The organism is Paucibacter aquatile (assembly GCF_002885975.1).
Taxonomy (GTDB): domain Bacteria; phylum Pseudomonadota; class Gammaproteobacteria; order Burkholderiales; family Burkholderiaceae_C; genus Paucibacter_A; species Paucibacter_A aquatilis.
Map to the genome: position 1 here is coordinate 620,793 of NZ_POSP01000001.1, position 57,671 is coordinate 678,463.

Here is a 57,671-nt window from a genome sequence, read left to right on the forward strand (position 1 = left end):
TGAAATCCTGAAGATGGGCGATTCGCGCCTGTTGCGCGTGGCCCAGCCGGTCACGAACTTCGGCACGCCCGAGCTGCGCAGCCTGATCGCCGACATGTTCGAGACCATGAAGGCCGCCAACGGCGCCGGCCTGGCCGCGCCGCAGATCGGTGTCGACCTGCGCCTGGTCATCTTTGGCTACCAGAGCAATGTGCGCTATCCGGACGCGCCGCCTGTGCCGCCGACCGTGCTGATCAACCCCGAGATCGAGCTGCTCGGCTCGGCCGATGAAGAGGGCTGGGAAGGCTGCCTCTCGGTGCCGGGCCTGCGCGGCGTGGTGCCGCGTCATGCGCGCCTGCGCTACCGCGGCTTTGACGCCGAAGGCCAGGCCTTCGAGCGCGAGGCCGAAGGCTTCCATGCCCGCGTGGTCCAGCATGAGTGCGACCACCTCGACGGCGTCCTCTATCCCATGCGGGTCAAGGATTTCAGCCGCTTTGGCTTCACCTCGGTGCTGTTCCCGGAGCTGGACCCGGCGGCAGACGACTGAGACGCTCCTTTCGGGCGCGTGGCCTGCACCTCGCACTTTGCTGTGGTGATTGTTTGTAAAGACGGTCCTCCGCGGCAGCAGACTGCGCGTTGAGCTGGGGTCACAGGAGCTTGTCATGAAAGTTGCCGCCCGAAATTTGTCTGCCACTGCTGCGCTGGCCTGGGCCTGGCGCAGCTGGCTGTGCTTGGCCTGCTTGGTGCTGGGCCTCAGCGCTTGGCAGCCGGCCCACGCCCAAGCCGCGCCAGGCGGTGACCCGCCGACGCGTGCCGGCCGGGTCTCCGAAGTCATTGGAGAGGCCTGGCTGTTCGACGCCGAGAACAAGGAATGGACGCGCATGACGCGCAACCAGACCATCTCCGAGGGCGACCGCCTGCGCACCGACGATCGCTCGCGCGTCAGCCTGCGGGTTGGCTCCAGTAGCTTCTGGCTCGATGAGCGCAGCGACCTGGAGATCAGCCAGCTCGACGAGGGCCGCGTGCTGCTGATGTTGGCCAAGGGTGATCTGGGGCTGCGCCTGCGTTCGCAGGAAGCGGTCAGCGAATACAAGGTGATGACCCGCGAGGGCCTGTTCTTCGCCGAGCGTGAGGGCTTGTACCGCGTCGAGCAGATGGACCGCGGCAGCCGTGGTTTTGCCTTGCAGGGCCGTTTGCGCTTTGAATCGAGCAAGGGCGAGGGCACGCTGCCGGTCTGGCTGCAGGACGGCGAGCAGGCCGAATTCTGGTGGGCCGGCGGCCCGCGCACCGAGCGTCAGCGTCTGCAGGGTGATGGCTTCATTGATTGGCTCAGCGCGCAAAGCCGGGCCGAGGGTGACAGCGTCAACCTGGGTCTGAGCCAGCGCTATGTCTCGCCCGAGATGACCGGCGCCGAAGACCTGGACCGCCATGGCCGCTGGGAACAGTCGCCTGAGTACGGTGCCGTCTGGTTCCCTTCCGTGGTCGTGGCCGACTGGGCGCCGTACCGCTACGGCCGCTGGGCCTGGACCCGTCACTGGGGCTGGAGCTGGGTGGACGATGCGCCCTGGGGCTTCGCACCTTTCCACTACGGCCGCTGGGTCAGCTGGAATGGCCGCTGGTGCTGGTCGCCGGGTCGCTATGTGGCGCGACCGGTCTATGCCCCGGCTTTGGTGGCATGGGTGGGTGGCCCGGCCGTGTCGGTGGGCATCAGCATCGGCGGCGTGCGCCCGCCGCGCCCGCATTACGGTTGGTACCCTCTGGCCCCGCGTGAGGTCTATGTGCCCGGCTTCCGCCACAGCCCCGGTTATGTGGCGCGGCTGAACAACCATTTCGACCGCGACCCGGTCACGGTGAACAAGCCGCGCAGCAACCGCGAGATCGGCGGCGCCATCAGCTATCTGCCCGGCTTAGGCGGCCCGGTGCGGGCCATGCCGGTGGCCGAGGCCGGCCCGGTGCGCAGCTTGCCGGCACCGCCCGCCCGCCAGGACCTGGCCGCCGTGCTGCCGCAGCGCCCGAACCCGGCACCGGGCCTGGACTCGGCCCAAGGCCGCAACCCGGCCGAGGTGCCCTGGCGCAACGACAACCTCGGCCAGCGCCGCCGCGAGATCCAGCGCGAGGCAGGGGCTGATCTGCCGGCCCGTGAGCCACGTGAGCCCCGTGAAGCAAGGGAAGGGCGTTTCAACGGCCCGCAGCGCAACGAGATGGGCAGCAGCCTGCCCAGCCGCGAGCCGGTGCCTGGTCAGAACGGCCCGGTGCAAGCCAACCCTTCGCCCTCGGCCGCGCCCGAGCTGCCCTGGCGCGGTGGTGCGGCGCGTGTGGAACGTGTGGAGCGTGAACGCGAGCGTGAACGAGCCAACCCCTCGCTTCCTCAGGTTCAGCCCGCTCAGTCGCCGGCCGCGCCCATGCCGCAGGCGCAGGTGCAGGGGCAAAGCGAGCCCGCGCCGCGGCCCTGGGCCGATCGCATCGGTGAGCGCGGGGACCGTGGCGATCGCGGTGAGCGTGCCGGCCCGCCAAGGCCCGAGCGCATGCCCGAGCGCCAGATCGAGCGCCCCCCGGAGCGCCCGATGGAACGCCAGATCGAGCGTCCCCGCTCGGCCGAGCCTGCGGCTTTGCCGCAGCGGGCGCCGCAGGCCGCCCCGCCGCAGCCGGCGCCGCGCAGCGAGCCGCAAGGTCCGCAGCGTGGCCATCAGGACGGGCCGCCGCGTCGCAACGGCGATCGCCGCGATATGGAGCGCTGAGCGCCGCCGCCCTCCGCCGTCTCAGACCAAGCGCTGCCGCCCTCCCGGGCGCAGCGCTTTTCTTTTTTCGTTTCAGCGGGCGCTCAGAGCAGGGGCAGCAACACCGGCCAGACCTGGTCCAGCATCAGCGGATGGGCCTTGGCCAGGGGGTGGATGCGGTCGGGCTGGAACCAGGCCTCGGCATCGGGCTTTTCGGCGAAGCCGGCCAGCAGGAAAGGCGTCAAGGCGATTTTCTCGGCCTTGGCCACCTCGGGGAACAGGCTCGCAAATTCGCGCGCATAGCTGGCGCCGTAATTGGGCGGCACCTGCATGCCCACCAGCTGCACCTTGGCGCCGGCGGCCTTGCCGGCGCGCACCATGGCCAGCAGGTTCTCGCGGCTGCTGGCCAGGGGCAGGCCGCGCAGGGCGTCGTTGCCGCCCAGCTCGATGATCAGCACGGCCGGCTTGTGCAGCTTGAGCAAGGGCTCGAGGCGCGCGCGGCCGCCGGCCGTGGTTTCGCCGCTGATGCTGGCATTGACGACCTGGTAGCGCCGGCCTTGCGGCAGCTTGTGGCCGGCCAGCTTTTGCTCCAGCAGGGCCACCCAGCCCTGACCGCGGGCCAGGCCGTACTCGGCCGAGAGGCTGTCGCCCAGCACCAGCAGCTTGCGCTCGGAAGCCGCCGGAGCTGTGGCTTGGGCCTGGGCGATCGCCGACCCTGCGAAAACCAGGCCAAGGATGCAGGCGCTACAGTGCAGGGCTTGCTTCAGCACGCTGCGCCGTGCGGGGGCCGCGGGCGTCTTCGTCCAGTCCTTTGTCATTCCTTGGGGTTCTTCCGTCATGTCCGAAATTCTTGTGGAAGTCGATCACATCAACAAACGGGTGCGTGATGCGACCGGTGAGCTGGGCATTCTGCATGACATCAGCTTTTCGCTCCGGGCGAGGGAATCGGTGGCCATCGTCGGTGCCTCGGGCTCAGGCAAGAGCACCTTGCTGGCCATCCTGGCCGGCCTGGACACGCCCAGCAGCGGCACGGTGCGCTTGCGTGGCCAGGATCTGTTTGTGCTGGATGAAGACCAGCGCGCCGCGGTGCGCGGCGCCGAGCTCGGCTTTGTGTTCCAGAGCTTCCAGCTCCTGCCGAACCTGACGGCGCTGGAGAACGTGATGCTGCCGCTGGAGCTGCGGGGCGATCCGCAGGCGCGCAGTCTGGCCACGCAGATGCTGGGTCGGGTGGGGCTGTCCGAGCGATTGGGACATTACCCGCGCGTGCTCTCGGGGGGAGAGCAGCAGCGCGTGGCGCTGGCGCGCGCCTTTGTGCAGCGGCCCGCCCTGCTGCTGGCCGACGAGCCCACCGGCAGCCTCGATTTCGCGACCGGTGCGGCGGTGATGGAGCTGATGTTCGAGCTGAACCGGGAAGCCGGCACCACCCTGGTGCTCGTCACCCACGATCTGGCGATTGCGCAGCGCTGCCAGCGGCAGTTGCGCATCGAAGCCGGCCGCTTGCTCGAGCAGACCGGTCAGCATGCGGCAGAACCTGCAGCAGCAGCCGTTTAGCGGCGGTTGCGCGCACGCTGGCGCAGCCGCCGCCAGCGTTCGCCGCGGATCACGGCCCACCAGCCGATGTACACGATGAAATAGGCCGCAGCTCCGAGCGTGAGTCCGGCCAGGGGCAGGCCGATCAGCAGCGGCTCTCCCAGGGCCTGCACCCAGGCCCAAGCCGAGGGCAGCCAGCTGGAAGGCTCGCTCCAGGTGATGGCCAGCATCTCCGGCGTGGCGATCGGCCCGTTGTGCCCCGAGGCCAGGCGGCCCAGCGCGATGGCCAGGCTCCAGATCGGCACCAAGGTGAAGGGATTGGTCAGCCAGGTGGCCGCAATGGCTGCGGCCACATTGGCGCGGCAGATGATGGCCAGCACAGCCGCGAGCACCATCTGGGTTGGCAAGGGGATGACGCCGATGGCCAGGCCCACGGCCACGCCGAGGGCCACGCGGCGCCGGTGTGCGACCCACAGCCAGGGACGTGGTGCTAGGTAGTGGCCCAGCCAGCGCAGACCCGGCGTATCGGCCAGGGTGTCCGGGTGGGGCAGGATGCGGCGGGCGAGGCGGGAGGCAGGCAAGCGAGAACCTCGGCGGGCGGGCAGGGTGGGTGGCGTGTTTCGCTCATGAAAAACCCGCGGACGCCGAAGGGCGTTGCGCGGGTTCTGATCCTGCAGGTCTTGGTGCGGACCTCAGGCGCTGCGGGCCGAGAAGCCGCCGCCCAAACTCAGGGTTTGAGCGCGCGGCCGCGGGCGCGCAGCGCAATGGCACATCAGTTGGCGAACTTGTAGTCGGTCTTGGCCTTGCTCTTCAGCTCTTGCTGGAAGGCGCCGACCTTCTGCTGTTGCAGGCGTTGCAGGATCTGAGCCTTGACGTCGTCGAAGGCCGGGAACTGGGCTTCGCGGGTGTCTTCGACCTTGATGATGTGGAAACCGTACTGGGTCTTGACCGGCGCGTCGGTCATTTCGCCCTTCTTCAGCTTGGTGATGGCTTCGGCGAACTCAGGGACATAGCTGCTGGGCTTGGCGAAGTCCAGGTCGCCACCATTGGCGGCCGAGCCGGTGTCCTTGGAGTTCTTGCTGGCCAGTTCTTCGAACTTGGCGCCGCCCTTGATCTGGGCGATCAGGGCCTTGGCGTCGTCTTCCTTCTCGACCAGGATGTGGCGGGCGCGCACTTCTTCGCCGCTGTTCTGGGCCTTGAATTTCTCGTACTCGGCCTTGGCGTCGGCTTCGGTGACGGGGTTCTTCTTGGCGTAGTCGGCGAACAGTTCGCGGATCAGGATGCTCTGACGGGCCAGTTCCATCTGGGCCTTGTAGTCGGCGCTGGCCGGGATGCCGCGCTTCTCGGCTTCCTGCATGAAGATCTCGCGCAGCACGACTTCATCCTTGACCTGGGTTTCCAGCTCCGGCGTGCGGGGCTGTTGGCCGCTCTTGGTGACTTGGCCGATCAGCTGCTCGGCGCGTGCCTTGGGCACGGCTTTGCCGTTCACGATGGCGAGGTTCTGCGCGCTGGCCGACATGGGCAGGAGCGCAGCGGACAGGGCCGCGACGGAGGCGGCAAGCACAAACTTCTTCATGGGTAGGGCTTTAGGCTAAAAAAATGCGCCGTATCGGCGCTGATCGATTGTGTGAAGAATCAGTTTTCTTGGGGTGTGCTGGCGTCGATCGCCAGCGCATGGATGCCTTGCTGCATCAACTCACCCAACGAATGATATACGAGCCGATGGCGCGCCACGCGGCCCAGGCCGGCGAAGCGGCTGCTGCAGATGCGCACGGAGTAATGCCCACCTTCCCGGGCACCGGCGTGGCCGGCATGGAGGTGGCTGTCATCCTGCACCTCGAGCGATTCGGGGCTGAGGGCGGCTTGCAGCCGGGCATGGATTTCCTGGCTCAGGGCGGGGTGACTCATGCCTGGGGTCCTTGGGCTTCCTGGGCCGTGGGCTTCTCGTCGGCCTTGTCTTCGGCCGGCGGCTCGGGCAGGTGGCGGCTCAGATAGACGCCCTGGGCGACGGTGAACACCAGGATCAATCCGGTGACGCCGAAGACCTTGAAGTCGGCCCAGGTCGAGGTCGTGAAGTTGTAGGCCACGTAGAGATTGGCAATACCGAGGGTGGCGAAAAACAGCACCCAGGCACGGTTCAGGTTCTGCCAGGCGAAGGCCGGCAGCTCCAGCTCGGCGCCCAGCATCTTCTGGATCAGGTTCTTCTTGAAGAACTGGGCCGAGCCCCAGAACACCAGGGCCATGCCCCAGTACAGGCCGGTGGGCTTCCACTTGATGAAGGTTTCGTTGTGGAACCAGATGGTCGCCCCGCCCAGCACCACGACCAGGGCCAGGCTGATCCAGAGCATCAGGTCGATCTTCTTGCCGCGCAGCTTGAGCAGCAGGGCCTGGGTCAGCGTGGCCACCATCACCACCAGGGTGGCCAGCAGCACGGCGGCCTCTTCGGTGCCGACCTTGCCGCCCGACACCATGAAACCGAAATGCTCGGTGGCAAAGGCCGCGGCCCAGTCCTTGTGGGCCTCTGCGTATTTGAAGGTGGCAAAGAACAGGATCAGCGGCAGAAAGTCGAGCAGGAGCTTCATGTGCAAGAGCGGCGGGGCGGTGGGCCTCGCGGGGAATTCGTCAACAAGCAGCCGCGAAGGGAGTCCTCAAGGCTTGGGCGCGAAGTCTATCGCGGCCGAGTTGATGCAAAAGCGTTCGCCCGTGGGTTCAGGGCCGTCCGGGAAGACATGGCCCAGGTGGGAGCCGCAGTTGTTGCAGCGCACTTCGATGCGCACCATGCCGTGGCTGTGGTCGACGATGCGCTCGATCAGCTCCGAGTTGACCGGCGCCCAGTAGCTGGGCCAGCCGCAGCCGGCATCGAACTTGGTCTCGGGCGCGAACAGCGCTTCGCCACAGCCGACGCAGCGGTAGAGGCCGTTCTTCTCGAAATGGTCCCAGTACTTGCCGGTGAAGGCGCGTTCGGTGCCGGCCTGGCGGGCCACCTGGTATTGCATCGGGTCGAGTTGGGCGCGCCATTCGGCCTCGCTCTTCTGCACCGGGTACTGTTTTTTTGGGTCGTTCATGATGAACAGGACACTTCCAGGGTGTGGGCCCAATCGGGCGGGAAGGCCGCGTCGCTGGCCTGCGTGGGCTCGTCAAACGGCCGCTGCAGCACCTGCAGCAGGCGCTGGGTCTCGGAGAAATTGCCGACCTGGGCGGCGCGGATGGCGCCCTCGGCCAGATGGTTGCGCAGCACCACGGCCGGGTTGACGGCGCGCATGGCCGCCTGACGCGCGCCATCCTGGCTGGCCTCGGCCTGCAGGCGGCTGCGGTAGCGCTGGGCCCAGGCGTAGAAGGCCTCGCGGTCCAGGAACAGGTCACGCAAGGCGCCGGGGTCATCGTGCACGCCGAACTGGCTGAGCCGGCGGTGCGCGATGGTGTAGTCCACCTGGGTGGCGGCCAGCAGGCGCAGCCAGTCGTCGATCAGGGCGGTGTCTTCGGCCTGCGCGCTGTGCAGGCCCAGCTTGGCCCGCATCAGGGCGATGAAGCGCTCGCTGAAGGCCTGCTTGTAGGGCTCGATCGCATCGAGTGCGCGCTCGCTGGCGGCCTCGGGGTCTTCGCCCTCGTTCTGGATCAAGGGCAGCAGGGCCTGGGCCAGGGCATGCAGGTTCCAGAAGGCCACGCTGGGCTGGCGGGCAAAGGCATAACGGCCTTGGTGGTCGGAGTGATTGCAGATGTGGCCGGGGTTGAAGCCGTCGAGGAAGCCGAAGGGGCCGTAGTCGATGGTCAGACCCAGCATGGACATATTGTCCGTGTTCATCACCCCGTGGCAGAAGCCCACGGCCTGCCAATGGGCGAGCAGGCTGCCGGTCTGGCGCGCCACCTGCTCCAGCAGGGCGAGGTAGGGCGCGTCCGATTCGAGGCAGGCCGGCGCGTGCTCGGCGATGAAGTGATCGGCCAGCTGGCGCAGCTGCGCCGGCTTCTGGTGGTGAGCAAAGTGCTCGAAATGGCCAAAGCGCAGAAAGCTCGGTGCCACTCGGGTGACGATGGCGGCAGTCTCCAGGCTCTCACGCCGCACCGGCAGGGCCGAGGCACTCAGCGCCAGGGCGCGGGTGCTGGGGATGCCCAGCGCGTGCATGGCCTCGGAACAGAGGAACTCGCGGATCGAGGAGCGCAGCACGGCGCGGCCATCGCCTCGGCGCGAGTAGGGCGTGAGGCCGGCGCCCTTGAGTTGCAGCTCCAGGCTGCCGCTGGGTGTGCGGATTTCGCCCAGCAAATGGGCGCGGCCATCGCCGAGCTGACCGGCCCAGACACCGAACTGGTGGCCGCTGTAGACGCTGGCCAGGCTGCGCATGCCGGGCCAGGCGGCATTGCCGCTGAGCACCTGCAAGGCGTTCCAGTCTTCACGCTGCCACCAGTTCTCGGGCCAGCCGAGCTCGGCCGCGCAGCTGGCGCTGTGCGCCACCCAGACCGGTTGCGGCATGCCTTGCGGCGGCAGCTCGGTGAAGAAGGCCGGGCCCAGGCTGGCAAAACGGTTCCGCCAGTGTTCGGCCTGGGGCGGCGAGGCGCTTGGAAAACTCATGGGCTCAGTGTAGCCAGCCACCCCTGGCCTCAGGGTCTGTGGGGCTGCTGGAGCGGCGCTGCCAGCGGCCGCTCGGCCCTCGCACAGCCAGCCCCCTGGCCGAGGGGCTGGCGCTGCCTGTCCACGCCTGGGTGGACCCTATACTTTGCCGGCTTTGCCCATCCCGCCCGGCCCAGCTTGTCGCCCCGGGTGATCGCCTTTGTTCTCTGACCGCGCTCTTGCCGCCACTGCCCATGTCCACGCCCAAGCTGATTGCCACCAGTCTGTTGACCGCTTGCCTGCTCGCAGCCTGTGGTGGAGAGAGTTATGACAGCCTGATGGCCTCGGCCAAGACCTCGATCGGCAAGGGCGACAGCAAGACCGCCATCATCCAGCTCAAAAACGCCTTGCAGAAGTCGCCCGAGTCCGGTGAGGCTCGTTTCATGCTGGGCAAGGCCTTCCTCGATGTCGGCGACAGCCGCTCGGCCGAGGTCGAGCTGGGTAAGGCGATCGCGTTGAAGTTCGCGGCCGACCAGGTCGTTCCCCTGATGGCCCGCGCCCAGGTGGCCAATGAAGCGTTCAAGGCGTTGATCGAACAGCAGGGCAACACCAAGCTCGGCGATCCCAAGTCACAAGCCGATCTGCTGACCTCGCTGGCCATCGCTTTTGAGTCGACCGGTGCTTCGGACAAGGCCCATGCGGCCATTGCCGAAGCTCTGCAGCTGCAGCCCGAGTACCCGCCCACGCAGACCCTGCAAGTGCGCATGAAGGCGCGCGATGGCGACTTCACCGGGGCCCTGCAGATGATCGACAGCCTTTTGCAGCGCGACCCCAAGCTGGCCGAGGTCTGGCGGCTCAAGGGTGACATCCTGATGGTCAACCGGCGGGTCGAGGGCGCCCAGGCGCTCGCCGCGGCGGCCAGTGCCGGCGTGGCCGGCGCCAGTTCGGCGCCGGAGGCTGGCAGCGCGTTGACCGGCACGGCCAAGACTGCAGTCGACGCCTACCGCGAGGCCATCAAATTGCAGCCCGGCGATGCCGCGGCCCACACCGGCCTGCTCAATTTCTGGCTGGACAACGGCGACCTGCCGGCCGCCACCGAGCAGCTGGCTGCACTCAAGAAGGTGCTGCCCAGCCACCCGCAAACCGTGTACTTCGAAGCCCTGCTGAGCTTCCGCCAGCGCGATTTCAACCGCGCCCGCGAGCTCAGCCAGCAGCTGCTCAAGCAGGCGCCCGAGAACCCCCTGGCCCTGCAGCTGGCCGGCGCGGTCGAGTTTGAGCTCAAGGGCTATGTGCAGGCCGAAGAGCATCTGGGCAAGGCTCTCAAGCTGGCGCCCAATCTGGGCATCGCCCGCCGCATGCTGACCCAGGTCTACCTGCTGACCGGCCGGCCCGCGCGCGCCGTGGCCGTGATCTCGCCGCTGCTGCAAAACGGCAATGTGGTGGACGCCCAGCTCTTCTCCCTGGCCGGCGAGGCCTACCGCCAGAACGGCGATGACAAAAAGGCCGCGGCCTTCTTTGCCCAAGCCGCCAAGCTCAACCCCGGCGATATGCGCAGCCGCACCCAGCTCGCCCTGGGCAAGGCCGGCACGGCCTCGCCCGAAGAGGTGCTGGCCGAGCTCAAGACCATTTCCGATGCCGACCCCAGCACCGTGGCCGATGTGGCCTTGATCCGTGCGCATCTGCAGCGCCGCGATCTCGACAAGGCCCTGTCCGCGATCGAGGTGCTGGAGCGCAAGCAGCCCAACAAACCCATGGCTCACAATCTGCGCGGCCTGGTCTACCTGGCCCGCCGCGATGTGCCGGCCGCGCGCAAGAGCCTGGAACAAGCCCTGAAGGTGGACGCCACTTTCTACCCGGCCGCCGCCTTGCTGGCCTCGCTGGATCTGAACGACAAGCAGCCCGCGGCGGCCAAGAAGCGCTTCGAGGCCTTGCTGGTGGCTCAGCCTGACAACGTCAACGCCCAACTGGCCCTGGCCGAGCTGCATGAGCAGGCCGGCGGCACCAAGGCCGAGGTCGAGGCCATGATCACCAAGGCCATCACCACCAAGCCCAATGCCCCCGCAGCGCGCGTGGCACTGATCGATTTCCAGCTGAAGTCGCAGAACCTCAAGGCCGCGTTGAGCGCTGCCGAGCAGGGCGTGGCTGCCTTGCCGGAGAGCCCCGAGCTGATGGAGGCTCAGGGTCGCGCGCGCGCCCTGGCAGGCGAATACCAGCAGGCGCTGGAGTCCTTCAATGCCCTGGCCCGTGCCCAGCCGCGCTCGCCGCTGCCGTCCCTTCGTCTGGCCGAGGTCTATGTGGCCTTGAAGAAATACCCCACGGCCATCGGCCACCTCAAGCGTGCGCTGGAGCTGGCCCCCGACAACCTGGTCGTGCAACGCCGTCTGGGCGAGGTGCAGCTGAGCAATGGCGAGGTCAAGGAGGCGCTCGCCACCGCCGCCGCCCTGCAAAAGCGCGCGCCGGGCTCGCCCCTGGGCTACAGCCTGGAAGGCGATGTCCAGGCCCAGCAGAAAGCCTGGGCGCCGGCCGCCGCCGCCATGCGCCGCAGCCTGGACAAGGCGCCCGACAGCACCATCGCCAGCAAGCTGCACTACGTGCTGAGCGCTGCCGGCAACAAGGCCGAGGCCGACAAGCACACGGCCGACTGGATCAAGGCCCATCCGGACGATGCCGAGTTTCTGTTCTACATCGGTGGTGTCGAGCTGACCCAGGGCCAGCTGCAGGCAGCCGAAGCGCGCTTTGCCGCGGTGCAGAAGCTGCAGCCCGAAAACCCGGCCGTGCTCAACAACCTGGCCTGGCTGGGCATGAAGCTCAACAAGCCCGGCGCCTTGGCCCTGGCCGAGAAGGCGGTGCAGCTGGCGCCCAAACAGGCGCCTTTCCTGGACACCTTGTCCTCGGTGCTGGAGGCGGAGAACAAGCTGCCGCGCGCCATCGAGGTGCAGACCCAGGCCCTGGAGCTGCAGCCGCAGAACCACGAGCTGCGTCTGCGTCTGGCCAAGCTCTACCTCAAGTCGGGTGACAAGCGCCTGGCCGCGGCCGAGCTGAACCGCCTGGCCACGGTGGGCAAGCAGTACGGCAACCAGGCTGAAGTGCAGCAGCTGCTGCGCGGGCTCTGAAGCGCTTTATTTGGAGTTGCCTGGCGATGGTGCCAGCCAGGCCAGCAGCTGCCGGCTGACCGCCGGGCTGCTGAGCAGCTGCAGGTGACCGGTGCGATAGGCGATGTGGCGCGCCTCGGGCGCGAAGTTCAGGCGCTGGGTGGGGTCCTCATGCTCGCCCAGGGCGCTGCGCAGAGGCACCAGGCCATCGCCGAGCAGGCGGTCGGCCATGGGGCTGCGTTTGGCGGCCGTGGTGCCGGCCAGCGCGTAGCAGGCGATTCCTTCTGGCAAGGGCATGGGTCGATGCGGCGCATGGCCGGCGGCAAAGCGGTCGCGGCCCTGCCAGTCGGCGTCCTGCACCAGGCCGTGGCGCAGATCGGTGATGCCGGCGCTGCGCAGCTGGCCCAGGCGGGCCAGCGGGGCGCTGTGGCGGTTGCTGCCCAGCAGCAGGTCCACCCAGTGCCCGGCCCGCTCCATCGGCGCGCCCTGGTGCGGCGAGCCCAGGCAGACCAGGCTGTGAACACGCTCGCGCCATCCCAGACCTTGGTCTTGTGCCAGCTTCACCGCGCTGCGCGCCACCAGGCCGCCCATGCTGTGGCCGACGAGGGTGATGCGGGTCACCGGCACCGGCCAGGCGTCCACGGTCTGCTGCAGCAGCTGTGCCAGGTCGCGGCCGTTCTCCGAGATATGGCGGCCCGAGTTGTAGCGCAGGTAGAGCCGGTTTGCGCCCAGGGAGCGGGCCAGCATCTCGCCGTGGTCATGGGCTTGGCCGGCCTTGTTCTCGCTGCGCCATTGCAGATCGTTCATGCACAGGCCGTGGATCAGCAGCAGCAGGTGGCCCGTGGGCGCCGCGCTGAGCGCATCGGGGTTCTGCACCGTCATGGCCAGGGCCAGCGGGTTGCCACTCTCGGCCAGATGGTCGCCCATCACGCCGTTGAGTGCGGCCAGCAGGGCCAGGCGCTGGGGTGAGGGCTCGCGGGCCTCTTGCGATTCATCGGCCGGCCAGGTGGCCAGCAACTGGTCGACACCTCGGCCCAGCAGGCGTGTGCTGCCGCGGATGCTGCGGTAGACCAGGCCGGTCAGGCCGGCGCTGCGGGTTTTTTCTTCCTCGCGGCGGCCCTGCAATCCCAGCCGTGACCAGACGGCCTGATGCATGCCCTCGACGATGTCGGTCATGCCCAGCGTGCCCTGGGTGGCCAGCTGGGCCAGGCCGCGCAGCTCGCGGGCGCTCAGCAAATGGGTGGCCTTGCGGCGTGTGGGCTTGGGCATGGCAGCAGGCGGGCGGATGACAAGAGATCGCGCCGCGCCCGCGCATTGTGGGCGGCCCCGCCCGGCCGTGCCTAGGCTCAGCTCACCAGATTGGCCAGGAAGAGCAGGGCAATGACCAGCGAGGTCACACACACATTGAGCGTGGCCAGCAGCGAGGACCGCAGCAGCGTGCTCCACCAGCGCGTGCGATAGACGCGCTGGATGGCGACCAGGGCGTAGCCCATGCTGGCGAATGTGGCGGTCAGTTGCAGTCCCTCCACCGGAACCAGCATCAGCAGCAGCATGGCGAACCAGAAGGCATGCAGATGCAGGGCAAAGACCAGGTGCTCGGTGTAGCGCAGGCGCTTGTCGATGAAGATCAGCTTCAGCCACAGGGCAAAGGCCGGCAGCAGCAGGAACATCGTCAGGCCGAGGTTGTTGAGGCTGCGCGTGACCACATGCAGGATTTCCTGCTTCAGGTGCCCGCGGCCCTGGGCCAGGCGTTTCTCGAGGCGCTTGCACATGGATACGGGCAGGCCCTCGCAGAAGAACTTCTGGTTCTTGATGCCAAAGCGCAGGCCGGCCAAGCCACCGACCTGGAAGTTCTGGTCGTCGCCCGGGTCCAGCTCCACCACGGCGCCGCGCGCTGCCGAGGCCGGCGCCGATGCGGGAACGCCTGCCAGCAGAGCCAAGGATGTCGGCGCTGAGGATGCCGGCGCCGATGCCGCGACGACGACGGCTGCCGCTTCTTCTCGGGCGTCCTCCTCGGCTTGCGCCTCCAGCTTGGGCGCCGTCACCAGGCGCAGGGCCAGCAAGGCCAGCACGCTGATGGTCAGGTATAGGCGCAGGGGCAGCACATAGCGGCGGCGGCGGCCTTTCAGATACTCCAGCGTCAGCTGCCCGGGTAGGAGCAGCAGGCGCCAGAGCGTGCGCCAGAGTGCGCCTTCCATCGAGATGTAGGCACCACCGAGCTGCTGGGTGAATTCGCCCAGGGTCGGCGCGCGCACCCGCGATTCCTGCCCGCATTCACCGCAGTAGTTCGGCCGTGGCTCGGCGAAACGGCTGCCGCAGTTGGGGCAAAGCGCCGGATCGCTGGGGATGTCGGGGTGCAGGACGGCGGCAAGAAAGCGAGGGGGACGCAGTGAAAGACGCATAGGTGTCGATTCTGGAAGGCCGCGCATATTAGGCGCAAGCCGGCCGACTCGGGCTAACCCTGATCCGGATGCGACAGCCCTGCCGGGTGCATCTGCCTAGAATCGAACGATCGTTCTTTTTTGGGGTGAACGGGTGAACGGGTGAATTGCGAATCGTGAATCGTGAAACACAGACCTTGTCCACGAGCCGTCGGCCCCTTCACCCGTTCACTTGTTCACCTGTTCACCTGTTCACCCACAGGCCACCCACCATTCGCCACGCACGCCCATGTCCACCCTCTACGAAGTCCGCGGCAGCAGCGCTGTCATCACCCTGAACAATCCGCCGGTCAACGGCCTGGGCCTGGCGACACGCCAGGCCATCGTCGCTGCCATCGAGCGGGCCGAGGCCGACCCGGTCGTCACGGCCGTGGTGATGACGGGCGCCGGCGCGGCCTTCTCGGGCGGGGCCGACATCAAGGAGTTCGGTAGCCCCAAGGCCATGAGCGAGCCCAATCTGCCCAGCGTGGTGGCCTTGGTCGAAGCCTGCAGCAAGCCGGTGGTGGCGGCCGTGCACAGCGTCTGCATGGGGGGTGGTCTGGAACTGGCTCTGAGCTGCCACTACCGTGTGGTGGCCGCCGGCACCAAGGTCGCCTTGCCCGAGGTGAAACTGGGCCTGCTGCCCGGCGCCGGCGGCACGCAGCGCCTGCCGCGCGCCCTCGGTGTCGAGGCGGCGCTGAACCTGATCGTCAGCGGCGAGATCGTGGCGGCCGAACTGCTGGCCCAGGTGCCGGGGCAAAAGCTGTTTGACCGGGTGGTGGCTGGCGAGGTGCTGGAGGCGGCCCTGGCGTTTGCAGCCGAAGTCGCTGCGCAGCGCCCGCTGCCGCGCGTGCGCGATCTGCCGGCCACGCATGCCAACCCTGAGGCCTTTTTCCAGTTCGCCCGAAACATGGTGGCCGCGCAGAGCCGCAATTTCCCCGCGCCTCTGCGCTGCCTGGAGGCGGTGGCCGCGGCCGTGAACCTGCCATTCGAGCAAGGCCTGCGCGCCGAGCGGGAGGGCTTTGCGGCCTTGATGATCACGCCCGAGTCCAAGGCCTTGCGCCATGCTTTTGTGGCCGAGCGGGCGGCGTCCAAGATCGCCGATTTGCCGCCCGGCACGCCGCTGCGCGAGATCCGCCAGGTGGCGGTGATCGGCGCCGGCACCATGGGCAGCGGCATCGCCATGAATTTCCTCAACGCTGGCCTGCCCGTCGTGCTTGTGGAAAGCCAGGCCGAGGCGCTGGAGCGCGGCCTGGCCCGCATCCGTGGCGCTTACGAGGCGCAGCTGAGCAAGGGCAAGCTCAAGCAGGACAAGCTGGACGCGCGCCTGGCCCTGCTGCGCGGCAGCCTGAGCTATGCCGACATCGCCGAGGCCGATCTGGTGATCGAAGCGGTGTTCGAGGATCTGGACGTCAAGCGCCAGGTCTTCGAGCAGATCGACGCGGCGGCCAAGCCCGGTGCCATCCTGGCCTCCAACACCTCGACCCTGGACATCAACACCATCGCCGGTTTCACCCGACGCCCGCAAGATGTGCTGGGCCTGCATTTCTTCAGCCCGGCCCAGGTGATGAAGCTGCTGGAGGTGGTGCGCGGCGCGGCCACCGGCCACGATGTGCTGGCCACCGCCATGGCCCTGGCCAAGAAGATCCGCAAGACGGCGGTGGTGGCCGGTGTCTGCGACGGCTTCATCGGCAACCGCATGATCGAGCAGTATGCGCGCCAGGCCGGTTTTCTGCTGGACGAGGGCTGCTCGCCCGAACAGGTGGACCGCGCGGCCGAGGCCTTTGGCTTCGCCATGGGCCCCTTCCGCATGAACGATCTGGCCGGCAACGACATCAGCTGGGCCATCCGTAAGCGCCGCGCGATCGAGCGGCCCGAGCAGCGCTATTCGCAAAGCGCCGACCGCCTGTGCGAGCGCGGCCGCTTCGGCCAGAAGACCCAAGCCGGCTGGTACGACTACCGGCCCGGCCGGCGCGAGGCCCTGCCTTCGCCCGAGGTGGCGGCCCTGCTGGCCGAGCACCGCGCCGCCCTGGGCCTGCAGCCGCGCCAGATCCGCGATGAAGAGATCGTCGAGCGCCTGGTGCTGGCCCTGGTCAACGAGGGCGCCCGCCTGCTGGAGGAGGGCATCGCCCAGCGCGCCTCGGACATCGACATGGTCTACCTCAGCGGCTATGGCTTCCCGCTCTGGCGCGGCGGCCCCATGTGCTATGCCGACAGCCTGGGCCTCTTCAATGTGCTGCAGGCCATGAAGCGCCTGGCACGCAACCCCATGGACGATGCGGCCTTCTGGGAGCCCGCGCCCCTGCTGCAGCGTCTGGTGGCCCAGGGCAAGAGCTTCAACGGATGAACCTCCCTCCCGCCTCGACCCCTCATCTGAAGAATTCGGAGCTGAATTGCCATGAGCCACGCCCTGATTGTGTCCACCGCCCGCACCCCTCTGGCCAAGAGCTGGAAGGGCGCTTTCAATATGACCCACGGCGCCACCCTGGGCGGCCATGTGGTGCAGGCCGCGGTGGCCCGCGCCGGCCTCGCGCCCGAGCGGGTCGAGGATGTGCTGATGGGTTGCGCCTTCCCCGAGGGCACGACCGGCGGCAATATCGCCCGCCAGATCGCCCTGCGCGCCGGCCTGCCGGTCAGCGTCAGCGGCATGACGGTCAACCGCTTTTGCTCCAGCGGCCTGCAAAGCATTGCCCTGGCGGCCCAGCGCATCATGGCCGGCGAGGGCGAGGTGTTTGTCGCCGGCGGGGTGGAGAGCATCTCCTGCGTGCAAAACGAGATGAACCGCCACATGGCGCATGAGCCCTGGCTGCAACAGCACAAGCCCGAGCTCTACTGGAGCATGCTGCAGACGGCCGAAACCGTGGCCCAGCGCTACAGCATCAGCCGCGAGCGCATGGACCAGTACGGCGCGCAAAGCCAGCAGCGCGCCTGCGCCGCCCAGGCGGCCGGGCGCTTTGCCGAGGAGATCGCCCCCATCACCGTGCAGATGGGCGTGGTCGACAAGCTGCGCGGCCTGAGCACGCGGGAAGTGACGGTCAGCCACGACGAAGGCCTGCGCGAAGGCACCACCTATGAGGGCATCAAGGACCTGCGCAGCGCGCTGCCCGGCGGCCTGGTCTCGGCCGGCAATGCCAGCCAGTTCTCGGACGGCGCCGGCGCCTGCGTGCTGGTCAGCGAAGCCCTGGCCGCGCGCGAAGGCCTGCAGCCCCTCGGCCGCTTCCTCGGCTTTGCCGTGGCCGGCTGCGAGCCCGATGAAATGGGCATCGGCCCGGTCTTCGCCGTGCCCAAGGTCTTGCAGCGCCTGGGCCTGACGGTGGACGACATCGACCTCTGGGAGCTGAACGAGGCCTTTGCCGTGCAGGTGCTGTACTGCGCCGATCGACTGGGCATTCCGCAGGAGCGGCTCAATGTCAATGGCGGCGCGATTGCCCTGGGCCACCCCTACGGTGTCTCGGGCCAGCGCATGACCGGCCATGCGCTGCTGGAAGGCCGGCGCCGTGGCGCCAAGCGCATCTGCGTGACCATGTGCATCGGCGGCGGCATGGGTGCGGCCGGCGTCTTCGAGGTGCTGTGATGGCTTTGCGTGCCACCCTGGACTTTCTGCTGCGCGACTGGCTGCAGGTCCAGTCGCTGAGTGAGCGGCCGCGCTTTGCCGAGCATTCGCTGGAGGGCTATGCCGCCGTGCTGGACAGCTGCGAGCGCATCGCCGCCGAGCAGTTCGCGCCGGCCAACCGTGCCTGCGATGCCGAGGAGCCACGCTTCGACGGCGAGCGTGTGATCCTGCCGGCCTCCACCAAGCAGGCGCTGGATGCCTACATCGCCTCCGGCATGCTGGCCGCCTCGCAGGACGAGGCCCAGGGCGGCCTGCAGCTGCCCTGCGTGATCGAGACCGCCGCCAATGCCTTTTTCCAGAAGGCCAGTGTGGGCATCAGCGGCTATGCCTTGCTGACCGTGGGCAATGCCAATCTGCTGCTGGCCCATGGCAGCGAGCGCCAGCGCGCCGTGTTCGCCCAGCCGCAGCTGCAGGGCCGTTGGTTCGGCACCATGTGCTTGAGCGAGCCGCAGGCGGGTTCTTCTCTGTCCGACATCCAGACCCGGGCCGTGCCCGATGGCGAGGGCTTTGAGCTGGACCCCCTGGGCCCGCGCTACCGCCTGCACGGCCACAAGATGTGGATCTCGGCCGGCGAACATGAGCTGAGCGAGAACATCGTCCACCTGGTGCTGGCCAAGATCCCCGATGCCCAGGGCCGCCTGGTGCCGGGCGCTCGCGGCATCTCGCTCTTCATCGTGCCCAAGCATGGCGTCGATGCCGAAGGCCGCCTGGACGGCCAGCGCAACGCGGTGGCCCTGGCCGGCCTCAACCACAAGCTGGGTTTCCGTGGGACCAGCAACTGCCTGCTGAATTTTGGCGAAGGCGGGGCAGGGGCCATCGGCTATCTGGTTGGCCAGCCCGGCGAGGGCCTGCGCTGCATGTTCCACATGATGAACGAGGCGCGCATCGGTGTGGGCCTGGCCGCCACCATGCTGGGCTATGCCGGTTTTGAAGCCAGCCTGGCCTACGCCCGCCAGCGGCCGCAGGGCCGCAGCCTTGGACTGGGCGGGAAAGATGCGGCGCAGCCGCAGCAGCTGATCATCGAGCATGCCGACGTCAAGCGCATGCTGCTGGCGCAGAAGAGCTATGTCGAGGGCGCGCTGGCGCTGGAGCTGTTCTGCGCGCGCCTGGTCGATGAGCAAAAGACCGGGGCGCCGGAAGCGGCGGCCGAGGCGGCGCAGCTGCTCGAGGTCTTGATTCCCATCGCCAAGAGCTGGCCCAGCGAATGGTGCCTGGAGGCCAACAGCCTGGCCATCCAGGTGCTGGGCGGTGCCGGCTACACGCGCGATTTTCCGGTCGAGCAATATTGGCGCGACAACCGCCTGAACATGATCCACGAGGGCACGCACGGCATCCATGGCCTGGACCTGCTGGGACGCAAGGTGGTGCTGAATGGCGGCCAGGCCTTGCGCGTGCTGGTCGCGCGCATCAACCGCACGGTCGAGGCCGCCCTGCAGCGGCCGGCCCTGGCGGCCCAGGCCAATCAGCTGGCGGCCGCCCTGGCTCAGCTGGGCCGGGCCAGCAAGGCCGCCTGGGCCACGGGCGAGCCCGAGGTGGCCCTGGCCAATGCCACACCGTATCTGCAGGCTTTTGGCCACGGGGTGCTGGCCTGGTTGTGGCTGGATGTCACACTGGCGCTGGACGATGCAGCGGTGAGCTCGGACTTCGCGCAAGGCAAGCGTGCCGCCGCAGCGTATTTCTATCGTTATGAGCTGCCCAAGATCGGCGCCTGGCTGGCCGTGGTCGAGAGCCGCGAGCCGCTGTGCCGCGAGATGCAGGACGGGTGGTTCTGAGCCGGGGAGGGCTCGCCCAGATGGAGGAGCACAAAGACCGATCGGAACGCCCGCCGCCGCGCTGGCTGGGCCATGTCGAAGCGCTGATCTGGGTCTTGATCTACGGCGGCCTGCTGGCCGTCATCCTGGGGGTGTTCTTGATGAAGCAGGGCCTGAGCGATGCCGAGCTGCTGGGCTGGATCCTGGCGATCAAAGGCGGCGCGGCGGTGGTGATCGGCGCGCTGATGATCTGGATCCGTTCGCGCTGGGGTAAGAAGTGAAGGGGTGAACAGGTGAACGGGTGAAAATGCTGGGGCCCATTCACTGGTTCACCTGTTCACCCGTTCACTCATCCTCCACGGCCATGCCTCTTCAATTCCCCGTCCACATCCCCTTTGTCGAACAGCTGGGCCTGGAGCTGCACAGCATGGGCGACGGCCAGGCCGAGCTGCGGGTGGATCTCTCCGAGGGTCATCTGAACAGCTGGGAGGTGGCCCATGGCGGCGTGCTCATGACCATGCTGGACGTGGCCATGGCCCATGCGGCGCGCAGCATCCACATGAAGGCCGAGGGCATGGGCCCGGGTGTGGTGACGGTGGAGATGAAGACCTCCTTCATGCGCCCCGGCGAAGGCGAGTTGCGCGCCCTGGGTAAGCTGCTGCACCGCTCCACCACCATGGCGTTTTGCGAGGGTTCCATCCTCGGCGAGGATGGCCAGCTGGTGGCCCATGCCACCGCCACCTTCAAATACTTGCGTGCCCTGCCTAGCCGCGGCCGCGCGCTCAAGCCCCTGCAGCGACGCGAGGCCGACTGAGCCGGGCTCAAGGCGGCAGCCACAGGCGCGAGTCCTCCGGCGGCAGTCCGGGCGGCAAGGGCGCGTCGATTTCCAGAATGGTGCGCGAGCCCAGCTGCGCCCGCCGGGCGATGGCCTGGAAATGCTGGCGGAACAGGGCGGCGAAACTGCCATCGGCCTGAGCCAGGGCCAGGCCGCGCTCCATGCGCTGGCGCAAGGCCGCGCGGTCTTTGCGGAACAGGTAGTAGACCGGGAAGCGGTAGTGCAGGGCCAGGCGGGGTTCGACCATCAGCTGGTCCAGCTGCGGGTTGGCCTCCAGCTCAGCCCAGGCCTCGTGCAGGCCGCGGTGGAAATACTGGAAGCGCCCGCTCTGCAACATCGCCAGCAAGGACTGACCCTGGGCGACGCCGACCACCGGCAGCTGGTTGCGCTCGAACAGGGCGAAATCGGCCCACTGACGGCCAAAGCCGCCGGTCAGCTGGCGCAGGCCGGCCAGGTCGCGCACGGCGGCGAAACGGGCCTGGTCTTTCTTGTGGATCAGCAGCAGACGATAGCCCAGCATGCCCTGGTGCAGGTCAAACGGGATGGCGCTGAACTCACGCAGCAGCGCGGCCTGCGGCGGCAGGTAGACCAGATCGACCAGGCCCTGGCGCAGCAGGCCCAGGCAGCGCTCCTGGGTCGGGTCCGGGCCTGGGGCGTAGGGGCGCAGCTCGGTGCGCTCGCCGGGCGCAGCGGTGCGCGCCAGCAGCAGGCGTGTCAGGGCCATGCGGTAGGCGTAGCGCTGCGGGTCGGCCTGGCAGAGGGTCAGAACTTGTGGCTCGGTGCCGCTTCGGGCATCTGCTTTCGCCGCGGCCAGTGCATGGCCGGGGCCGGCCTGCGCGCAGCTCAGCATGAGGGCCAGCAGCAAGGCCCTCGTTCCGCCGATCAACCAGGCGAGGCCGGCTGACCGGCCCGCCCCGCGTCGCCCGCCAGGGGCTGGGCAGAGGCTCACGTGTGGGGTGCTTTTCTTCTTCGCAAGGGCCACGCGCCCTGCGTGGCCGCAGGCCTTCAGCGCAGCTTGAACACCGCGACCGCTTGCACCAGCTGGGCCGCCTGCAGGCGCAGGCTCTCGGCCGCAGCGGCCGATTCCTCCACCAGGGCAGCGTTCTGCTGGGTCACCTTGTCCATCTGGGTGACGGCCTCGCCGACCTGGGCGATGCCCGAGCTCTGCTCGCTGCTGGCGGCGCTGATCTCGCCGACGATGTCGCTGACGCGCTTGATGGCGCCGACGATCTCGGTCATGGTGGTGCCGGCGCGGTCCACCAGCACCGTGCCTTGCTCGACGCGCTCGACGCTGGCGCTGATCAGGGTCTTGATTTCCTTGGCCGCATCGGCGCTGCGCTGTGCGAGGTTGCGCACCTCGCTGGCCACCACGGCGAAGCCCCGACCTTGCTCGCCGGCACGCGCGGCTTCCACGGCGGCGTTCAGGGCCAGGATGTTGGTCTGGAAGGCAATGCCGTCGATCACGCTGATGATGTCGGCGATCTTCTTGGAGCTGTCGTTGATGCCGCGCATGGTCTCCACGACCTCGCCCACCACATCACCGCCGCGGGTGGCGATCTGCGAAGCACCGAGCGCCAGCTGATTGGCCTGCTTGGCGTTGTCGGCGTTGTTGCGCACGGTCGAGCCCAGCTCGTCCATGGTGGCGGCGGTCTCTTCCAGGGCGCTGGCCTGCTCTTCGGTGCGCTGGCTCAGGTCGGCATTGCCCTGGGCGATCTCGCCGGCGCCGGTGGCCACGCTTTCGGAGTTGTCACGCACATGGGTGACGATTTCCTGCAGGCGGCGGCGCATGGCTTCCAGGGCCTGCACCAGCTGGGCGGTTTCATCGCGGCCCTCGGCTTGCAGTACCACGGTCATGTCGCCCTCGCTCATGCGCTGGGCGCCTTCCATGGCGCGCGCCAGCGGGGCGGTGACATGGCGGCTGATGCCCAGCCCCAAGCCCACGCCGGCCATCACGCCCAGCACGATCAGCACCACGGTCGTGTTGCGGCTGCTTTGGTAGAGCGAGTCGTTGTCGTCCGACAGGGTCTTGGCTTCTTCTTCCTTGAGTCGGGTCAGGGCGGTCAGGGTTTGGTCGACCAAGCTGCCCTGGGGGGTCAGGTCGGATTTGACGAACTTGATGGCTTCGTTGGAGCCGGCCAGCTCGGTCACGCTGATGCGTTTGATCATCTCCTGGGCCACCTGCTGGTCCTTCTCCCACTGGCTGCGCAAGGTGGCCAGGCCGGCCTTGCCCTTGTCGCTGGTGTAGAGCTTGCCGGCTTGTTCCAGCAGATCGTTGGTTTGCTTGCGCGATTCGTTCATCAGGCCGATGGCGCGTTCGCGCTCGGCGGCGTCGGTGGCCAGGATGGCGTCGCGCACGGCCACCACGGCCTGCAGGCGGCGCACATTGGCCTCCTTGGTCAGCGACAGGCCGAGCAGCTCGCGCTCGTAGAGCGCGGTGTCGGCGTCGTTGATGCGTTTCATATTGCCGATGGCCACCGTGCCGATGACGGCACCGATCAGGGCAACCGCCGTGAAGGCGCTCACCAGCTTGGTGGAAATCTTGTAGTCGGACAGCTGCATGATGAGTGGTTCTCCATGGCCCAGCGCCGCGACATGCGGGGCTGAACCGGGTTGGACGTGTTGACGGGAAACGGGCTTGATCTGGCCTCTTGAGTTCCACCCTGGATCTACCTGGCGCCCGAGTCCACGCGTGGACAGGGACGCATCGTTCGTTTATCGGCCCGTGCCCGAGGAGCTTGAGCGGCTTTTGCGTCGGCGCCGGGCAGGGCAGGGCGCCTCGTGGTCGAATGCGGGCCTAGAACCTGTGACACAAGCCAATCGGAGTCCTTCCCCATGATTCGCAACCGCCAAATCCTTCTGGCCTCCCGCCCCCAGGGCGAGGCCGGCCTGGACAACTTCAGCCTCGTCGAGCAGGACCTGCCCGGCCCCGAGGAGCTGGCTGAAGGCCAGGTGCTGGTGCGCAACCATTTCCTGAGCCTGGATCCGTATATGCGCGGCCGCATGAACGACAGCAAGAGCTACGCCGCCCCTCAGCCCCTGGGCGCGGTGATGCTGGGCGGCACGGCCGGCGAGGTGATTGCTTCGCGCAACCCGGCCTTCCAGGCCGGGGATTCGGTGGTGGGCATGGGTGGCTGGCAGGAGCATTTCGTGGTCGACGCCAGCCAGCGCGGCGTGCTCAACAAGGTGGACACCCGCCACATCCCGCTCTCGGCCTACCTCGGTGCCGTGGGCATGCCGGGCGTGACCGCCTGGTACGGCCTGACCCAGATCATTCGCCCCAAAGCCGGTGAGACCGTGGTGGTCAGTGCCGCCAGCGGCGCCGTGGGCTCGGTGGTGGGCCAGCTGGCCAAGGCGCGTGGCGCGCGGGCCGTGGGCCTGGCCGGCGGGGCGGAGAAATGCCGCTACGTGGTCGAGGAACTGGGCTTTGATGCCTGCATCGATTACCGCCAGCACCCCGACCTGGCCTCGCTCTCGCAAGCGCTCAAGGCTGCCTGCCCGGACGGCATCGATGGCCACTTCGAGAACGTCGGCGGCCTCATCCTCGACGCCGTGCTGCTGCGCGCCAATGCCTTCAGCCGCGTCGCCATGTGCGGCATGATTTCCGGCTACAACGGCGAGCCCATCCCGCTGCAATACCCGCAGCTCATCCTGACCAACCGCATGAAGGTCGAGGGGTTCATCGTCAGCGAGCACATGGAGCTCTGGCCCGAGGCGCTCAAGGAACTGGGCGGCCTGGTCGCCACTGGCCGGCTCAAGTTCCGCGAGTCGGTGGCGCAGGGCCTGGAGGCGGCGCCCGAGGCCTTCCTCGGCCTGCTCAAAGGCCGCAACTTCGGCAAACAGCTGGTGAAGTTGGTCTGATGGCGGGCGGTACGCAATTGCGCTGGCGCTGCCTGCCCTTCGAGGGCTTGAGCGTCCACGAGCTCTACGCAGCCCTGGCCCTGCGCGCCCAGGTTTTTGTGCTGGAGCAGGACTGCGTCTACCTGGATCTGGACGGCCATGACCCGGCGGTTTTGCACCTGCTGGGCCAGGCGGCCCACAGCGATGCGGTGCTGGCCTATGCCCGCCTGGTGCCGCCCGGCACCAAGGGCCCCAGCCAGACCCAGCCCATGATCGGCCGGGTGGTCACGGCGCCGGCGGCGCGTGGCCGTGGCGCCGGCCGGGCGCTGATGGAGCAGGCCTTGCGCGCCTGCGCCGAGCGCTGGCCCGGCCAGTCGGTGGAGATCCAGGCGCAGAGCTATTTGCGCGCCTTCTATGCCAGCCTGGGCTTTGTCGCCACCTCGGCGCCCTACCTGGACGACGACATCGAGCACATCGATATGCGGCGGGAATTCAAGGCCGATTTCACGGCGAATTGAGGGAAAACCCGAGGTTGGAGCCGCGCAATCTGGCACACTCCCGCCCCAGCTCCGAATTTGCCCGTTCAACCGTTCATTCATGTCAGCCGTCCCTCTCGCCATCGATTCCCGCCACGCCGTTGTCATCGGTGGCGGTCCTGCCGGGCTCATGGCCGCCGAGCGCCTGCGTGCCGCGGGCATGGAGGTCGATGTCTACGACGCCATGGCCTCGGTGGGGCGCAAGTTCCTGCTGGCCGGCAAGGGCGGGCTCAACCTCACCCACTCGGAAGACAGCCTCAGTTTCCGCAGCCGCTTTGCCGAGCGTTGTGAAGAGGTCGGTGCCTGGCTGGCCCATTTCGACGGCCCGGCCCTGCGCGATTGGGCAGCTGAGCTGGGCGTGGACACCTTTGTCGGCAGCTCCGGCCGGGTCTTCCCGGTCGACATGAAATCGGCGCCCCTGCTGCGCGCCTGGCTGGCCCGGCTGCGCAACAGCGGCGTGCGCTTCCACATGCGCCACCGCTGGCTGGGCTGGGACGAAGAGGGCTGCTTGCGTTTCGCCCATGGCGATGCGCAGCTGACCCTGCCGCACACCGGCGCCGTGGTGCTGGCCCTGGGTGGCGCGTCCTGGCCTCAGCTTGGGTCCAACGCCGGCTGGGTGCCGCTGCTGACGGCCCAGGGCGTGGACATCGCCGGTCTGCGTGCGGCCAACTGCGGCTTCAATCTCGGCCTGGCCCGCGAAGGCCGGCCGCAGCCGGGCTGGTCGCCGCTGTTTGCCGATCGTTTTGCCGGCCAGCCGGTCAAGCCGGTGGTGCTGCATTTCGAAGGCCGCAGCGGCCGCCGCTTCGACCGCCAGGGCGAGTTCGTCATCACCTCCAGCGGAGTGGAGGGCTCCTTGATCTATGCCGCGTCCAGCCTGCTGCGCGAAGAGATCGCCGAGTTCGGCGAGGCGGTGATGCACCTGGACCTGCTGCCCGATCGCAGCGACAGCTTTGTCATGGATGAAGTGGCCCGCCCGCGTGGCTCGCGTTCCATGTCCACCCACCTCAAGAGCCGCCTGGGCCTGGAAGGGCTCAAGGCCGGTTTGCTGTTCGAAGTGCTGAGCAAGGACGAGTACGCCGACCTGCCCACCCTGGCCCGCACCATCAAGCGCCTGCCGCTGCGCCTGGCCTCCACCCGCCCGGTGGCCGAGGCCATCAGCACGGCCGGCGGCGTGCGCCTGGAAGAGCTGGACGAACAGCTGATGATCAAGCGCCTGCCGGGCCTGTTCTGCGCCGGCGAGATGCTGGACTGGGAAGCGCCCACCGGCGGTTATCTGCTCACCGCCAGCATGGCCAGCGGCTGGGTGGCGGGCGAGGGCGCGGCGCGCCATCTGCAGCGCGGCGCCGGCATGGCGGTCTGACAGTCGCACAGGGTCGCATGCGCATGGTCTGAACAGCTCATGCCGCGTTGGATCGCCTGACATCGCGGGTTCTCAGAATCGGCGGTTTTGATTTCCGGCTGTGCGCGCTTTTTGGCTTGTGCGGTCGGTTCGGAGACCGCCATGAGCAGCAGAACAATTCAAAACCCCTCCCGCCGCGGCTTTCTGGCCGCCGCCGCCGGTACTGCCGGCCTGGCCAACACCCCCAGCTTTGCCCAGACCATCGCCCGCGCCCTGGCCACACCGGCCAGCCAGGTCAGCGGCGGCCTCGGCGACATCGAGCATGTGGTCTTCCTGATGCAGGAAAACCGCTCCTTCGACCATTACTTCGGCTGCCTGGCGGGCGTGCGCGGCTTCAGCGATCCGCGTGCCATCACCTTGCCCTCGGGCAAGCCGGTCTGGTTCCAGCCCAGCGGCAGCAGCCATGTGCTGCCCTACCACTACGACGTCAAGAACACCAACGCCCTGCACGTCGGCCTGGACCACCACTGGAAGGGCACGGAAGCGGCCTGGAAGGACTGGAACGCCTGGGTGCCCAAGAAGACCTCGATGTCCCTGGGCTACTTCGATCGTGGCGATCTGCCCTTCTACTACGCCCTGGCCGACGCCTTCACCACCTGTGATGCCTACCACTGCTCGGTCTTCGGCCCCACCGACCCGAACCGTTTCTATGCCCTGAGCGGCCACACGGCCGGCTACGTCACCGGCATCCCCGACAGCCGGCTCTACAACGTCAACAACGGCACCTACAACGCCGACATCGCCAACGACAACCCGGCCGCTCAGGGCATCACCTGGCAAAGCTATGCCGAGGTGCTGGAAGCGCAAGGCGTGAGCTGGAAGGTCTACCAGGAATGGGACAACTACGGCGACAACTACCTGCAGTACTTCAAGAACTTCCGTGTCGACGCGGCCGGCCGCAAGCTGACGCCCGAATCGCCGCTGTACCAGAAGTGCCGCGCCATGGCCCCGGGCTCGAACGCCGCGAACGCCGCGCAAACCACCGGCCAGTGGCTGATCGATGACTTCGCCGCCGATGTGCGCGCCGGCCGCCTGCCGGCCGTGTCCTGGATTTGCGCGCCGACCGAGTACTGCGAGCATCCCTCGCCCACGCCCAATGCCGGCGAGAACTTCAGCGCCCGCCTGTTGGCCGCCCTGGTCGACAACCCGGAGGTCTGGGCCAAGACCGTGCTCATCATCACCTACGACGAGAACGACGGCTTCTTCGACCACATGCCCTCGAACGTGCCGCCCATGGACGCCGGCCGCGGCCGCAGCACGGTGGCCAACAGCTTGCAGGGCGAGGTCTACAAGGGCAGCGAACCGATCGGCCTGGGCCCGCGCGTGCCGACCCTGGTGATCTCGCCCTGGAGCAAGGGCGGGCGCGTCAACTCCCAGCTCTTCGACCACACCTCGCAGATCCGTTTCCTCGAAGAGTGGCTGGTGCAGGGCAAGGGCCTGCCGCGTGCGGCCGTGCACTGCCCCAATATCTCGCCCTGGCGCCGCGCGGTCTGCGGCGATCTGCTCAGCGTCTTCAACTTCGACGAGCCGAACAAGACCTGGCCGGCCGGCGTGCCGCGCACGGCCGAGTACCCCAAGTACGACGCCACGGCGCCGGCCTGGCCGCCCGCCACCCAGGTGCTGCCGCGCCAGGAGCAGGTGAGCACCGGCCAGCCGCGCCCGGCCTGCCCCATGCCCTACCGTGCCGAGGTGGATGGCGCCGTGCAGGGCACGGCCCGCCAGTTCGCTTTGAGCTTCGCCAATGGCGGCTCGGTGGCCGAGCCCTTCATCGTCTACTCCGCCCTGCGCAGCGACGGCCCCTGGCACTACACCCTGGCCGCCGGCACCCGCGTCGAGCGCGAGGTCTGGAACTGGAGCGGCGACAGCTACCAGCTCAAGGTTCATGGCCAGAACGGTTTTGTGCGCGAGTTCAGCGGGGCGCTGGGCAGTGCCGCGCGCCAGCTGGAAGTCAGCTTGCGCGAAGAGCCGGCCAGCCGCAGCGTGCGCCTGCAGTTCAGCAACAGCAGCAGCCAGGTCCTGCGCCTGCAGCTGGCGGATCTGGCCTACGGCCAAGGTCGCCTGCTGAGCTTGAGCCTGCAGCCGGGCCAGAACCACAGCGAGACCCTGAGCGTGGAAGCCAGCCGCGGCTGGTACGACCTGGGCGTGACGCTGGAAGGCGAGAGCCTGTACTGGCGCCGCCTGGCCGGCCATGTCGAGGGGGCAGGCCTGGATTACACCGACCCCGTGCTCAACGGCCTGGCCCTGGCCCAGGATTCGCCGCCGGTGCTGGTGCCAACGCCGCCGCCGGTCAATCCGGTGCGCTTCAGCGCATCGGCCAGCGTCTCCCGCATCGGCGACAGCATCAACCTGAGCTGGCAAGGCCTGCCGGCTGGCAACAAGCATTGGCTGGGCTTCTATCGCAAGGGTATGGTGCCCGGTGGTCCGGGTTCGCTGAAGTGGAACTATGTGGCCGCGCCGGCCGGCGGCCAGAGCTTCAGCCTGGCCAGCTTCGCGGAGGGTGAGTACTTCTTCGGCCTGTTCCTGAACGATGGCTACGAAGAAGCGGCCCCGCGCCTGGCCCTGCGCCTGCTCAAACGCGGCGACATCAACGGCGACGGCCGCATCGACGCCGCCGACCGCGAGGCCCAGCGCGCCGCCATGGGCGCCTGCGCCGGCGACAACCGCTACCAGCCCCTGGCCAATTTCGATGCCGATGCCTGCATCACCCAGGCCGACTACCGCGCCTGGTTTGACATCTTCCGCCAGCAAAAGCCCTGATCACCCAACCCAGGAACACGAGCATGACACGCACACCGAGCACCTTCTTGAAATTCGGCGCCCCGAGCCTGGCGGCCGCCTTGCTGGGCGCCGCTGGCCTCCTGGCTTCGACACTGGCTTCAGCCCAGACGTTCTCTTTCAGTGACGTCACGCCCACCGGCGTGCCACTGGAACCACGCATGCGCCTGGAGCTGCCCGTGGCGGCGCAGCAGGGCCAGACCCTGAACGTGGCGATCCGCCTGGACCAGCCCTTCGCCGGCCGCGCGGCCGACGATGTGTTCTTGTTCTACGGCTTCAAGCTCGACTTCGACCCCAGCCAGCTGCGCTTCAAGGGCTTTGCTGCGGCCGAGGGTTGGAGCGATGACAGCGGCTTTCTGCGCCCCGGCGAGATCGGTGCGTCGAACTTCCCGGGTGTCGCGGCAGCCGGTCAATCCTGGCTGAACCTGGGCGCGCTGCAATTCGAGCTGCTGAGCCCGGGCGAGGCCTGGCTGCAGATCAGCAGCCCCGAGGGCGACCTCAACCTCGGCCTGGGCTACGCCCAGGGCACGGCCAATCTGCCCATCGACTGGCGCGGCAGCCTGCAGGTCAGCGCCGTGCCCGAGCCCGGCGCGCTGGCGATGACGCTGGCGGGGCTGTTGGGCCTGGGGCTGGTACAGCGCCGCCGCCTGGGTCAGAACAAGTAGCCGAAAGCCAGCAGTCCGTTGACGCTGGTCTTCTGGTGCGTCAGCGGGCTGTTCTTGGCATCGCCCTGCAGGGCGCTGACCGAGAGGCCGGCCGTCACGCTGCTGCGCGGGCTGAGGATGTGGGTCAGGGAGGCATTGGCCCGCACATCGCGCAGGCCAGCGCCGACGCGGTAGGGCGCATAGCCGCTGCTCGCCGCCTGGGCCGCGCTCACGCCGAAATAGGACTGCAGCGCTTCGCGGTTGGCCAGGGTCAGGGCGGCGCCCACACCCAGGCGCCAGCTCCCATCCAGCGGGATCTGGTGGGCCACGCCCAGATCAACCAGCAGGCCCTTGCGGTCCTGGCCGGAGCCGTAGCGCAAGGAACTGGTCAGGGCCAGGCTCTGGCTGGGGCTGTAATTGAAGAAGCCACCGATCTCGGGGCGGAATTCGATGTCGCCCATGCCGCGCAAGGCCGGCGAGCGGTCTTCATCGCGGCCGAAATCGGCCGTCAGGCGCAGGCCATAGCTGAACTGCGCCTGCTTGGAGAAGTTCAGGCCCAGGCCATTGCTGGTGCCGGCAAACCAGCCATTGCTCCATTGGTAGTCGAGGCTGGGCACCAGCATGGCGCGGCTTTTCTTCGAGCCTTGGTAGGCGTGGCCGGCCAGTGCAACGAGGCCGATGCGGCCGCCGTCGCGCTCGGGCGCAGCGCCGTAGATGCGCGCGGTGTCAAAGGCCTGGGCTTGGGCCGAAGCGGCGCTGAACAGGCCGAGGCCGGCGGTCATGCAGGCCATCAGGCCGGTGCGGGGCAGGTGACGGAGGGTGTTGAGCATCATGGTGGCTTTGGGCTGAGGAGGGCTGAGGTGGACAGGTGCGGCCCGCACGCAGGCGGCCGGGTGGCGGTGATTCGCCCCGCAATATGGCGCAAATGTGTGACGTTTGCTGGCGCCGCGCGTTTGGGCCCGGGCCGGGTCGGTGAATCGCCGGTCGGGAGCGCAGCGCGGCTGCCGCCAGGCCCCTGTGGCACACTCCGCCGCTTCCTGTTTTGACTGCCTCGCCGACGTTTTGGACAAGATCCTGCTTCAAATTGCCGCCGAACTGAGCGTTCGCCCGGCCCAGATCAACGCCGCCGTGGAGCTGCTTGATGGCGGCGCCACCGTGCCCTTCATCGCCCGCTACCGCAAGGAAGTGACCGACGGGCTGGACGACAGCCAGCTGCGCGAGATCGAGGCCCGCCTGGCCTATCTGCGCGAGCTGGAAGACCGCCGCGCCGCCGTGCTCAAGAGCATCGAGGAGCAAGGCAAGCTCACGCCCGAGCTGCGGGCCGCCATCTTGGCCGCGCCGACCAAGCAGGAGCTGGAAGACCTCTACCTGCCCTACAAGCAAAAGCGCCGCACCAAGGGCATGATCGCCCGCGAAGCTGGCCTGGAGCCCCTGGCTGACAAGCTGTTTGCCGACCCCGGCCTGGACCCGATGGCGGAAGCTGCGGCCTTCATCAACGCCGACGCCGGCTTTGCCGATGCCTTTGCGGTGCTGGACGGCGTGCGCGACCTGCTGTCCGAGCGCTGGGCCGAGGATGCCGTGCTGATCGGCAAGCTGCGCGAGTGGCTGTGGGAGGAGGGCTTATTCAAGTCCAAGCTGATGGACGGCAAGGACGAGAACAATCCCGATGTCGCCAAGTTCCGCGACTATTTCGATTACGACGAGCCGATCAAGACCGTGCCTTCGCACCGTGCGCTGGCTGTGTTCCGCGGCCGCACGCAAGAGATCCTGGACGCCAAGCTGGCGCTGGACGAAGAAGTGGTGGCCGGCCAACCGGGTTTGGCTGAAGGCCGCATCGCCCGCCATCTGGGCTGGACCATGGGCACTCGCCCGGGCGACGCCCTGATTCGCAAGACCATCTCATGGACCTGGAAGGTCAAGCTCTCCATGAGCCTGGAGCGCGATCTGTTCGCCCGCCTGCGCGAAGATGCCGAGGCCGTGGCCATCAAAGTGTTCGCCGAGAACCTGCGCGATCTGCTGCTGGCCGCGCCGGCTGGCAAGCGTGTGGTCATGGGCCTGGACCCGGGCATCCGCACCGGCGTCAAGGTGGCCGTGGTCAGCGACACCGGCCGGGTGCTGGACACCTGCGCCGTGTTTCCGCACGAGCCGCGCAAGGACTGGGAAGGCGCCCTGCACACCCTGGGCCGCCTCTGCGCCACCCATGGCGTCAACCTGATCGCCATCGGCAATGGCACGGCCAGCCGCGAAACCGACAAGCTGGCCGGCGATCTGATCAAGCGCATCCAGCAGCTCGCCCCCGGCACCCAGATCGACAAGGTGGTGGTCAGCGAGGCCGGCGCCTCGATCTACTCGGCCTCCGAGTTCGCCTCCAAGGAGCTGCCCGATCTGGACGTGACCCTGCGCGGTGCGGTGTCCATCGCCCGCCGCCTGCAGGACCCGCTGGCCGAGCTGGTCAAGATCGACCCCAAGAGCATCGGCGTGGGCCAGTACCAGCACGATGTCAACCAGAGCGCCATGGCCAAGACCCTGGATGCGGTGGTGGAAGACTGCGTGAACTCGGTGGGCGTGGACCTGAACACCGCCTCGGCCCCGCTGCTGTCGCGCGTGTCGGGCCTGTCCAGCACCGTGGCCGCCTCCATCGTGCGCTGGCGCGATGCCAACGGTGCCTTCAAGAGCCGCAAGCAACTGCTCGACGTGGCCGGCCTCGGCCCCAAGACTTTTGAGCAATCGGCCGGCTTCCTGCGCATCCGCGACGGCGAGAACCCGCTGGACTTCTCGGGTGTGCACCCCGAAACCTACCCGGTGGTGGAGCGCATCCTGAAAGCCGTCAACAAGCCGGCGGCCGAGGTCATGGGCAAGAGCGATGTCATCCGCGCGCTGAAGCCTGAGGCCTTTGCCGACGAGAAATTCGGCGCCATCACCGTCAAGGACATCCTGGCCGAGCTGGAAAAGCCCGGCCGAGACCCCCGCCCGGACTTCAAAGTGGCCCGCTTCAACGAAGGCGTGGACGACATCAAGGACCTGGTCGAGGGCATGGTGCTCGAGGGCACGGTGTCCAACGTTGCCCAGTTCGGCGCCTTCGTGGACCTGGGTGTGCATCAGGACGGCCTGGTTCATGTGAGCCAGCTGTCCAACAAGTTCGTGACCGACGCCCGCGAGGTGGTCAAGACCGGCGACATCGTCAAGGTGCGGGTGCTGGAGGTGGACCTGGCTCGCAAGCGCATCTCCCTGACCATGAAGCTGGATGCACCGGTGCAGCGCGGCGGCGCCAAGGCCGACAACAGCTTCCGTCCGGCCGGTCGCCAGGAGCGGGCCGGTGGTGGCGCGGCTCGCGGCGGTTTTGCCGGTGCCCGGGCACCTGAGCCGGCCGCTGGCGGTGCCATGGCGGCGGCGTTTGCCAAGTTCAAGAAACAGGGCTGAGCCTGGCGATCCAGGGCGGCTGCGTCGCCATTGGCGCGCTGCCGCCGCAGATCAGCCCCCGCAAGCCGCGATTGGTCGCCAGCCGGCAGACGCGGCGCGCAGCGCTCGCTAAGCTGCGCGCCTTGTTGTCCTGGATTGTTTTGGAGCCTCGCTTGAACCGTTGTCTGCCCCGCACTTCCGTGAACCTGGCCTGCCGCGTGCTGCTGGCCGGTTCGGCCCTGTCGCTTGTCCACCTCGGCGCCCATGCGCAGGACGGGGTGCCCGGCCTGGGCGACAACCGCCCGGCCGTGGGCAACAAGCTGGAGCGTGTGGAGCTGACCTCACGCCCACAGACCGACACCGATCTGCGCCGCAAATCGCCGGTGGCCAAGCAGGTCTACGGCCGCGAGGAGATGGACAAGTTCGGTGACACCAATGTGGCCGATGTGCTCAAGCGCCTGCCTGGTGTGAACATGCAGGGCGGTGCGCCGCGCATGCGCGGCCTGGGTTCGGGCTACACCCTGATCTTGATCAACGGTGATCCGGCGCCTCCGGGCTTCGACATGAGCCAGCTCAGCCCTTCGCAGGTCGAGCGCATCGAAGTGACCAAGGCGCCCACTGCCGACCAGAGCGCCCAGGCCGTGGCCGGTGCCATCAACATCATCCTGAAGGACGCGCCTCGCATCTCGCAGCGCGATCTGCGCTTGGGGCTGGGCTACAACGCCGTGCGCCCCACGCCCTCGGCCACCTTCACCCTGGGCGAGAAGATCGGTTCGGCCGCCTTGTCGGTGCCGCTGTCCTTTTTCCAGTGGCGCGGCCAGAACGATGTCACCAGCAGCCGCCAGATGCCGGGCAGCGATGGCAAGGATTCCAACAGCGTGCAGCAAGGCGAACAGGCCAACTGGGGCCATGGCTTCAACTCAGCGCCGCGCCTGAACTGGAAGATCAGCGATGAAGAGACGCTGACCCTGCAGGCCTTTTTGCAAAAAGGCTTCTGGAACAACCGCAACAGCTACGACACCGTGTCCAGCAACGGCGCTGCCGTGCTTGATGACGACAGCCTGAATCACGGCACCTGGCAGAACTTGCGCGGCAATGCCGTCTGGTCCAAGCGCTTCAACGACGAGCAAAAGCTCGAGCTCAAGGCTGGCGTGCAGCGTTCGCGCGGCACCTTCGACAACCAGACCTATCTGCCCGCCAATCAGCTGCGCCGCGCGGTCGGCGACAACACCGATCGCGGTTTCACCCAGGCCGGCAAGTTTGGCCAGCTGCTGGGTGAGGACCACAGCCTGACCGTGGGTTGGGATCTGGAATGGCGCCGCCGTGAGGAAGACCGCACGGTCACCGAAGCTGGCAATCTCCAGCTACCGGACTTCGACGGCCAGCCCTTTGGCGCTCGCATCACCCGCCAGGCCTTGTTTGTGCAGGACGAGTGGGAGCTGTCCCCGCAATGGTCCACCTATCTGGGTCTGCGCAGCGAGCGCATCATCACCGAGAGCCGCGGCCTGGCCGCGCCGGTACGCAACACCAGCACCGTTCTGACCCCCCTCTGGCACCTGAACTACAAGTTCGACCCCAAGGGCAAAGACCTGATCCGCGCCAGCCTGACGCGCAGCTACAAGGCGCCGGACCTCAATGCCTTGCTGGCCCGCCCCAGCCTGAGCAGCCTGTTCACCGACACCAGCAAGTCCAACACCGAGATCTCGCCGGACCGCGAAGGCAACCCGCTGCTCAAGCCCGAGCTGGCCACCGGCCTGGACGTGGCCTACGAGAAATACCTGACCGGCGGTGGCATGGTCAGCGTCGGCGTGTTCCATCGTCAGGTCAATGACCTGATCCGTAACGTCACCAGCCTGTCGAACGTGTCCTGGGCCAGCGTGCCGCGCTATGTCTCGCGCCCGACCAATTTCTCCAAGGCTCAAACCACCGGCTTGGAGCTGGAGGTCAAGGGCCGCGCTGGCGAATTGATGCCGCAATGGTTCGATGCCAAGACCGCGCTCAATCTGCGTGCCTCGCTGAGCTACTACAAGTCCAAGGTCGACGCGCTGCCCGGCCCCAACAACCGCCTGGACGGCCAGCAACCCTGGTCCGGTAACCTCGGTTTTGACTACCGCTTCAGCGATCTGCCCCTGGTCACGGGCGCCAGCCTGGCCTACACGCCCGGCTACACCACCCAGCAGACCCTGAGCCAGACGGTCGAGCAGTCGCGCTCGCGTGCGCTGGACATGTTTGCCCAGTGGACCTTCAGCAAAACCTTGTCCATGCGCGTGTCCGCCAACAATCTGGCGCCGCTGGATGCGCAGTCGCAGACCCTGCTCAGCAGCGGTTATGGCAGTGGCAGCCTGCGCAAGGGCCGCAGCTTCTTCGGCCTGAATGTGGAGATGAAGCTCTGATGCAGGAGCTGTGCGGCCGATGAGCGCCCCAGCGCTGCAGATCTTCGCCGGCCCGCGGGCCCGCGCGCGCTTGGCCGAGCGGGGCATGCGGCCCGAGGATGTGCGCGTGGTGCCGGCCGCGGCCGGTGGCCCCAAAGGCTTGATCCTCGGGCCGCTGGATCAGTTCATCTTTGGCGACTGGCTGCTGCGCAGCACGCAGGAGGTGCACCTGATCGGTGCCTCCATCGGCGCCTGGCGCATGGCCACGGCCTGCCTCAGCGCCGACGCGGCCGCCACGCAGGCCGAGTTCGCCCGCCTGTCCTACGAGTATGTGCACCAGCACTACGACAGTGAGCCGGGCAAACCGCCCAGCGCCGCCTCGGTGTCGGCCGCGTTTGCGGCCAAGCTCGATGAGGTCTTTGGCGGGCGCGAGGCGGCCGTGCTCGGCCATCCGCGCTGGCGCCTGCACATCCTGACCTCGCGCGGCCGCGGCTTGTTGCTGGGTCGGGAAGGGCGGCTGCGCACACCGCTGGGCTATGCCGGCGCTTTTGCGGCCAATGCGCTGGCGCGGCCGGCTCTTGGGCGCTGGCTGGAGCGGGTGCTGTTCTCCGATGCCCGCACGCCGCTGCCGGTACCGCTGCAGGACTTCCGCAGCCAGCAGGTGGCGCTCGAGGCGCGCAACTTCCAGCCCAGCTTGCTGGCCAGCTGCTCGATTCCCTTCTGGCTCAAGGCCGTGCAAGACATCCCCGGCGCGCCGCGGGGCGCGTACTGGGACGGCGGCATCACCGACTACCACCTGCACCTGAACTACGCCGCCATGGCGGGCGAAGGCCTGGTGCTGTACCCGCATTTCCAGCGCCAGGTGGTGCCGGGCTGGCTGGACAAAGCCTGGAAGCGCCGCCATGGCGCGACGCCCTTTCTCGACAATGTGGTGGTCTTGGCGCCCCACCCCGATTGGGTGCGCCGCCTGCCGCGCGCCAAGCTGCCGGACCGGGCCGACTTCCAGCACTTTGGCGACGATGCGGCGGGTCGCGCGCGCGTCTGGTTGCAGGCCATTGCCGAGAGCCAGCGTTTGCGTGACGAGTTTGCCGCCGCCTGCGCCGCGCCCAGCGTGCAGGCGCTGCCGCTGTGAGGTTGAGATCAGCCTGTCCATAGACCTTGGACATGTAAGCATTCGCAAGCGTGGCCAACCGCGCTCGTGCTGTCGGCGTTGCAAGTGAACTCAATCCATCTGGAGAGATTCATATGTCGCCTCGCTTTGTGTTTCGTCCGATGTTGCGCAGCGCGCTCGTGCTGGGGCTGGCATTCAGCCTGAGTGCCTGCATCGTGCTGCCGCCGCGCCACGGGCACCATCACCGGCATCATGGCTACGACGGGCGCGGATACGGCCCGGCGCGTGGCGTCGGCCTGGTGACGGGAGGCGTGGTGGGAGGGGTGATTGGTCATGAGCTGGCGCGCGATGGCGATCCCGCTTTGGGCACGGCCGTGGGTGCCGTGGCCGGTGCCGTCATCGGCCACGAGATCGAACGGTCACAGCGCCGTCGCTGAAGCGGGGCTACAATCGGTGCCACTTCAACGAACAAGGGCGAGAAAGGCACGATGGTTATGACACCGCGAACTACGACCACCTCTTCACAGGTTTAGTCGGCCGCGGCTTTCACACGTCCTTACTCAGCTGCCACCAGCGCAGCACCCCAAGAAAAGCGCGGCTCCAACAGCCGCGCTTTTTTGTTTTCTGGCCACCTTTTTCCGGCCACCGTTTTTTCGGAGCAGCTCAGATGATCTCGATTCAATTGCCGGACGGTTCCAAACGTGAGTTTCCCCAGGCCGTGACCGTGGCCGAGGTGGCCGCGTCCATCGGCACCGGCCTGGCCAAGGCCGCCCTGGCCGGTCGCGTGGGGCAGGGAGATGCGGCGCAGCTGGTCGACACCAGCCACCTGATCGAGGCCGACACACAGCTCGCCATCATCACCGACAAGGATGCCGATGGGCTGGAGGTGATCCGTCACTCGACCGCCCACTTGCTGGCCTATGCCGTCAAGGAGCTGTTCCCCGAGGCGCAGGTCACCATCGGCCCGGTGATCGAGAACGGCTTCTACTACGACTTCAGCTACAAGCGCCCCTTCACACCCGAAGACCTGGCGGCCATCGAGTCGAAGATGAGCGAGCTGGCCAAGAAGGACGAGAAGGTCACCCGCTCGGTGCTGCCGCGCGACGAGGCCGTGGCCTATTTCAAGAGCATCGGCGAGGCCTACAAGGCCGAGATCATCGAGAGCATACCTGCCGACCAGGCCGTGTCGCTCTATGCCGAAGGCAAGTTCACCGATCTGTGTCGCGGCCCGCATGTGCCCTCCACCGGCAAGCTCAAGCACTTCAAGCTGATGAAGGTCGCCGGCGCCTACTGGCGCGGGGATCACCGTAACGAGCAATTGCAGCGCATCTACGGCACGGCCTGGGCCAGCAAGGACGATCTGCAAAAGTACCTGATGCTGCTGGAAGAGGCCGAGAAGCGCGACCACCGCAAGCTCGGTCGCGAGCTGGACCTGTTCCACATCGACGAGCATTCGCCGGGCACGGTGTTCTGGCACCCCAAGGGCTGGACGGTCTGGCAGGAGGTGGAGCAGTACATGCGCCGCGTCTACCGCGAGAACGGCTATCTGGAGGTCAAGGGCCCGCAAATCTTGGACAAGGGTCTGTGGGAGAAGACCGGCCACTGGGACAAGTACCGCGAGAACATGTTCACGACCGAATCGGAAAAGCGCGACTACGCACTCAAGCCGATGAACTGCCCGGGCCACATCCTGATCTACAAGCAAGGCATCAAGAGCTACCGAGATCTGCCGCTGCGCTACGGTGAGTTCGGCCAATGCCATCGCAACGAGCCGACGGGTGGCCTGCACGGCATCATGCGCGTGCGAGGCTTCACGCAGGACGACGGGCACATCTTCTGCACCGAGGACATGATCCAGGGCGAGGTCATGGCCTTCACCACCTTGCTGCAAAAGGTCTACAAGGACTTCGGTTTCAGCAACATCATCTACAAGCTGTCCACCCGCCCCGAGCAACGCATCGGCAGCGATGAAAGCTGGGACAAGGCCGAGGCGGCGCTGGCCGAAGGCCTGCGTGCTTCGGGCTGCGAGTTCGAGTACCTGCCGGGCGAGGGCGCCTTCTACGGCCCCAAGATCGAGTACACGCTGAAGGATGCGCTGGGCCGGCCCTGGCAGTGCGGCACCATCCAGGTTGACCCCAATCTGCCAGAGCGTCTGGATGCTGAGTTCGTCGGTGAAGATGGCTCGCGCCACCGCCCGGTGATGCTGCACCGTGCCATCGTCGGCAGCCTGGAGCGTTTCATCGGCATCCTGATCGAGCAGCATGCCGGCGCCTTGCCAGCATGGCTGGCGCCGACCCAGGTGGTGGTGGCCAATATCACGGATGCGCAGGCCGATTACGTCGCTGAAATCGTGAAATCGCTGCAAAAACAAGGGCTTAGAGTCCAGTCCGATTTGCGGAACGAGAAAATCACGTATAAAATCCGCGAGCATTCTTTGCAAAAGGTTCCGTACATCCTCGTCGTCGGTGACAAGGAAAAGGCAAACGGAGCTGTTGCGGTGCGCGCCCGTGGCAACCAAGACTTGGGTGTGATGCCCCTGAATGACTTCATTGCGAAGGTCACCCAGGACATCGCCAACAAGGTCTGACGGCTGTCAGACCGGCGCGCTTTTGCTTTGTTTGAGCCTCCCGCCTTGAGGCTCGTTGAAGGGTATGCACCATCGCTACATTTGCTGACCGTCGAGCCATTCCTGAGCGTAAGCATCGGCTGAATCGCGAAATCATGGCTCCTGAAGTCCGGCTCAACGGGCCTGATAACGAGCCGCTCGGAATTGTGAGCATCCACGAAGCCCTGCGCATGGCAGGCGAACTGGATGTGGACGTTGTCGAAATTTCCGCCACCGCGACGCCGCCTGTGTGCCGCCTGATGGACTACGGCAAGTTCAAGTACATCGAGCAAAAGCGCGCTGCCGAGGCGAAGTCCAAGCAGAAGGTCATCGAAATCAAGGAAGTCAAGTTCCGCCCGGGTACGGACGAAGGTGACTACCAGATCAAGATGCGCAATCTGCGCCGCTTCATCGCCGAGGATGGTGACAAGGGCAAGGTCACGCTGCGCTACCGCGGTCGTGAAATCACCCACCAGGACATCGGCATGCGCTTGCTGGAGCGCATCCGCGATGAACTGTCGGATGTGGCCGTGGTGGAAAACATGCCCAAGCTGGAAGGCCGGCAGATGATCATGGTGCTGGCGCCGAAAAAGCGCTGATCACCCAGGCCCGCGGCAAGGCGGGCCCTGTCGCCTCGCAAGGGGCGCAATTGAAAGCGGGCCGTGGCCCGTTTTCAATTGATGATGTTGTTTGAGTTTGCGCATCGAGAGCGGATCTTTGCATGAGCAGGCCAACAACTTAGAAACGGTTTGACAAGCGGTCTGAAGTGATCGCTTGCACAAAGTCTGGCCCGCTGATTTGGTCGTCGGCGGGCTTATTAGTCTCCTGGGGGCTGGCAAGTGTCACGAGGCCCGTGACCGCCTTCAGGGACGCACTTAAAAGGAGCACTCAAATGCCCAAAATGAAGACCAAGAGCAGCGCCAAGAAGCGCTTCCGCGTCCGCCCGGGCGGTACCGTCAAGCGCGGTCAGGCGTTCAAGCGCCACATCCTCACGAAGAAGTCCACGAAGAACAAGCGCCACCTGCGTGGCTCTGCGGCCGTGCACGAAACCAACATGGGCCACATGGCTCAAATGTTGCCCTTCGCTGGCCTCTGATCGACTTCTGAAGGAGAAATACTATGCCTCGCGTTAAACGTGGTGTTACCGCTCGTGCCCGTCACAAGAAGGTCTTGGCTCTGGCCAAGGGTTTCCGTGGTCGTCGTAAGAATGTCTTCCGCATCGCCAAACAGGCGGTGATGAAGGCAGGCCAATACGCCTACCGTGACCGTCGCGCCAAGAAGCGTGTGTTCCGTGCCCTGTGGATTGCTCGTATCAACGCAGCAAGCCGCGGTCTGGGCCTGACATACAGCAAGTTTGTGGCTGGCCTGAAGAAGGCTCAGATCGACATCGACCGCAAGGTTCTGGCTGATCTGGCTGTCAACGATCCTGCTGGTTTTGCCAGCATCTTCGCCAAGGTGAAGGCCGCTCTCGCTTAATTGCCCCCTCAGCTGCAAGCCTTGGCTTGTGGTGGCGGCAGCCCCGGCCCCTGGGTTACCAGGCCGGTCGGGGTGAGCACCCTCGAGGCCGACACCAGGGTGTCGGCCTTTTTTATTTGTTGCCCGAATTTTTCTGACAGTCCGCCCGACTGGCACCGCGATGAACGAGCTTGATCAACTGCTGCAGACGGCCCAAGGCGAATTCGCCGCCGCCGCCACTCCCGCCGACCTCGAGAACGCCAAAGCGCGTTTTCTGGGCAAGTCCGGTCGTGTGACCGAGTTGCTCAAGAGCCTGGCCGCTTTGCCGGTCGAGGAAAAGAAGGCCCGCGGTGCCGAGATCAATGTGCTGAAGTCCGGCATCGAGGCCGCGCTGACGGCGCGCCGTCAGGCCCTGGCCGATGCGGAACTGGAGTTGCAACTGAAGGCCGAGGCGCTCGATGTGAGCCTGCCCGGCCGTGCCCGCGGCACCGGTGGCCTGCACCCCATCACTCGCGCCATGGAGCGCATCGAGTCCATCTTCGGCTCCATGGGCTTCGATGTGGCCGATGGCCCCGAGATCGAGAACGACTGGTTCAACTTCACCGCGCTGAACACGCCGGAGGATCACCCGGCCCGGTCCATGCATGACACCTTCTACATCGAAGGCGGCCATGTGCTGCGCACCCACACCAGTCCCATGCAGATCCGCTATGCGGTTCAGCATGTCAAGAAGCACAAGGCCCTGATCGACGCCGGCCAGCCCATGCCCGAGATCCGCGTGATCGCGCCGGGCCGCACCTACCGTGTCGACAGCGATGCCACCCACTCGCCGATGTTCCACCAGGTCGAAGGCCTGTGGGTGGGCGAGAACATCAGCTTCAAGGACCTGAAGTCGGTCTACCTGAACTTCATCACCTCCTTCTTCGAAACCGATCAGCTGGAGTTGCGTTTCCGCCCCAGCTATTTCCCCTTCACCGAGCCCAGCGCCGAGATCGACATCATGTTCGGCTCAGGTCCGCTGAAAGGCCGCTGGCTCGAGGTCTCGGGTTCCGGCCAGGTGCATCCGCAAGTGATCCGCAATATGGGCCTGGACCCCGAGCGCTACATTGGTTTTGCCTTCGGCTCGGGCATCGACCGCCTGGCCATGTTGCGCTACGGCGTGAATGATCTGCGCCTGTTCTTTGATGGCGATCTGCGCTTCTTGAGCCAATTCAAGTAAGCCCCGCGCGCCGCCATCCACCAGAACACGCTCGAGAGAGCAGAGAAGAAGAGATTTCACATGCAATTCCCTGAATCCTGGCTGCGGTCCTTCTGCAACCCGCCGCTGAATACGCAAGAGCTGGCCGACCTGCTGACCATGTCGGGCCTGGAAGTCGAAGAGCTGCGCCCGGTGGCGCCGCCTTTCCATGGCATCGTGGTCGCCGAGATCCTGGAGGCCGAGCAGCACCCCAACGCCGACAAGCTGCGCGTCTGCAAGGTCAATGCCGGTGCGGCGTTCAATAACGGTGAGCTTCTGCAGATCGTGTGTGGCGCGCCCAATGCGCGCGCAGGCATCAAGGTGCCGCTGGCCACGGTGGGCGCTGAGCTGCCGCCGGGCGAAGACGGCAAGGCCTTCAAGATCGGCGTGGGCAAGCTGCGCGGCGTGGAGAGCTTCGGCATGCTGTGCTCGGCGCGTGAGCTCAAGCTCAGCGAGGAGCATGGTGGCCTGTTCGAGCTGGCGTTGGACGCGCCCGTCGGCCAGAACATCCGCGAGCATCTGAACCTGGACGACACCTTGTTCACCCTCAAGCTGACGCCCAATCTGGCGCATTGCCTGAGCGTGTACGGCGTCGCTCGTGAGGTGTCCGCGCTGACTGGCACGCCGCTGCAGGCACCGGCCATCAGCCCGGTGCAGCCGCAGCACGATGCCAAGCTGCCGGTGCGCATCGAGGCCGCCGATCTCTGCGGCCGCTTCTCCGGTCGCATCGTGCGTGGTGTCAACACGCAGGCCAAGACCCCTGCCTGGATGGTGGACCGTCTGGCCCGTTGCGGCCAGCGCAGCGTCGCGCCCCTGGTGGACATCTCCAACTACGTGATGTTCGAGCTGGGCCGCCCCTCGCACATCTTCGACCTCGACAAGATTGACCGTGAGCTGGTGATCCGCTGGGCCAAGAAGGGCGAGAGCCTCAAGCTGCTCAATGGCAACACCGTCGAGCTGGACGAGACCGTGGGCGTGGTGGCCGATGCCTCGGCGCCCGAGTCTCTGGCCGGCATCATGGGCGGCGACGCCACTGCCGTGTCGGACGACACCCGCAATGTCTACGTCGAAGCCGCCTTCTGGTGGCCCAAGGCCGTGGCCGGCCGTTCGCGCCGCTACAACTTCTCGACCGACGCCGGCCACCGCTTCGAGCGCGGTGTGGACCCGGCCGACACGGCCCTGCATATCGAGCGCATCACCCAGCTGATTCTCGAGATCTGCGGCGGCGAAGCCGGCCCCCTGGACGACCAGATCAGCGCCTTGCCCGAGCGCAAGCCGGTGGCTCTGCGTGTCGCTCGCGCCGCCAAGGTGATCGGCATGCCGGTGACGCAGGAAGACTGCGCCCGCGTTTTCAGCCGTCTGGGCCTGCAGTTCAGCGAGGCGCCGGGCGTGCTGACCGTGACGCCGCCGAGCTGGCGCTTCGATCTGCAGATCGAGGAAGACCTGATCGAAGAAATCATCCGCGTGCAGGGCTACCCCAGCCTGCCCAACACCCCGCCGCTGGCGCCGGTGGTGGCCAAGGTGGCCTCGGAATCGCGCCGCGCCATCCATGCGCTGCGCCATGCCGTGGCAGCTCGGGACTATTTCGAGACCATCAACTTCAGCTTCGTGGAATCCCGCTGGGAGGCCGAGCTGGCCGGCAACAGCCACCCGATCCAGCTGCTCAACCCCATCGCCGCCCCCCTGGCCGTGATGCGCAGCAGCCTGATCGGCAGTTTGATCCAGGCCCTGCGCCACAACCTGAGCCGCCGTGCCAGCCGCGTGCGCCTGTTCGAGATCGGCCGTGTGTTCCTGCGCGACGCCTCGGTGCAGGAGAGCGACAGCAGCATCGCCGGCGTGGCCCAGCCCATGCGTCTGGCGGGTCTCGCATTCGGCCCGGCGGACCAGCCGCAGTGGAGCCAGCGCGATCGCCAGGTCGACTTCTTCGATGTGAAGGGCGACCTAGAAGCCTTGTTCGCGCCGCGCCAGCTGCAGTTCAAGCCGGCCCAACATCCGGCCCTGCACCCGGGCCGCAGCGCCCGCGTCGAACTGGATGGCCGTGACATCGGCGTGATCGGCGAGCTGCACCCCAAGTGGCGCCAGGGCTACGAGCTGCCCAGCGCGCCGGTGCTGTTCGAGCTGGACCTGCCGGCCGTGCTGGAGCGCCAGCTGCCGGCGGCACAGGCGATTCCGCGCCAGCAGTCGGTGCTGCGTGATCTGGCCGTCATCGTCGGCGAACAGGTCAGCCACGATGCGCTGATGCAGACCATTGCAAGCGCCCACGCCGGCCTGATCCGCTCGGCCCGCTTGTTCGACGTCTTCAAGCCCACGCAGGCCAATGCCGAGCTGAAGGACGGCGAGCGCAGCATGGCCGTGCGCTTGGAGCTGCTGGACGACGAGGCCACCTTGACCGATGAGCGCATCGAGCAGACGGTGGCGGCCGTGGTGGCAGCCCTGGCTGAACAACTGGGCGCCCGCCTGCGCGGCTGAGTGCCGCAACGACTGCAAGCAAGGCAAGACGCTGATGACTGCACACGACACCCGGGACGATGACGCGCTCGACGATCAGGCTCTGATCGCCGCGGCCCGCGTTCTGCTGCCCACGCTGGAAACCCCGACCTTGACCAAGGCCGAGCTGGCCGAACTGCTGTTCGACAAGCTGGGCTTGAACAAGCGCGAGTCCAAGGACATGGTCGAGGCCTTTTTCGACATCATCCACAGCACTTTGGTGCGCGGACAGGATGTGAAGCTGTCCGGTTTTGGCAATTTCAACATCCGCCGCAAGGCGCCGCGCCCGGGCCGCAACCCGCGCACGGGTGAAGCCATCCCCATCAAGGCCCGCGATGTGGTCACTTTCCATGCCAGCCACAAGCTCAAGGACGTGGTCCAGGGCGAGGTAGGCGGGGAAGATGACTTCGAGTAGAGTCTGACCTCCCCACCGAAAGCCCTTGATTTGCATGGAAAACGCGCTGCCCGCCATCCCTGCCAAACGTTACTTCACCATCGGTGAGGTCAGCGATTTGTGCGGCGTGAAGCCCTATGTGCTGCGCTACTGGGAGCAGGAGTTCATCCAGCTCAAGCCCATGAAGCGGCGCGGCAACCGGCGCTACTACCAGCACCACGAGGTGCTGCTGATCCGCCGCATCCGCGGCCTGCTCTACGACCAGGGCTTCACCATCAGCGGTGCTCGTAACCAGCTGATGGAAGGCGGCGCTGCCCGCAGCGACGCTGCGGCTTTGGTGTTCAAGCAGGAAGCCGACGAAGCCCAGCGCCTCGAGGACGAAGCCGGCTTCGACGATGGCGACATCGTCGTGCGCGCCACGGCCTTGCCCGGCGGCGCGGGCGCCAGCGCTGGCGTGGCGGCCCTGGCCGCGCAACCGTCGGCCGCCCGCAGCACCGCGGGTCTGGACGAGTTGGCCGGCATGTCGCTGCGTCTCGGCGGCGTGCTGGGTGGGGTTGAACCGCTGACTCTGGCCCAGGTCAAAGAAGAATTATTGGCAATTCGCCAAACTCTCTTGCCATGAGCATAAAAATGCTCCTATAATGCAAAGCTCAGTCGGGGCGTAGCGCAGCCTGGTAGCGCACTTGCATGGGGTGCAAGGGGTCGTGAGTTCGAATCCCACCGTTCCGACCATTTAAAAAGTGATGACGGGTCAGATGTGAAAACATCTGACCCGTTTTCCATTGGGCTCGGGCTTCGTGTTCAGCGCGGCTACAGCTCCTACTGGCGCTTGGACTCTGCCATCGGTCTGAGTGCTGAGGGCTTGCGGTTCTTGCGCAGTCATTTCCACCCCCATCCCCGTCCCCGCATCCTCTCGGGCTCGACTGCTGGTTCTTGTGCCGGCACCGCCAGGCGCTTGTCACGAGCTGTTGCTCAATCCCAATCTTGTTCACCGCCGAGGGCCCGGAGGCCCGGAGTAGAGCGGCTAGACTGCCCCTCGCTTTGACGCAGATCGCCTGGGAGGGTGCATGGGACAACAGAAGAACAGGTTCAGCCGCTACTCGGGGCTGGCTCGTGATCCGAGGGCGAGCCGGGCGCCATGGGCGGCTCCATCGCTGTTCGGTTTGCTTCTGCTGAGCCTCAGCTTGCCGGCGCTGTCCGCGGCCACCGTGAGCGTGTCTCCCAGCGCTGAGGTGGCTGAGTTTCATCAGCTGCGTGTCAGCTTTTCCGAGCCTGTGGTGCCCGCTGGCGATCCGCGCCTGCCTGCGCCGGTGAGTCTGAGTTGCGGCGGCAAAGCCCTGAAGCTGGACGAGGGTCGATGGAACAACGCGCGCGAGTGGGTCTGGCGTGCCGGCAGCCCAGGCTCAGTCGTGGGGCCGGAACAAAGCTGCGAGGTGCACGTGCTGGACAGCTTCAAGGCCGTGGGCGGCGCGCTCAGCGGACCGCAGACCGTCAGCTTTCGCACCGGCCCGGTTCGTTTGCAGCAGGTGCAACCCTGGCCGGGCAGCGAGATCGAGGAAGACCAGCATTTCCTGCTCCGTTTCAACGGCGCCATCAGCGAAACCCAGCTGCGCCAGCGCGCCTGGTGCGAGGTGGAGGGCCTGGGCGAGCGCATCCCGGTGCAGGCGGTGCAGGGTGAGGCGCTGGCTGCCGTGCTCAAGTCGCGCGGTCGCAGCCAGGCGGCGGCACGGCTGCCTGGCAGCCATTGGCTGCTGCACTGCCAGCGGCCGCTGCCGCAGGCCACCAAGATGCGTCTGCTCTGGTCCAACAGCGACGCGGGGCCCCAGGCGGCCGCCAAGCGGCGCGCGGACGAAACCCATGCCTACCAGGTGCGGCGCCCCTTCACAGCGGAGTTCTCCTGCGAGCGCGAACGTGCCAATGTGCCCTGCATGCCGGTGCGGCCGATGCGGGTGCTCTTCAGTGCGCCGGTGTCGCGTGAACAGGCTCTGCAGCTGACGCTGAAATCGGCCTCGGGCCAGCTGCTGAAACCGCTCAAGCCCAAGGGTGAGGAGTCGGCCGAGCTGTCGATGCTGGAGTTTCCCTTTCCGCTGGCCGAGAACGCGGCGTTCAGCCTGCAGATGCCGGCCGGACTCAAGGACATGACCGGCCGGCCTCTGGCCAATGCGGCCAGCTTTCCGCTGCAAGTGGCCACGGGCGCATCGCCGCCGCTGGCCAAGTTCGCAGCCGCACCGTTTGGTGTGATCGAGCGCGAGCCCGGGGGCAAAGAGCCGGCCCTGCTGCCCATCACCATGCGCCATGTGCAAAGCGATTGGGGCGGCGGCGGCGCTGCGCAGGCGCCCGGCGAGATTCGCGTCAAGCGATTGAGCAGCCCCGCCGAGGTGCTGGCCTGGTATGCGCGGGTCAGCCGTTATCACGAGAGCCAGCTCAGCGCGCGTGAGGCCGGCCTGCCCGAGGGGCAGTGGTACGAGACCTTGCAAGAGACCGATGGCCGCGGCCAGCCCGTGGCGCGCAAACAGATGCGCCACATCGCCAGCCGCGAGCTGGCCTTGCTGGACAAAGACCCGCAGGCGCAAACGCTCAAGCTGCCGCCGCCTCCGACCCCGCCGCAAGGCGCCGAGCCGCGGCCTTTTGAAGTCATCGGCCTGCCTCTGAATGAGCCGGGCTACCACGTGGTGGAACTGCGTTCGCCGCGCCTGGGCCAGGCCTTGCTGGACAAGACCGCGCCCATGTTTGTGCGCACCGGCGTGCTGGTCACCAACCTGGGCGTGCATTTCAAATGGTCGCGCGAGAACAGCCTGGTCTGGGTGACCCGCCTGGATCGCGGCCAGCCTGTCGAGGGGGCCGAGGTGGTGGTGCACGATTGTGCCGGCAAGCCACTCTGGAGCGGCCGCACCGATGCCCAGGGCCGCGCGCTGGTGCAGCAGGCGCTGCAGCCCCCGGGCTGGGACGACAAGCGTTGCGTGGCCGAGCGGGGCTTCTTCGTGACGGCTCAGAAAGCCGATGCGGCCGGTGCTGCCCCCGACATGGCCTTTGTCTTCAGCAACTGGAACCGCGGCATCGAGCCCTGGCGATTCAATCTGCCGACGATCTATGGCGCCGGCAGCCCCGAGGTGCGCGTTCACACGGTGCTGGACCGCAGCCTGCTGCGCGCCGGCGAGACCGTGTCCATGAAGCATTTCTTCCGCCTAGAGACCCGCCAGGGTCTGAAGCTGGCGGGGCCCGAGCAACTGCCCACCAAGCTCAAGCTGACCCATCTGGGCAGCGGCAGCGAAGTCGAGCTGCCGATCAGCTGGCCCAGCCCGCGCAGCGCCAGCTCGCAATGGGTGATACCCGCCGGCGCCAAGCTGGGCAGCTACAGCATCGAGCTGCTGCGCGAAAGTCGCGGCGCCGGCGACGGCGAAGCCCGCAGCTGGATGGCCGGCAGCTTCCATGTCGAAGAGTTCCGCGTGCCCCTGATCAGCGCCACCTTGAGCGCGCCCAAGGCGGTGCAGGTGGCGCCCAAGGAGCTGCGCCTGGGGGCACAGCTCAACTACCAGGCCGGCGGCCCCATGGCCCAGGCGCCGCTCAGGTTCAGCGCCTTGCTGCGCCCGCGCAGCCTGCACTTTGCCGGCTACGAGGAGTTCAGCTTCGAGCCGCCGCGCGGCCTCGGTGAGGCCGAGCGTTTCCAGGACGAAGGCGAGGGCGAGGAGGGCGCCAGCCCGGCGCGCGACACCCGCCTGGTGCTAGACAAGCAGCCCGCCGTCACCGACCGCCAGGGCGCAGCCGAGGCCGTCATCAAGAACCTGCCCGCCCTGAGCCGGCCCAGCGAACTGCTGGCCGAGCTCAGCTACAGCGACCCGAACGGCGAGGTGCGCAGCGTCAACCAGACCGTGGCGCTCTGGCCCTCCAAGCTGGTGCTGGGTCTGCGCACGCGCAGCTGGTCCAACAACCGCGGCAGCCTGGCCTTCAGCGCCCTGGCCCTGGACACGGCCGGCAAGCCGGTGGCCGGCCAGCGCCTGGAGGTCAAGGCGCAGCTGCGCCAGACCCTCAGCAGCCGCAAGCGCATGGTGGGCGGCTTCTATGCCTACGACAACCGCACCGAGCTCAAGGACCTGGGCACGGTCTGCAGCGGCAGCAGCGATGCCCAGGGCCTGCTGGCCTGCGAGGCCAAGCTCGAGGTCTCGGGCGAGGTGGAGCTGGTGCTCAGCGCCAAGGACAGCGAAGGCCGGCCCAGCCAGGCGGCAGCCAGCGCCTGGATGAGCCAGGAGGGTGAGCTCTGGTTTGCGCAGGACAACGACGACCGCATCGATGTGCTCGCCGAGAAAAAGCGTTATGTGCCGGGCGAGACCGCCCGTTTCCAGGTGCGCATGCCCTTCCGTGAAGCCACGGCCCTGGTGGCGATCGAGCGCGAGGGCGTGATCGACACCCGCGTCGTCAAGCTGACTGGCCGCGACCCCAGTTTTGAGCTCAAGATCGAGCGCGCCTGGGCGCCCAATGTCTACGTCAGCGTGCTGGCCCTGCGTGGGCGCATCCAGCATGTGCCCTGGTACTCTTTCTTCAGCTGGGGCTGGCGTGCGCCGCGCGACTGGTGGGCCGCCTGGCGCGAAAGCCGCAACATGCCCGCGCCCACGGCCATGGTGGACCTGGCCAAACCCTCCTACAAGCTCGGCGTGGCCGCCGTGCAGGTGGGCCTGGCCGAGCACCAGCTGCAAGTCAAGGTCAGCCCGGAGCGCAGCCAGTACGGTGTGCGCGAGACCGTACGCACCCGTGTGCAGGTGACGCAAGATGGCCGCCCGGTGCCCGGGGCCGAGCTGGCATTTGCCGCCGTGGACGAAGGCTTGCTGGCCCTGCGCGGCAACAGCAGCTGGGAGCTGCTGCCGGCCATGATCCAGCAGCGCAGCTGGGGCGTGGACACGGCCACGGCGCAGAGCGAAATCATCGGCCGGCGCCACTACGGCCGCAAGGCGGTGGCGGCCGGCGGCGGCGGGGGCCGCGCGCCCACCCGTGAGCTTTTCGACACGCTTTTGCTCTGGCGCAGCACGGTCAAGCTCGATGCGCGCGGCGAAGCGCTGATCGAGGTGCCGCTCAACGACTCGCTGACCAGCTTCCGCCTGGTCGCCGTGGCCGATGCCGGCAGCCACCAGTTCGGCACGGGCCAGGCCACGGTGAGGGTGACGCAGGACCTGCAAGTGCTGTCCGGCTTGCCGCCGCTGGTGCGCGAGGGCGATGAATTCCAGGCCAATCTGACCCTGCGCAACAGCAGTGCGCGGGTCATGAATCTGCGCGCTGAGCTGCAGGTGCAGCCGCAGGTGGCGGCCGGTGCGGCCGCGCTGCCCGTGACGACGCTGCCCGCCCAGACCTTGAAGCTGGCCGCCGGTGAGGCCCGAGAGCTGAGCTGGAGTTTCAAGGTGCCCGAAGGCAGCTCCGGGCTGCAGTGGCAGGCCACGGCCAGCGAGCAGGGCAGCGCCAGTGGCGGCCAGGCCCCGGCGCGTGATCAGCTGCGGGTGAGCCAACGGGTCTTGCCTGCCGTGCCAGTGCAGGTCTGGCAAGCCAGCCTGAGCCAGCTCGATGGCCGCCTCAGCCTGCCCGTGGCGCCGCCGGCCGGTGCCTGGCCGGAAACAGGCGCCAAGCGCGGTGGCGTCAACCTGGTGCTGCAGCGCCGCCTGGGCGGCGATCTGCCGGGGCCGCGGCGCTTCTTCGAGACCTATCCCTACAGCTGCCTGGAGCAGCAAACCTCCAAGGCCCTGGGCCTGCACGATGCGGCGTTGTGGCAGTCGGTGCTGGCGGCCATGCCGTCCTATCTGGACAGCGACGGCCTGGCGCATTACTTCCCGCCGCGGCCGGATGAAGCCTCGCGTGGCAGCGAGCGCCTGACGGCCTATTTGCTGGCCGCTTCGCATGAGGCCGGGCGCGACATCCCGCCGGCCCTGCGCGAGAAGTTGCTGCAAGGCCTGACGGCCTATATCGACGGACGCATCAGCCGCAGCAGCTGGTCACCGCGCGGCGCCGAGATCGATGCCGATGTGCGCCGCCTGGCGGTGCTGGAGGCCTTGTCGCGCTACGGTCGGGCCACGCCGGCGGGGCTCAGCACCGTCAATGCCAAGGCTTTGGCGTCCTGGCCGACAGCCGCCGTGATCGACTGGCTCAATATCCACAAGCGCATGGCGCAGGCGCCGCAGCGTGCCCAGCGCCTGGCCGAGGCCCAGGCCTTGCTGCGCAGCCGCGTTTTGTATCAGGGCACGGTGCTGCGATTCAGCACCGAGGAGAGCGATGCCTGGTGGTGGCTGATGGACAACGCCGATGCCAACGCCTCGCGCCTGATGCTGGCCGTGCTGGACGAAGCCGGCTGGGCCGAGGAGCTGCCGCGCCTGCTGCAAGGCAGCCTGGGCCGTCAGACGCGCGGGGCCTGGAGCAGCACCACGGCCAATCTCTGGGGCGTGCTGGCGCTGGACAAGTTCGCGGCGCGTTTCGAAAGCGTCAAGCCCGGTGGCAAGACCGAGGCGACGCTGAGCCCGGCGCCGCTGCAAGCGCTGGACTGGTCGCGCCAGCCCGAGGGCGGCAGCCTGCTGCTGCCCTGGAACAGCGGCAATCTGAACGTGGAGCACAAGGGCGCGGGCAAGCCCTGGCTGACCGTGCAGTCGCTGGCGGCCGTGCCGCTCAAGCAGGCGGCCAGCGCGGGCTACCGCCTGCAACGCACGGTGCAGGCTGTGGAGCAGAAGGTGGCCGGGCGCTGGAGCCGGGGCGATGTGCTGCGCGTGCGCCTGGAGCTGGAGGCGGGCAGCGATATGGCCTGGGTGGTGCTGGCCGATCCGCTGCCCGGCGGCGCAGCCGTGCTGGGCGCCGAACGGGTGGCCGAGCTCAGCCGCAATGCCAAGCCGGGTGATGAAGCGCGCGTGCCGCCCACGTTTGAGGAGCGCAGCCACGAGGCCTGGCGCGCCTATTTCGAGCGCCTGCCGCGCGGCAAGCATGTGCTGGAGTACACCGTGCGCCTGAACAACGTCGGCCGGTTCCAGATGCCGGGCACCCGGGTCGAGGCCATGTACGCGCCCGAAAACTTCGCCGAGCTGCCCCAGGCCTCGCTGGAGGTGGCGCCTTGAGGGGATGCGTTCGCGGGGCATGGCTGCTGGCCGGCCTGCTGCTCGCCGCGAGCGCGCCGGCCCTGGCGCAGCCCAGCTTTCAGGAGATCAAGGCCGCACATCGGGTGTCGGATCTCACCCTGCTGGACCGGCGCGGCGAGCCGCTGCAGACCCTGCGCCTGGACCCGCAGCGGCGCGTGCTCGACTGGCTGCCATTGAGCCAACTCTCGCCGGCCTTGCTGCAGGCGATCTTGCTGGGCGAGGATCGGCGCTTTTACGAGCACAGCGGTGTGGACTGGAGTGCCGTGGCCAGCAGCGCCTGGGCCAATCTCTGGAACCAGCGCACACGCGGCGCGTCTACCGTGACCATGCAGCTGGCCGGCTTGATCGACGCCGGCCTGGCCCGCCCGGCGGGCGGCCGCAGCGCCGGCCAGAAGCTGGGCCAGGTCTGGCTGGCGAGTCAGCTGGAGCGGCGCTGGAGCAAGGCGCAGATCCTGGAGGCCTACCTCAACAGCGTGCCCTTCCGGGGCGAGCTGGTCGGCATCCACGCGCTGTCCCAGGTGCTGTTCGGCAAACACCCCTCGGGCCTGACGGCGGTCGAGGGCGCCCTGGCCGCCGCCCTGCTGCGCGCGCCCAATGCCGGCGTGGCGGCTTGGAGCCAGCGCGCCTGCGGCCTGCTCAAGCTGCAGGGCCTGGGCTGCGAAGCCGTGGCGGGCCAGGCCGAGGCGGCCTTGCTGCGCCCGGCCGGCATGCCGCTGGGTGAACAGCTGGCGCCCCATTTCGCCCGCCAGGTCTTGCGAGCGGAGGGGCCGGCCCAGCAGCGCAGCAGCCTGGATGCGGGCTTGCAGCGCCAGGCGGCCCGCCTGCTCAAGAACCAGCTGGCCGAGCTGGGCGGGCGCAATGTGGAGGACGGCGCCGTGCTCGTGCTGGACAACGCCAGCGGCCAGGTGCGCGCCTGGGTGGGCAGCAGCGGCGCCTTCTCGGCCGCGGCCCAGGTGGACGGCGTGCTGGCGCGGCGCCAGCCGGGCTCCACGCTCAAGCCCTTCATCTACCAGCTGGCGCTGGAGCGGCGCCTGATCACGGCGGCCAGCCTGCTGGAGGATTCCCCGGCGCAGATCAACACCCCGGCGGGCCTCTACATCCCGCAGAACTACGACCGGCAGTTCAAGGGCTTCGTCTCGGCGCGCAGCGCCCTGGGCAGCAGCCTCAATGTGCCGGCCGTGCGCTTGATGGCAATGCTGGGCAGCGATGCGGTGTTCGAGCGCCTGAACCAGCTCGGCCTGCAGCTCAGCGAGACGGCCGGCTTTTACGGCCTCTCGTTGGCCTTGGGCAGCGCCGATGTGACGCTGCTCAATCTGGCCAATGCCTACCGCAGCCTGGCCAATGGGGGCGTGCTGGGGCCGGTGCAGATGCAGGCCCAGGTTCAGGCTCAAGCGCAGTCACAGTCGCCGGCGGCGCAGACCGGCCGCCGCCGTGTGGCCGAGGCCGGCGCCAGCTTCATCGTGGCCGACATGCTGGCTGACAACAACGCGCGCGCCATCAGCTTCGGTCTCGACAGCCCGCTGGCCCTGGCCAGCTTCGCGGCGGTCAAGACCGGCACCAGCAAGGACATGCGCGACAACTGGTGCCTGGGTTTCAGCGATCGCTACACGGTCGGCGTGTGGGTCGGCAATGCCAGCGGTGCGCCCATGCACGGCGTCAGTGGCATCAGCGGGGCGGCGCCGGTCTGGGCCGGCTTGATGCGCTATTTGCACCAAGGGCGGCCCTCGCGCGCGCCGGCGGCGCCGGCCAGCGTGCTGCCGCTGACGGTTCAGTTCGACGGGGTGCCCGAGCCGGCGCGGCGCGAGTGGTTTGTGCGCGGCACCGAGCAGGTGCGCTGGGGCGCGGGCAGCCAGCTGCATGCTTCAGCTGAGGTGCAGGGCATTCGCAGCCCGGTGGATGGCAGTGTCTTCGCGCTCGACCCCGACATGCCGCCCCAGGCGCAAAAAATCCGTTTCGAAGGCCAGTCCGGTCAGTGGGAGCTGGACGGCAGGATCCTCGGCCGCGGGCGCCAGCTGAACTGGGCGCCCTGGCCCGGCCGCCATCAGCTGCGCCTGCTGGATGCGCGCGGGCGCGAGCTGCAGCGCCTCAGTTTCGAGGTGCGCGGCGCCCAGCTGAAGCCGGGCGCGCCGGGGTCGCCTGTGTCGCCCGCTCGCGCACGGCCTGCGCCTTCGCCGGCAGGCCTTCGCTGACCCAGGCTTCCAGCAAGGTGTAGGTCACGGCCAGCACCACCGGGCCGATGAACAGGCCCACCAGGCCGAAGGCCAGGAGGCCGCCGATCACTCCGGCGAAGATCAGCAGCAGGGGCAGGTCGGCGCCTTTCTTGATCAGCCAGGGGCGCAGGAAGTTGTCCAGCGTGGTCACCAACAGAGTCCAGACCAGCAGCACTGTGGCCCAGACGTTGTCGCCGCTCCAGAATAACCAGGCCACAGCCGGCGCCAGCACCAGGGCCGGGCCGATCTGGGCCAGGCAGGCCATCAGCATCACGGCGCACAGCAGACCGGCGAAGGGCACGCCGCTGATCCACAGGCCCAGGCCACCGAGCGCGGTCTGCACCAGGGCGGTGACCACAATGCCCAGGGCCACGCCGCGGATGGCTTGGCCGGCCAGGGTGATGACGGCGTCGCCTTGCTCGCCGGCCAGGCGGCGGGCGAAGCGGCGCACATGGAGCACAGCGCTCTCGCCCTCGCTGTAGAGGATGGCCGCGATGGCCACGGTGAGAAGGAATTGCAGTCCGATCATGCCCAGATTGCCGGCCTGGGCGGCCGTCCATTTGAGGCTGCTGCCCACATAGGGCTTGATCATGGCCAGCAGCGAGCTCAAGCCCTCCTGCGCCACCTTGTGCCAGAAGGCTGCCAGGTTCTCGCCGATCACCGGCAGGCTGGCCAACCAGGCCGGCGGTTCGGGGATTTGCGCATCCAGCAGCTTGGGCGCCCAGGCCATGACCTGATCGGCATGGGTCACGACGGTGGACAGCGCAATCGACAAGGGCACAAACAGCAGCAGCAGCAGGCCCAGCACCATGACGCTGGTGGCCAGGCCGCGCCGGCCCCAGAGCCGGGCCTGCAAGCTCTCCATCAGCGGCCAGGTGGCCACCACCACCATGGTCGCCCAGACGCTGGCGCCCAGAAAGGGCTGCAAGACCCACAAGGACGCAAAGATCAGCAAGGCCACGGCCAGCACGGCCAGCAAGATGCGAGTGATGTCCTGGCGCGGCGCGTCGGGCGGGGGCGAGGAAGGCTGGGGCGAAGAAGGCTTCATGGTCGACAGGTTCGGCACTTAGGCCGGCAGCAGCGTTGGGCCCGATTCTCGGGCCAGAACGCTGCCGCGCCTTCGACCTCAGCTCAAGCGGCTGCGCAGGCCGCAGGCTCAGGGGTGCTCATTGCGCGCGCGGATCACCAGGTCCACCAGGTCCGAGCCGCCGCTGGCGAAGTTGTTGCTGGCGTTGTGCGCGCTCTGCACGGCGACGGCATAGGGCTGGCCGTCCCAGTAGCCCCAGAAAGCGCCGCCGCTTTGGCCGGGCCAGACATCGCCACGATGGCTCATGCTTTCATGTGAATCCGGGCTCCAGAAATCACCGTCCAGGGCGATGCCGTCCTGCCAGATCGGGCGCTGGCCGCCCGTCAGGTCGCCGGGATAGCCGACATGGGTCCAGTAAGCGCCGCCGTCCCAGCTGTCGCTGTAGGACTTGGTGCCCAGCCAGCCGGTGGCATTGCCGACATTGCGATCCAGCACCACCACGACATAGTCGAACTTCGCCTCGTTGCTGTCGATGGTGGGCGGCGTCACCTTGACCTTGAAGTAGGTGCGCACGCCGTAGGCCGTGCCGTAGGGGGCGCTGCCGTTGTAGTACATGGGCGTGAATTTGAGCCAGCCCGTGGTGTTGTTGGGCCGCCAGTCAATCACATGCGAACAGGTCAACAGGTGGCGTGGGCCCACCATCACGCCGCTGCCATTGCCCAGCGGGCTCTCCACCCGTCCGTTGCAGCGCCAGGGGTAGGCGTTGCTGTAGAACACGCGCCGGCCGTCCGCCCCAAAGATGGTCTTCGCCCCGGCTTGCGGCTCGGGCAGGTAGTCCAGACGTTCGATGAACTTGGGCCGACGCAGGCTGGCCGGCTCCAGGCGGGCCGTGAACTCGACATCGACATGCTCGGGAATGAAGGCTTCGGTGCCGGCTTCAATGCCCTTGTCGCTGAGCGCGGCGCTCTTGCTCAGGGACTTGATCTCCACGGCTTCGGTGCCGCGCGGATAGCTGCGCCCATCGACTTCGATCATGGCTGGGGCCTGGCTCAGCAATTTTTCGCTGAGGCCGGCCGGCAGGCGGGCGCTGGCTTTGCGTGACTTGAGCTTGAGCACCGCTTCTTGCAGGCTCGGGGCGGGAAACTCGCGGCTCAGTTCCAGATGTTCTTCCATGGTGCAACTCCCAAGAATTGGCCCGCGCAGGGCAGGGCCAGAGGCAGGCCGGCTCGAGGTGAGCGAGGCCGACCGGGTTGAGTGAAATGACATGGCGAGGGCGTTGAAATCAACGCAGCTCTACGCGGGCGCGCATCTCGCATCCAAAGCGAAGAATCGCTGCGTGGGGCCCGTGGTGCAGCCAGCATCGGGCTGGGCATCGCAGCGAAGGCCGGGCCGTGGCTGCCCTGGCTGAAGGCAGATCGCGGTGCTGGCCGGGCGGCTGTTGTGCGGGCTTGGCAGCTCCAACTGCCGCGGCCCGTACCGCTCCGATGCACATGCTAGGCCGACCGCTTGGGCTCACAACCCCTAGCTTCTGGCTTGCCAGGCACGGACGGCGGGCCGTGCTCGACTTCGGTGAAAATTCCCTGCATGTCCAAGAAAACAGCCCATGTCAGCGAGACCCCGGCCACGCAGTTCCTGCGTCAGCGCCAGATCGCCTTCAGCGAACATGTCTACGACTATGTCGAGCATGGCGGTACCGCTGAAAGTTCGCGTCAGCTCGGTGTGCCCGAGCACCAGGTCGTCAAGACCCTGGTGATGCAGGACGAACGCGCCCAGCCCTTGATCGTGCTGATGCATGGCGACCAGAAGGTCAGCCTGAAAGAGCTGGCACGCCAGATCCCCTGCAAAAAGGTCGAGCCCTGCAAGCCCGAGGTGGCGCAGCGTCACAGCGGCTATCTGGTCGGCGGCACCTCGCCTTTTGGCACGCGCAAGACCATGCCGGTGTACGTCGAGGCCAGCATCCTTGCGCTGGAGCGCATCTGCATCAATGGCGGGCGGCGTGGCTACCTGGTGGGTTTGGACCCGCGGGTTCTGCCGGAGCTGCTGCAGGCGCGGGCGGTGCAGTGCGCCAGTGCAGAATAGCGTCCCATGCAAGACACTCTTTTCCCTCTCCTGGCCGCGCTTGTCGGCTACCTCGTCGGGTCTCTGTCCTTTGCCGTCATCGTCAGCCGGGCCATGGGCTTGTCCGATCCGCGCAGCTACGGCTCGGGCAACCCCGGTGCCACCAATGTGCTGCGCTCGGGCAACAAGGCCGCGGCGATTTTGACCCTGGTGTTTGACGCGCTGAAAGGCTATGTGCCGGTGCTGTTGGTGTTGCAGTTCGGCGCCCGTTTCAGTCTCGGCGAGGGCACGGCGGCTCTGGTCGGCCTCGCTGCATTCCTGGGCCATCTGTGGCCGGTGTTCTTCCGCTTCGAAGGCGGCAAGGGCGTGGCCACAGCGGCCGGCGTGATCCTGGCGCTGAACCCGGTCTTGGGCGCCGCCACCTTGTTGACCTGGCTGGCGATCGCCTATTTCACCCGCTACTCGTCCCTGGCCGCCATCGTCTCCGCCGCGTTCGCGCCCATCTACGAGATGTTCGGCTGGGGCACCGGCCCCAATGTCGGCGTGCT

The 57,671-nt window shown here is 67.5% G+C and carries 43 protein-coding genes, 1 tRNA gene and 1 pseudogene (2 of these 45 cut by a window edge); 31 read left to right on the top strand and 14 right to left on the bottom strand.

Annotated features, from left to right (window positions below; all coding sequences use genetic code 11):
* Positions 1 to 526: the 3' portion of a peptide deformylase gene (gene def, locus C1O66_RS02705; protein ID WP_102766439.1), read on the top strand. Its footprint begins 11 nt before the window's first position; 526 of the gene's 537 nt are visible here — the last part of the coding sequence; its start codon lies off the left edge, out of view; it ends in the stop codon at positions 524 to 526.
* Between the two features lie 115 nt (positions 527 to 641).
* Positions 642 to 2,717, top strand: coding sequence for a DUF6600 domain-containing protein (locus C1O66_RS02710; protein ID WP_102766440.1), 2,076 nt, complete (start codon positions 642 to 644; stop codon positions 2,715 to 2,717).
* 83 nt (positions 2,718 to 2,800) lie between these two features.
* Here the strand turns inward: C1O66_RS02710 and C1O66_RS02715 are convergent, their stop codons facing one another.
* The gene (locus C1O66_RS02715; RefSeq protein WP_243392678.1) at positions 2,801 to 3,514 is read right to left on the bottom strand and encodes an arylesterase; all 714 of its coding nucleotides are present in this window, start codon (positions 3,512 to 3,514) and stop codon (positions 2,801 to 2,803) included.
* 19 nt (positions 3,515 to 3,533) lie between these two features.
* Between C1O66_RS02715 and C1O66_RS02720 the strand changes: the two genes are divergently transcribed.
* On the top strand, positions 3,534 to 4,247 hold the full coding sequence (locus tag C1O66_RS02720; RefSeq protein WP_102766442.1) for an ABC transporter ATP-binding protein: 714 nt from the start codon (positions 3,534 to 3,536) through the stop codon (positions 4,245 to 4,247).
* Here C1O66_RS02720 and C1O66_RS02725 read toward each other — a convergent pair.
* From C1O66_RS02725 to C1O66_RS02750, 6 genes are all read right to left on the bottom strand, one after another.
* Positions 4,244 to 4,807 (bottom strand): DUF2062 domain-containing protein, encoded by a 564-nt coding sequence (locus C1O66_RS02725; RefSeq protein WP_165794434.1) that lies wholly within the window; start codon positions 4,805 to 4,807, stop codon positions 4,244 to 4,246. The two genes, C1O66_RS02720 and C1O66_RS02725, sit on opposite strands and share 4 nt — an antisense overlap.
* A 191-nt stretch (positions 4,808 to 4,998) precedes the next feature.
* The gene (locus C1O66_RS02730) at positions 4,999 to 5,802 is read right to left on the bottom strand and encodes a peptidylprolyl isomerase (RefSeq protein ID WP_102766444.1); all 804 of its coding nucleotides are present in this window, start codon (positions 5,800 to 5,802) and stop codon (positions 4,999 to 5,001) included.
* 59 nt (positions 5,803 to 5,861) lie between these two features.
* Entirely contained in the window at positions 5,862 to 6,134 is a 273-nt protein-coding gene (locus C1O66_RS02735; protein ID WP_102766445.1) for a BolA family protein, read from the bottom strand.
* Positions 6,131 to 6,808 (bottom strand): septation protein A, encoded by a 678-nt coding sequence (locus tag C1O66_RS02740; protein WP_102766446.1) that lies wholly within the window; start codon positions 6,806 to 6,808, stop codon positions 6,131 to 6,133. The genes C1O66_RS02735 and C1O66_RS02740 overlap by 4 nt, the downstream gene beginning before the upstream one ends.
* Positions 6,809 to 6,874: 66 nt before the next feature.
* The gene (gene msrB / locus C1O66_RS02745) at positions 6,875 to 7,291 is read right to left on the bottom strand and encodes a peptide-methionine (R)-S-oxide reductase MsrB (protein WP_102766447.1); all 417 of its coding nucleotides are present in this window, start codon (positions 7,289 to 7,291) and stop codon (positions 6,875 to 6,877) included.
* Positions 7,288 to 8,790 carry a protein adenylyltransferase SelO gene (locus C1O66_RS02750; RefSeq protein ID WP_102766448.1) on the bottom strand — a complete coding sequence of 501 codons (1,503 nt, stop codon included), beginning with the start codon at positions 8,788 to 8,790 and terminating at the stop codon, positions 7,288 to 7,290. The genes msrB and C1O66_RS02750 overlap by 4 nt, the downstream gene beginning before the upstream one ends.
* 233 nt (positions 8,791 to 9,023) lie before the next feature.
* Here C1O66_RS02750 and prsT point away from each other — a divergent pair, with 233 nt between their 5' ends.
* Entirely contained in the window at positions 9,024 to 11,882 is a 2,859-nt protein-coding gene (prsT, locus tag C1O66_RS02755) for an XrtA/PEP-CTERM system TPR-repeat protein PrsT (protein ID WP_102766449.1), read from the top strand.
* 6 nt (positions 11,883 to 11,888) lie between these two features.
* Here the strand turns inward: prsT and C1O66_RS02760 are convergent, their stop codons facing one another.
* Positions 11,889 to 13,130, bottom strand: a complete 1,242-nt coding sequence (locus C1O66_RS02760; RefSeq protein WP_102766450.1) for a lipase family alpha/beta hydrolase — start codon at positions 13,128 to 13,130, stop codon at positions 11,889 to 11,891.
* Between the two features lie 77 nt (positions 13,131 to 13,207).
* Positions 13,208 to 14,263 carry a DUF3667 domain-containing protein gene (locus tag C1O66_RS02765; RefSeq protein ID WP_243392679.1) on the bottom strand — a complete coding sequence of 352 codons (1,056 nt, stop codon included), beginning with the start codon at positions 14,261 to 14,263 and terminating at the stop codon, positions 13,208 to 13,210.
* A 268-nt stretch (positions 14,264 to 14,531) separates the two neighbouring features.
* On the opposite strand from C1O66_RS02765, the gene C1O66_RS02770 reads away from it, so the two are divergent.
* From C1O66_RS02770 to C1O66_RS02790, 5 genes are all read left to right on the top strand, one after another.
* Positions 14,532 to 16,628, top strand: coding sequence for a 3-hydroxyacyl-CoA dehydrogenase NAD-binding domain-containing protein (locus C1O66_RS02770; protein ID WP_102766452.1), 2,097 nt, complete (start codon positions 14,532 to 14,534; stop codon positions 16,626 to 16,628).
* Positions 16,629 to 16,679: 51 nt separating this feature from the next.
* On the top strand, positions 16,680 to 17,855 hold the full coding sequence (locus C1O66_RS02775; protein WP_102766453.1) for an acetyl-CoA C-acyltransferase: 1,176 nt from the start codon (positions 16,680 to 16,682) through the stop codon (positions 17,853 to 17,855).
* Entirely contained in the window at positions 17,855 to 19,666 is a 1,812-nt protein-coding gene (locus tag C1O66_RS02780; RefSeq protein WP_102766454.1) for an acyl-CoA dehydrogenase, read from the top strand. The genes C1O66_RS02775 and C1O66_RS02780 overlap by 1 nt, the downstream gene beginning before the upstream one ends.
* A 20-nt stretch (positions 19,667 to 19,686) precedes the next feature.
* Positions 19,687 to 19,926 (top strand): hypothetical protein, encoded by a 240-nt coding sequence (locus tag C1O66_RS02785; RefSeq protein ID WP_102766455.1) that lies wholly within the window; start codon positions 19,687 to 19,689, stop codon positions 19,924 to 19,926.
* A gap of 83 nt (positions 19,927 to 20,009) precedes the next feature.
* Positions 20,010 to 20,459: a PaaI family thioesterase gene (locus C1O66_RS02790; protein WP_102766456.1), complete on the top strand. Its 450-nt coding sequence runs from the start codon at positions 20,010 to 20,012 to the stop codon at positions 20,457 to 20,459.
* 7 nt (positions 20,460 to 20,466) lie between these two features.
* Here C1O66_RS02790 and C1O66_RS02795 read toward each other — a convergent pair whose 3' ends face one another.
* Complete coding sequence (locus C1O66_RS02795; protein WP_102766457.1) at positions 20,467 to 21,345, bottom strand: type 2 periplasmic-binding domain-containing protein; 879 nt, start codon at positions 21,343 to 21,345, stop codon at positions 20,467 to 20,469.
* Positions 21,346 to 21,485: 140 nt separating this feature from the next.
* Positions 21,486 to 23,039 (bottom strand): methyl-accepting chemotaxis protein, encoded by a 1,554-nt coding sequence (locus C1O66_RS24540; RefSeq protein WP_102766458.1) that lies wholly within the window; start codon positions 23,037 to 23,039, stop codon positions 21,486 to 21,488.
* A gap of 273 nt (positions 23,040 to 23,312) precedes the next feature.
* Between C1O66_RS24540 and C1O66_RS02805 the strand changes: the two genes are divergently transcribed.
* The 5 genes from C1O66_RS02805 (at position 23,313) to C1O66_RS02825 (ending at position 29,692) form a co-directional block, all read left to right on the top strand.
* Complete coding sequence (locus C1O66_RS02805) at positions 23,313 to 24,338, top strand: NADP-dependent oxidoreductase (protein WP_102766459.1); 1,026 nt, start codon at positions 23,313 to 23,315, stop codon at positions 24,336 to 24,338.
* The gene (locus C1O66_RS02810) at positions 24,338 to 24,835 is read left to right on the top strand and encodes a GNAT family N-acetyltransferase (RefSeq protein ID WP_102766460.1); all 498 of its coding nucleotides are present in this window, start codon (positions 24,338 to 24,340) and stop codon (positions 24,833 to 24,835) included. Before C1O66_RS02805 ends, C1O66_RS02810 begins: the two co-directional genes overlap by 1 nt.
* 79 nt (positions 24,836 to 24,914) lie before the next feature.
* Positions 24,915 to 26,213, top strand: a complete 1,299-nt coding sequence (locus tag C1O66_RS02815) for a BaiN/RdsA family NAD(P)/FAD-dependent oxidoreductase (RefSeq protein WP_102766461.1) — start codon at positions 24,915 to 24,917, stop codon at positions 26,211 to 26,213.
* A 141-nt stretch (positions 26,214 to 26,354) separates the two neighbouring features.
* Entirely contained in the window at positions 26,355 to 29,009 is a 2,655-nt protein-coding gene (locus C1O66_RS02820; protein WP_102766462.1) for a phosphocholine-specific phospholipase C, read from the top strand.
* 23 nt (positions 29,010 to 29,032) lie between these two features.
* The gene (locus tag C1O66_RS02825) at positions 29,033 to 29,692 is read left to right on the top strand and encodes a PEP-CTERM sorting domain-containing protein (protein ID WP_102766463.1); all 660 of its coding nucleotides are present in this window, start codon (positions 29,033 to 29,035) and stop codon (positions 29,690 to 29,692) included.
* Here C1O66_RS02825 and C1O66_RS02830 read toward each other — a convergent pair.
* Complete coding sequence (locus tag C1O66_RS02830; RefSeq protein ID WP_102766464.1) at positions 29,680 to 30,504, bottom strand: MipA/OmpV family protein; 825 nt, start codon at positions 30,502 to 30,504, stop codon at positions 29,680 to 29,682. The genes C1O66_RS02825 and C1O66_RS02830 overlap by 13 nt on opposite strands.
* Positions 30,505 to 30,733: 229 nt before the next feature.
* On the opposite strand from C1O66_RS02830, the gene C1O66_RS02835 reads away from it, so the two are divergent.
* From C1O66_RS02835 to pbpC, 15 genes and pseudogenes are all read left to right on the top strand, one after another.
* On the top strand, positions 30,734 to 33,091 hold the full coding sequence (locus tag C1O66_RS02835; protein ID WP_102766465.1) for a Tex family protein: 2,358 nt from the start codon (positions 30,734 to 30,736) through the stop codon (positions 33,089 to 33,091).
* Positions 33,092 to 33,270: 179 nt separating this feature from the next.
* Positions 33,271 to 35,463, top strand: a complete 2,193-nt coding sequence (locus tag C1O66_RS02840) for a TonB-dependent receptor plug domain-containing protein (protein ID WP_102766466.1) — start codon at positions 33,271 to 33,273, stop codon at positions 35,461 to 35,463.
* A gap of 19 nt (positions 35,464 to 35,482) precedes the next feature.
* Positions 35,483 to 36,574 carry a patatin-like phospholipase domain-containing protein gene (locus C1O66_RS02845; RefSeq protein ID WP_102766467.1) on the top strand — a complete coding sequence of 364 codons (1,092 nt, stop codon included), beginning with the start codon at positions 35,483 to 35,485 and terminating at the stop codon, positions 36,572 to 36,574.
* Between the two features lie 113 nt (positions 36,575 to 36,687).
* Positions 36,688 to 36,990 (top strand): glycine zipper 2TM domain-containing protein, encoded by a 303-nt coding sequence (locus tag C1O66_RS02850; RefSeq protein WP_102766468.1) that lies wholly within the window; start codon positions 36,688 to 36,690, stop codon positions 36,988 to 36,990.
* A 230-nt stretch (positions 36,991 to 37,220) separates the two neighbouring features.
* The gene (thrS, locus tag C1O66_RS02855; protein ID WP_102766469.1) at positions 37,221 to 39,140 is read left to right on the top strand and encodes a threonine--tRNA ligase; all 1,920 of its coding nucleotides are present in this window, start codon (positions 37,221 to 37,223) and stop codon (positions 39,138 to 39,140) included.
* Between the two features lie 71 nt (positions 39,141 to 39,211).
* Positions 39,212 to 39,757, top strand: coding sequence for a translation initiation factor IF-3 (gene infC / locus C1O66_RS02860; protein ID WP_102766470.1), 546 nt, complete (start codon positions 39,212 to 39,214; stop codon positions 39,755 to 39,757).
* Positions 39,758 to 40,050: 293 nt separating this feature from the next.
* Positions 40,051 to 40,254: a 50S ribosomal protein L35 gene (rpmI, locus tag C1O66_RS02865; RefSeq protein WP_102766471.1), complete on the top strand. Its 204-nt coding sequence runs from the start codon at positions 40,051 to 40,053 to the stop codon at positions 40,252 to 40,254.
* Positions 40,255 to 40,277: 23 nt separating this feature from the next.
* On the top strand, positions 40,278 to 40,634 hold the full coding sequence (gene rplT, locus C1O66_RS02870; protein WP_102766472.1) for a 50S ribosomal protein L20: 357 nt from the start codon (positions 40,278 to 40,280) through the stop codon (positions 40,632 to 40,634).
* Between the two features lie 160 nt (positions 40,635 to 40,794).
* Positions 40,795 to 41,832, top strand: a complete 1,038-nt coding sequence (gene pheS / locus C1O66_RS02875; protein WP_102766473.1) for a phenylalanine--tRNA ligase subunit alpha — start codon at positions 40,795 to 40,797, stop codon at positions 41,830 to 41,832.
* A 60-nt stretch (positions 41,833 to 41,892) separates the two neighbouring features.
* Positions 41,893 to 44,319, top strand: coding sequence for a phenylalanine--tRNA ligase subunit beta (gene pheT / locus C1O66_RS02880; protein WP_102766474.1), 2,427 nt, complete (start codon positions 41,893 to 41,895; stop codon positions 44,317 to 44,319).
* A gap of 34 nt (positions 44,320 to 44,353) precedes the next feature.
* Positions 44,354 to 44,752 (top strand): integration host factor subunit alpha, encoded by a 399-nt coding sequence (locus tag C1O66_RS02885; protein ID WP_102766625.1) that lies wholly within the window; start codon positions 44,354 to 44,356, stop codon positions 44,750 to 44,752.
* Between the two features lie 34 nt (positions 44,753 to 44,786).
* Positions 44,787 to 45,119: pseudogene (locus C1O66_RS24195) on the top strand (MerR family transcriptional regulator); the annotation flags it as partial.
* 267 nt (positions 45,120 to 45,386) lie between these two features.
* Positions 45,387 to 45,463 (top strand) — tRNA-Pro (locus C1O66_RS02895).
* Between the two features lie 476 nt (positions 45,464 to 45,939).
* A complete protein-coding gene (locus C1O66_RS02900; protein WP_165794436.1) occupies positions 45,940 to 51,807 on the top strand; it encodes an alpha-2-macroglobulin family protein in 5,868 nt (1,955 codons plus the stop codon).
* Entirely contained in the window at positions 51,804 to 54,017 is a 2,214-nt protein-coding gene (gene pbpC, locus C1O66_RS02905; protein ID WP_102766477.1) for a penicillin-binding protein 1C, read from the top strand. Before C1O66_RS02900 ends, pbpC begins: the two co-directional genes overlap by 4 nt.
* Here the strand turns inward: pbpC and ydiK are convergent.
* Both ydiK and C1O66_RS02915 read right to left on the bottom strand, forming a co-directional pair.
* Entirely contained in the window at positions 53,914 to 55,086 is a 1,173-nt protein-coding gene (ydiK, locus tag C1O66_RS02910) for an AI-2E family transporter YdiK (RefSeq protein WP_102766478.1), read from the bottom strand. The two genes, pbpC and ydiK, sit on opposite strands and share 104 nt — an antisense overlap.
* Positions 55,087 to 55,194: 108 nt before the next feature.
* Positions 55,195 to 56,238 carry a trypsin-like serine peptidase gene (locus C1O66_RS02915; protein ID WP_102766479.1) on the bottom strand — a complete coding sequence of 348 codons (1,044 nt, stop codon included), beginning with the start codon at positions 56,236 to 56,238 and terminating at the stop codon, positions 55,195 to 55,197.
* Positions 56,239 to 56,649: 411 nt separating this feature from the next.
* Between C1O66_RS02915 and ybaK the strand changes: the two genes are divergently transcribed.
* Positions 56,650 to 57,144, top strand: coding sequence for a Cys-tRNA(Pro) deacylase (gene ybaK / locus C1O66_RS02920; protein ID WP_102766480.1), 495 nt, complete (start codon positions 56,650 to 56,652; stop codon positions 57,142 to 57,144).
* 6 nt (positions 57,145 to 57,150) lie between these two features.
* Positions 57,151 to 57,671, top strand: partial view of a glycerol-3-phosphate 1-O-acyltransferase PlsY gene (plsY, locus tag C1O66_RS02925; protein ID WP_102766481.1) — the 5' portion only. It continues 208 nt past the right edge of the window; 521 of the gene's 729 nt are visible here — the first part of the coding sequence; the start codon lies at positions 57,151 to 57,153; its stop codon lies beyond the right edge, outside the window.

Bases quoted from the DNA above. Each gene is read 5' to 3' on its own strand.
- C1O66_RS02730 (WP_102766444.1), bottom strand. From the start codon at position 5,802: ATGAAGAAGTTTGTGCTTGCCGCCTCCGTCGCGGCCCTGTCCGCTGCG.
- C1O66_RS02735 (WP_102766445.1), bottom strand. From the start codon at position 6,134: ATGAGTCACCCCGCCCTGAGCCAGGAAATCCATGCCCGGCTGCAAGCC.
- pheT (WP_102766474.1), top strand. From the start codon at position 41,893: ATGCAATTCCCTGAATCCTGGCTGCGGTCCTTCTGCAACCCGCCGCTG.
- C1O66_RS02820 (WP_102766462.1), top strand. From the start codon at position 26,355: ATGAGCAGCAGAACAATTCAAAACCCCTCCCGCCGCGGCTTTCTGGCC.
- C1O66_RS02825 (WP_102766463.1), top strand. From the start codon at position 29,033: ATGACACGCACACCGAGCACCTTCTTGAAATTCGGCGCCCCGAGCCTG.
- C1O66_RS02845 (WP_102766467.1), top strand. From the start codon at position 35,483: ATGAGCGCCCCAGCGCTGCAGATCTTCGCCGGCCCGCGGGCCCGCGCG.
- rpmI (WP_102766471.1), top strand. From the start codon at position 40,051: ATGCCCAAAATGAAGACCAAGAGCAGCGCCAAGAAGCGCTTCCGCGTC.
- C1O66_RS02740 (WP_102766446.1), bottom strand. From the start codon at position 6,808: ATGAAGCTCCTGCTCGACTTTCTGCCGCTGATCCTGTTCTTTGCCACC.
- msrB (WP_102766447.1), bottom strand. From the start codon at position 7,291: ATGAACGACCCAAAAAAACAGTACCCGGTGCAGAAGAGCGAGGCCGAA.
- C1O66_RS02885 (WP_102766625.1), top strand. From the start codon at position 44,354: ATGACTGCACACGACACCCGGGACGATGACGCGCTCGACGATCAGGCT.
- C1O66_RS02850 (WP_102766468.1), top strand. From the start codon at position 36,688: ATGTCGCCTCGCTTTGTGTTTCGTCCGATGTTGCGCAGCGCGCTCGTG.
- C1O66_RS02790 (WP_102766456.1), top strand. From the start codon at position 20,010: ATGCCTCTTCAATTCCCCGTCCACATCCCCTTTGTCGAACAGCTGGGC.
- C1O66_RS02785 (WP_102766455.1), top strand. From the start codon at position 19,687: ATGGAGGAGCACAAAGACCGATCGGAACGCCCGCCGCCGCGCTGGCTG.
- C1O66_RS02720 (WP_102766442.1), top strand. From the start codon at position 3,534: ATGTCCGAAATTCTTGTGGAAGTCGATCACATCAACAAACGGGTGCGT.
- ydiK (WP_102766478.1), bottom strand. From the start codon at position 55,086: ATGAAGCCTTCTTCGCCCCAGCCTTCCTCGCCCCCGCCCGACGCGCCG.
- C1O66_RS02815 (WP_102766461.1), top strand. From the start codon at position 24,915: ATGTCAGCCGTCCCTCTCGCCATCGATTCCCGCCACGCCGTTGTCATC.
- C1O66_RS02805 (WP_102766459.1), top strand. From the start codon at position 23,313: ATGATTCGCAACCGCCAAATCCTTCTGGCCTCCCGCCCCCAGGGCGAG.
- C1O66_RS02915 (WP_102766479.1), bottom strand. From the start codon at position 56,238: ATGGAAGAACATCTGGAACTGAGCCGCGAGTTTCCCGCCCCGAGCCTG.
- C1O66_RS24540 (WP_102766458.1), bottom strand. From the start codon at position 23,039: ATGCAGCTGTCCGACTACAAGATTTCCACCAAGCTGGTGAGCGCCTTC.
- thrS (WP_102766469.1), top strand. From the start codon at position 37,221: ATGATCTCGATTCAATTGCCGGACGGTTCCAAACGTGAGTTTCCCCAG.
- ybaK (WP_102766480.1), top strand. From the start codon at position 56,650: ATGTCCAAGAAAACAGCCCATGTCAGCGAGACCCCGGCCACGCAGTTC.
- C1O66_RS02780 (WP_102766454.1), top strand. From the start codon at position 17,855: ATGGCTTTGCGTGCCACCCTGGACTTTCTGCTGCGCGACTGGCTGCAG.
- C1O66_RS02750 (WP_102766448.1), bottom strand. From the start codon at position 8,790: ATGAGTTTTCCAAGCGCCTCGCCGCCCCAGGCCGAACACTGGCGGAAC.
- pheS (WP_102766473.1), top strand. From the start codon at position 40,795: ATGAACGAGCTTGATCAACTGCTGCAGACGGCCCAAGGCGAATTCGCC.
- prsT (WP_102766449.1), top strand. From the start codon at position 9,024: ATGTCCACGCCCAAGCTGATTGCCACCAGTCTGTTGACCGCTTGCCTG.
- C1O66_RS02770 (WP_102766452.1), top strand. From the start codon at position 14,532: ATGTCCACCCTCTACGAAGTCCGCGGCAGCAGCGCTGTCATCACCCTG.
- C1O66_RS02710 (WP_102766440.1), top strand. From the start codon at position 642: ATGAAAGTTGCCGCCCGAAATTTGTCTGCCACTGCTGCGCTGGCCTGG.
- C1O66_RS02715 (WP_243392678.1), bottom strand. From the start codon at position 3,514: ATGACAAAGGACTGGACGAAGACGCCCGCGGCCCCCGCACGGCGCAGC.
- C1O66_RS02765 (WP_243392679.1), bottom strand. From the start codon at position 14,263: ATGCGTCTTTCACTGCGTCCCCCTCGCTTTCTTGCCGCCGTCCTGCAC.
- C1O66_RS02760 (WP_102766450.1), bottom strand. From the start codon at position 13,130: ATGCCCAAGCCCACACGCCGCAAGGCCACCCATTTGCTGAGCGCCCGC.
- rplT (WP_102766472.1), top strand. From the start codon at position 40,278: ATGCCTCGCGTTAAACGTGGTGTTACCGCTCGTGCCCGTCACAAGAAG.
- C1O66_RS02830 (WP_102766464.1), bottom strand. From the start codon at position 30,504: ATGATGCTCAACACCCTCCGTCACCTGCCCCGCACCGGCCTGATGGCC.
- C1O66_RS02775 (WP_102766453.1), top strand. From the start codon at position 16,680: ATGAGCCACGCCCTGATTGTGTCCACCGCCCGCACCCCTCTGGCCAAG.
- C1O66_RS02810 (WP_102766460.1), top strand. From the start codon at position 24,338: ATGGCGGGCGGTACGCAATTGCGCTGGCGCTGCCTGCCCTTCGAGGGC.